We start from the raw sequence: 54,000 nt of genomic DNA, 5'->3' as shown, positions 1-54,000 counted from the left end.
GCGCAGGCCCAGACCGAGGCCGAAGCCGCGCGCAAGGCGCTTCTGGATCACGCCCGCGCAGAGGCCGCCGATATGGCCCGCACCGCAGAGGCCGAACGCGCCGCCCGCGCAGAGGAGGCCGAGAAGCGCTATGCGGCGCGCGCCGCCGATCTGGCGCAGCGCATGGCCGAGCGGATCGGCACGCGCCTGTCGCGGCCCGCACTGCTCGAAGCCTATGCGACAGACCTTCTGGCGCAGGTCGCGGCACTCGACACGGAAGATCGCGCCGCGCTCGGCTCGGAGAAACTCATGCTGCGGATCAGCGAGGCGACAGAGGCCGGTTTCGGAGAGGCCTTCGCCGATCGCCTTGGAAAGACCTTGGGCGAAGAGATCAGCCCGGCGATTAAAACCGATGCGGAGCTGATCTGCGGCCTCGCATTGGAGACCAAGCACCTGCACCTCGAAAGCTCATGGGCCGCCGATCTCGCCCGGATGCGCAAGGAGGTGGCCAATGACACCCAATGATCCCGACGAGTGGCTGGACCGCAGCCTCGAGGCCATCGCGCGTGCGCCGCTCGGCCCCGTCGTGCGCCGCAGCGGCCGGGTGGAGCGCGTGTCCGATGGCGTCGCGATGGTGTCGGGCCTGCCCGAAGCCCGCGCCGGGGAGCGGCTGGTCTTCGAGGGCGGGCAATCGGGCTTCGTCCATGTGCTCGACGAAGAGACCCTCGCGGCGGTGCTGCTCGACGATATCGCGGGCGTCGCGCAGGGCGATGCGGTCACCGGCACGGGCGACGTGATGCGGGTGCCGGTCGGGCCGGAACTGCTGGGCCGGATCGTCGATCCGCTCGGGCGGCCCCTCGATGGGCTAGGTCCCATCACGACTAGCGCAAAACACCCGGTCGAACGCCCCGCCCCGGCGATCATCGACCGCGCGGCGGTGGTGGAGCCGATGCAGACCGGCACGCTGGTGGTGGATGCCCTCTTCGCGCTTGGACGGGGCCAGCGCGAGCTGATCGTGGGCGACCGCGCGACCGGCAAGACCACGCTCGCGCTCGACACGATCCTGAACCAGAAAGACGGCGACGTGACCTCGGTCTATGTCGCGATCGGGCAGAAGACCTCGTCGGTGGAACGCGTTATCGAGACGCTTCGGCGCAACGGGGCGCTGGCGCGCACCATCATCGTGGTGGCCGGGCCGTCGACGCCGCCGGGGATGCAATGGCTCGCCCCGTTCGCAGGCATGACCATGGCCGAGGAGTTGCGCGACACCGGCGGCCACGCTCTGATCGTACTCGACGACCTCACGCGCCACGCCGCCTCGCATCGCGAGCTTGCGTTGCTGACCCGGCAGACGCCGGGGCGCGAGGCCTATCCGGGCGATATCTTCTATCTTCACGCCCGGCTTCTGGAACGCGCAGCACGGCTGTCGGACGCATTGGGCAGCGGCACGCTGACCGCCCTGCCGATTGCCGAGACCGACGCAGGCAACCTCGCGGCCTTCATCCCGACCAACCTGATCTCGATCACCGACGGGCAGATCGCGCTGGATGCCAAGCTGTTCAACCGCGGCCAGAAACCCGCCGTGGATGTCGGCACTTCGGTCAGCCGGGTCGGCGGCAAGACGCAGGCGCGCAGCCTGCGCGACGCAGCGGAATCGATGCGGCTCGATTACGCGCAGTTCCTTGAATTGGAGATTTTCACGCGTTTCGGGGGGATGCCCGATACGCGGGTGAAGGCGCAGCTTGCGCGCGGTCGGGCGGTGCGCGCGGTGTTGGCGCAGATCCAGCATGCGCCGCTGCGCCTCGCCGATGAGGTGGCGCTGGTTCTGGCGGTGCAGACGGGGCTTCTCGACGGGTTGGAGCCCGCGCAGATCGACGCGCTGCGCGCGGCGCTGCCCGATGCGCTCGATGCGGCAGGGCTGTCGGGGGCGGATTTCTCCGCCACGCTCAGCGAGGGCCTGCACGATCAGATCGTGGAGTGCCTGAAGGGGCTTGTGCCGGAGGGCTCGGAATGAGCGAGCAGCTTGCCGAGATCGAAGCGCGGATCGGCAGTATCCGCACGCTCGCCTCGGTGATCCGGGCGATGCGCGCCATCGCGGGCGCGCGCGTGCGTCAGACAGAGGGAGAGCTTGCCTCGGTGGATCTGCATGCGGCGACTGTGAGCCGTGCGCTCGACCGGGTTCTGTCGCTCGCGCCGACGCCGCCCAAACCCGAAGGGCCGCCGCTTACCGTTCTGTTTCTCGCCGAACAGGGCTTTGCTGGCTCGTTCAACGCCCGGCTTCTGAGCGAGCTGGGCACGCCGCCCGGCGGTCTCGTCGTGATCGGCACGCGTGGCGCGGCGCTGGCCGCCGAGCAGGGGCTGAGCGCGCTGGCGCAGTTCCCCCTGCCCTCGCACGGCCCCGCGGTTCCGCCCTTCGCCGACCGGCTGGCCGAAACGCTGCTGCAACTGGCGGGCCGCGCCCCGATCGATGCCTTCTACGCCCAGACGGAAGATGGCAGCTGGAAAGCCCGCCGCCGCCGCATCTTCCCCCGCCCGACCCGGTCGACCCCGCCGCCAAGCCAGCCGCCCCTGCTGACGCTGCCGCCCGCGCAGCTTTGCGCGTCGCTCTTTGCCGAGCTGCTACATGCGGAGCTGTGCCGCGTCGCGCTGCATGCCACGGCTGCGGAAAACACCGCCCGGATGCTCGCCATGGCCTCCGCTCAGGGGATGACCGAACGCAAGCTCGATACGCTGCAACAGACCGCCCGGATTTCGCGGCAAGAGTCGGTGACGACGGAAATTCTGGAGCTTTCGGCCGGCGTCACGTCCAGTTGAGATGTGACCTACAGCCCCGCTGCACACAGGCATCGCTTGAAAAGCGCGCCCGCTTGCAACAAGACTTGGGCTCGAGCAGAAACGAGGCCGATGTGACGCAAGAGATGTCCCCCGAGGCGCAACCCGGGTCGGGAAATGACCCGATCGACATGCGGATCATGGCGATTTTTCCCGAGTTGACCCCCAGCGAGAAACGCCTTGCCGAGGTCGTGCTCGAGGCGCAATCGACCCTGTCGAGCTACACGGCTGCGGAGCTGGCCGAGAGCGCGGGGATTTCCTCGGCCACGGCGGCGCGCTTCTTCAAGCGGCTGGGCTATCGCAATTACAACGAGGCGCGGCTGCATTCGCGGCGCAACGGAAGCTGGGGCTCGCCGCTGAGCGAATTGAGCGACGGTACCGAGCCGGGGCAACTGGCCGATCACTTCGCGCAGGATATGCAGAACCTCTCGCGCAGCACCGAGATTCTCTCGGAAGAGGCGGTGGCCGACGCGGTCGAACATCTCGCCTCGGCGCGCCGGATCTGGGTGCTGGGCTACCGGAATTCGCGGGCGCTTGCGATCTATGCCCGCGCCTTGCTGCTCAATCTGAAATCGGATGTGCAGCTTCTGCCCTATGAGGGCGCCTCGCTCGCCGAGGATGTCGCGGGGTTCGTGCCGGGCGATGTGCTGCTGGCGATCGGGCTGCGGCGCAGGCCGCGGGCGCTGGGAGAGGTGATGACCGTCGCGCGCGAGGCGGGCATCCCGACGATCCTGATCGGCGACCCCACCGTGGCGCAGACCGCGCGCCACGCGACGATCACCCTGCGCTGCCACAATCGCGGGCAAAGCATCTTCGACAGCACGGTCGTCGCGATGAGCCTGATCAACTTTCTCTGCTCGAGTCTGGTGGACTCGCTGGGCCCCGAAGCGCGCGCCCGACTCGCCCGGATCGAGGACCTTCATGCGCGTTTCGACGACCTCGGACCGCCCCCGGAGAGCCTTGAGGCGCTCACCAAGGCTGCAAAACAGGACAAATAGCGCCTAAAAACTGCGCATGGCCCGAATGAAAGCGTATTTTCATTTTTAGCGTTTTGTGAAATAATTCTTTCCTGCGAAGGTGACCTCGCCATCTCATGCAGCGAAAGGATATGCCATGGATCGCCGACTATTCCTGAAATCTGCGCTTGCGGGCACCGCTCTCGGGGCGTTCGGCCCGGCGGGACGAGCGCTGGCCGCGACCGATCTTCTTTGGATGACCTGGGAGAACCTCGCGAAAGACGACTATCTCGCGCCCTTCCTCGACAGCCATGACGTCGACCTGACCAAAACCTTCATCGGCACCGATGACGAGCAATTCGCGAAACTGCGCGCCGGCGGGGCCTCCTCGGTCGACCTGATCACGCCCGGCCTCGACAAGGTGTCCTACTATACCGCCTCGGACCTTCTGCAGCCGATCGACTTCGACAAGGTGCCGAACGCGAAGCTCCTTTACGACACGTTCAAGAAGACCGATCTGGGCAAGACGGACGGCCAGACCTACGGCATCCCCTTCTATTGGGGCATCAACCCGATCGTCTATCGCGCCGACCTGATGGATGAAGAGCCCGATTGGTCGGTCTTCTTCGAAGGCGACAAATACAACGGCAAGCTCGCGATGCGCGACTACGCGCTCGAAGGGATCATGATCGCCGCGATGTATCTGGGCATCCCGCGCGACGAAATGTTCACGATGGACGACAAGCAGCTCGCCGAAGTGAAAAAGGTGCTGATGATCCAGAAGAGCAAGCTGCGCACCTACTGGAATTCCATCGGCGACCTGACCAACCTGTTCGCGACCGGCGAAGTGGTCTGCGCCTTCTCCTGGGTGCCGCCCTATTACGACCTGAAGGAAAAGGGTCTCGAAATGGGCATGGCCAAACCCAAGCAGGGCGTCATCGGCTGGTGCGACACGATTGCCGTGCCCAAAGGCGTCGAGGGCGCGCGTCGGGACTCGGTGTTCGAACTGGTGAACTACCTGCTCGGCCCGACCTACGGCAAGAAGCTCGCCTATGGCGGCCCTTATGCGCAATCGACCTCCGCCGCGCGCGACGAGATCGACGAAGCCCAGCAGGAGAAGATCTTCATCAAGGACCTGTCGGTGATGGATAACTTCGTCTGGAAGCAAAATCCGCCGCGCTACAACGACTGGGTCGCACTCTGGAACGAAGTGAAGGCCAGCTAAGAATGACCGAGGCAGGTTCCGGGCCGACGGGTGGGCAGGGGCAGACAATGCCCCTGCTCCGCGCGCGTGCCCTGTGTAAGACATATGGCACCGTGCAGGCCGTGCGCGGTGTTAATTTCCGGCTCGACGAGAATTCCTACGTCACGCTTCTGGGGCCTTCGGGCTGCGGCAAGACTTCGATCCTGCGCATGATCGGCGGGTTCGAGGAGGTGAGCGAGGGGATGCTCGAGCTCGACGGCAAGAAGATCAACGACGTGTCCGCAAGCGCCCGCCCGATCAACACCGTCTTCCAGAGCTACGCCCTCTTCCCGCATCTGAGCGTGCTGGAAAACGTGGGCTTCGGCCTGCGCTACAAGGGCTTGAGCCGCAAGGAAGAGCGCGAAAAGGCCCGCGCGGCGCTGGAAACCGTGCAAATGACCGCGATGGCCGACCGCCGCCCGCGCCAGCTCTCGGGCGGGCAGCAACAGCGCGTGGCGCTGGCCCGTGCGATTGCCAACGAGCCGCGCCTTCTGCTGCTGGACGAGCCGCTTTCTGCGCTCGACCGGCGGATGCGCAAGGACATGCAGATCGAGCTGAAAGACCTGCAGCGGCGACTGAAAATGACCTTTCTCCATGTCACCCACGATCAGGAAGAGGCCTTCGCGCTCTCGGATTGGATCATCGTGATGCGTGACGGGATCATCGAACAACAAGGCGCGCCGGATACGATTTATCGCCGCCCCGAGACCGCTTATGTGGCCGATTTCATCGGTGGCGCGGCCTGCGTGCCCGGCAAGGTCACCGACACCGCTATTGGCGCCTATGAGATCGAGACCCCGCTGGGCCAGTTCGCGACACCCGGCGTGCGCGGCCTCAAAGCCGGCTCTCCCGCCGTGCTCTGCCTGCGCCCCGAGCAACTGTTCCTCGATCCGCAGGGCCGGATTTCCGCGCGCGTGACCCATGCCGTTTATCGCGGCGCGGAGTGGCTGGTGGAAGCCGAAGCCGCGGGCATCACGCTGGCGCTGACCGTCGGCCATGACGACGTGCCCGAGATCGGTGCGGAGATCCGCATCGGTTTCGACCCCGCGCAGGTCTGGATCGCGCGGCCCGAGGCCGAACAGAAGGCAGACCGGGCCACGGAGGCCAAGCCATGAGCCTGCGCGTCGGCACGCTCCTCGCCGCCCCGGTGACGGCCTTCCTGCTGGCGCTTTGCGTGGCGCCGCTGCTGATCCTGTTCGCCTACAGCTTCTTCCGCGTCGATTTCGTCGCGATCTCCTACGACCCGTCCTTCGCCAATTACGCAAAGATCGCGGGGTCCGCGACCTATCGGGGGTTGATCCTGAAAGCCTTCGGCTCGGGGGCGCTCGTCGTCGCGATCACCGCCGTGATCGGCTACCCGGTCGCGTGGTTCCTCGCCAAACGCGCGGGCGCGATGAAATCCGCGCTGCTGACGCTGCTGCTGGTGCCGCTTTATTCCGGCGATCTGGTGCGGGTGTTTGCGTGGCGCGTGCTGCTGGGGGCCGAAGGGGTCATCAACCGCTCGCTGATCTGGGCGGGCGTCACCGACGCGCCCATTCAGGGGCTGCTGTTTTCACCGCTCGCGACCCATATCGCGCTGACCTATAACTACCTGCCCTTCATGGTGATCGGGCTCTGGCTCGCCTTCGAGAGCCTCGACGACGCGTGGCTGGAAGCCGCCGCCGACCTGGGCGCGCGCAGCCCCAGCCGTTTTGCCCGCGTGACCCTGCCGCTGACCTTCCCCGGCCTTGTCGCCGGTGGGCTGATGGTCTTCGTGATGGTGGTCGGCGATTACCTGACGCCACAGCTTCTCGGTGGGGCCTCGGGGATCACCGTGATCTCGGCGATCAACGACCTCTTCGGCACCGCGTTCGACTGGCCGCTCGGTTCCGCCATCGCCTGGACGATGCTCGCGATCCTGATGGCTTTCTTTGCCGTGGGCGCGATGCTGATCCGCCGCTCCAGCCTTGTGGGAGGGTCCTGACATGTCGCGCCTCTCCACGCTTTGGGTCTGGGCGGTCTTCGCCTTCATGTATCTGCCGATCGCGATGATCGCGCTGTTTTCGGTCAACGATTCCAAGATCATGTCGCTGCCGTTTTCGGGCTTCACGCTGAAATGGTATGCCGAGGTGATGGGCGACGGGCGTCTGGGCGGGGGCTTCCTGACCACGCTGAGCGTCGCCTTCCCCGTCGCGATCTGCGCGACGCTTCTGGGCGGGCTCGCAGCGCTTGCGATCAGCTTCTACCCGATGCGCGGACGCGGCATCTTCGCGGTACTGCTGCTCGCGCCCTTCCTGATCCCGAAGCTGATCCTCGCCGTGGCGCAGCTGATCATGTTCAACGAGACCGGGGTGGAACGCAGCCTGCTGACGGTGATCGCCGCGCAGACGGTGATCGTGCTGCCCTTCTCGACGCTGGTGATCGCCTCGGTGCTGATCCGGATCGACCGCGGACTGCTGGAAGCCGCCGCCGATCTGGGGGCCTCGGGCCTGTCGGCCTTCCGCCGGGTGGTGCTGCCGCTGATGGCGAACGGGCTGATGGCGTCGTGGGTCGTGGCCTTCGTGCTGTCCTCGGCCGAATACGTCCTGACCGCTTTCGTCTCGGGCCGCGCGCAACCGCTTTCGGTGCTCGTCGCCTCCGACTTCCGCTTCGCGCTCTCTCCCTCACTCAACGCGCTCGCCGTGATGATCGTGTTCGGCAACATCGCCCTCGTGGCGCTGGCCGAGCTGATCCGCCGCCGCGCCTCCAAGACGGGGGCCTGAGCGCGATGACCAACCACAAGGACCCCACCATGATTTTCGAAAATGCCCTCGGAGAGGGGCAATCCAACGAGCTCATTCTGAACCCGCATTACGACACCGCGAAGGGCTACGGGCCCAAGCAGGAAGCCGTTCTGAACGACGCCGCCTTCGATCTGGCCAAGCGCACGATTTCTTCGTGGGAAGGCTATGCGCCGACGCCCCTCGTGTCGCTGCCCGCAATGGCGGCGAAGGCAGGCGTGGCCGAGATTCAGTTCAAGGATGAGGGCGGGCGCTTTGGTCTGGGCAGCTTCAAGGCTTTGGGCGGCGCCTATGCGGTTCTGCGCCTTTTGGCCCGCGAGATTGCCAAGGCCAAGGACATCCCCGAACCCAGCGCCGAAGATATCGTGGCGAGCAAATATGCCGATATCGTCTCGCAACTGACCGTCTGCTGCGCCACCGACGGCAATCACGGGCGCTCGGTCGCATGGGGCGCGCAACGCTTCGGCTGCCGCTGTGTGATCTTCATCCATGCTACGGTTTCCGAGGGCCGCAAGGAAGCGATCGAGGCCTATGGCGCCGAGGTTCGCCGCTGCGCAGGCAATTACGACGATAGCGTCCGCGAGGCGCAGGAGACCGCAACGCGCGAAGGCTGGTTCGTCGTCTCCGACACTTCCTATCCGGGCTATACCGAGATTCCGAAAGACGTGATGCAGGGCTACGAGCTGATGGCGGCGGAAGCGGCCGATACGCTTGGCACACCGCCCACCCATATCTTCATCCAGACCGGCGTCGGCGGGCTGGCGGCGGCGGTCGCGGCACAATTCGCGCGCCGATACGGCCCCGAGGCCCCGCGCGTGATCCTTGCCGATCCCGACCAATCGGCCTGCTGGCTCGAGACGATCCGCGAAAGCAAACCCACCGCCGTCGAGGGCGATCTGGACACGCTGATGGCGGGTCTGGCCTGTGGCGAGGTCTCGCTGCTGGCGTGGGATGTGCTGGAGCCGCTGACCTTCGCGGTGATGTCCGTGGCCGACCCCGATGCCGTTGCGGTGATGCGCGCGCTGGCCAATCCCGAGGGGGGCGATCCGCCAGTGGCCGCCGGAGAATCCGCCGTGGCGGGGCTCGCCGCCTTCCTTGCCGCCGCCGAGAATGATGAGGCGCGCGAAGCCCTCGGGATCGACGCGAACTCCCGCATCCTGTGTTTCGGCACGGAAGGCGACACCGATGCCGCCCTGTTCAAAACCCTCGTCGGCCGCAGCGCCGCCGAAGTACGGGGCGCGGCATGAGTATCGCGATCGACATAGAACGCCTGATGTTTCGTCTGGAATGGCTGGGCAAGGTTGGCGCCCTGCCCGGCGGCGGCGTGAAGCGCCTCGCGCTTTCCCCTGAAGACGCCGAAGGCCGCGCCCTCGTGATGCGCTGGATGTGCGACCTCGGTCTGGAGATCACCACGGACGTCATCGGCAATTGCTGGGGCATCCGCGCGGGCGAGGAAGACGGCCCGCCGGTCGTGATGGGCTCGCATATCGATACGGTCGCGACGGGCGGTCTCTATGACGGCAGCCTCGGCGTGTTGGCCGGGCTGGAAGTGATCGAGGCGCTCAATGCGGCTGGCGCGCGCACCCGCCGCCCCGTTGCGGTCGCGTTCTTCACCAATGAGGAAGGCGCGCGCTTCGCCCCCGACATGATGGGCTCGGGCGTGGCGCAAGGCGCGCTGCCGCTCGACGAGATGCTGGAGGTGGAAGGCATCGACGGGGCGCGCCTGCGCGATGCGCTCGCCGCCATTGATGCCGCAGGCCCCGCCCCGGTCGGCGCGCTGAACCCCCATAGCTATCTGGAACTGCATATCGAACAGGGCCCGGTGCTCGAGACCGAGGAGCTGCAGATCGGCGTCGTCACCGGCGTGCAAGGCATTTCCTGGACCGAGATCACCGTCACGGGCGCCTCCGCCCATGCGGGCACGACGCCGATGGCGCTGCGCCATGATGCGGGCGCCGTGGCGGCACGGATCGCGGTCGAAGCGCAGCAGATCGCCGCCGATCACGGCCCGCCGCAGGTCGCGACCGTGGGGCGGATGCGGGTTTCGCCCGATCTGGTGAACGTGGTGCCGCAGGAAGCGGTAATGACCGTCGATCTGCGCCATACCGACGAGGCCACGCTGCAAAAGGCCGAGACCCGGCTCTGGCGCGCCGCGCAGGATTTCGCACGCGCCGGGGGCTGCGCGATCACGCGCCGGACGCTGGCCCGCTTCGAGCCGGTGGAGTTCGACCCCGCATTGGTGGACAGCGTCGAGGCCGCCGCCCATGCGCGCGGGCTGGGCCATCGCCGGATGCCCTCGGGCGCGGGCCATGACGCGCAGATGTTCGCGCCCAATTGCCCTTCGGCCATGATCTTCGTGCCCTCGCAGGACGGGGTCAGCCACAACATTCACGAATATACCGCCCCCCCGGACATCGCGGGCGGGGCACAGGTGCTGATGGATGTCGTCTGCCAGCAGGCGGAGCTTCAGGACGCGCCCGAATTTCAAACGACCGAGACAGGACAATTGCCATGACCCGCAAATTCATTGCCGCCGCCGCACAGCTTGGACCGATTGCGCGTGACGAGCCGCGTGCCTCCGCCGTGGCGCGGATGCAGAAGCTTTTGATCGACGCCCATCGACGCGGCGCGGAACTGGTCGTCTTTCCCGAACTGGCGCTGACCACCTTTTTCCCGCGCTGGCTGATCGAGGACGAGGCCGAGCTCGACGCATTCTACGAGACCGAGATGCCGAACGCGGAGGTGCAGCCGCTGTTCGATACCGCCCGCGAACTGGGTGTCGGCTTCTATCTCGGCTATGCGGAGATCGCCTACGAGAACGGCCAGAAGCGCCGGTTCAACACTTCGATCACCGTCGACAAGACCGGCCAGATCATCGGCAAATATCGCAAGATCCACCTGCCCGGCCATCCCGAATACGAAGACTGGCGCCCCTTCCAGCATTTGGAGAAGCGCTATTTCGAGCATGGCAATCTGGGCTTTGGCGTCTTCGACGGCTTCGGCGGCAAACTGGGCATGTGCCTGTGCAACGACCGTCGCTGGCCCGAGACCTTCCGCGTGCTGGGTCTGCGCGGGGCGGAACTGGTGATGCTGGGCTACAATACGCCGGTGCATTATCCGCTCGCGCCCGAGCATGACCACCTGCAGGACTTCCACAACCACCTGTCGATGCAGGCGGGGGCTTACGCGAACGGATGCTGGGTGATCGGCACCGCGAAAGCGGGGCGCGAAGAGGGCTGCGACCTGATCGGCGGTACGTGCATCATCGCGCCCACCGGCGAGATCATCGCCAAGACCCAAGGGTTCGGCGATGAGCTGGCGATGGCCGAAATCGACCTCGACCGCTGCCGGGAGCTACGCGAGAACGTCTTCAACTTCGCGCTTCACCGCGAGCCCGAGGATTATCGCGACATCTGCGCCGACCGCGCGAGTTAATGGAGGTCAGGTCTTCCGGTCAGTGCAGCGGTGCGTCGGACGCCGCGAGCTGTTCGGCATACGCGCCCCGGACCTTGAGCGAGGTCAGCATCGGCTGGGACTGCATGATGTACCCCTCGAGGAAGGTGACGAGCGCGATGCGCCAGCGTCTTTCGATCTCGATATAGGGATCGGAGGTGGCGAACGAACTCACCTTGACGGAGACCGAGAACTTCTGGGGATCGAAGGTTGCGCGTTGGTCGAGCAACTCGGTCCGCAGGATCGACGTGAGCACCTTTTCAGGCTGCGCCAGATTTGCCGACCCTTTCAGGTCGATCGAGTCGGTAAAAGCATGATCGGGATCGCCGCCAATGAAACGAAGAGAAAATTTGCCAACATCTGCAACGCCGCTCTCATCAAGCTTAACAAACAATTCGAGCGAAACGTGTTTAACATTCATGATCGATACCTCCGTTGGGCGCGAGTAGCCCCGAATGGGCCTGTGCGGCTCGCCGTTGGGGGCTGGATCACATGCAAGAGCGGCGATGTTATGACTTGAATTGGGCAACTATGGCGAATTAGTGCAGCAAGCCGTCGCAGCGTGTCGTAACCGAGATGAAGGCAAATGTCTCGGCCTATCGGTGGGAGCTTTCAGGACCCCACGATGAAATGAAATCTGTTCCTGACGTCGCGCGGGTCGGACATGCCGCGCGGTGGACCGTCAGGCGTTCCCAAACCTAGCGGAAATAGGGATCGCCCGCGTTCTTGAGGCTGCAGATATTTCCGTCCGGATCGAGGAATGTTCCGGTCGTGCCCCAGCTGTAGTCGTTCACCTCGACTGAAATGCCCTGAGCCTCCAGAAGCCGTGCTGCAGCGGGGACATCCGGCACATTGAAGCGAAGAGCGGTCGGGTTCTCGGAACGCGTCTTTCGTCCCCCGGTGGCGACGCCTTCGGTCTCGATCATCAGATAGCCATCTCCAAAGCGGAGACAGGTGAGGCTTTCCTTTTCATACCAAAACGGCAGGCCGAGCTTGGTTTGGTAGAACTCCACGCAGGCTTCGTAATTTTCGGTGAAGAGAATGATGCCATGGCAGGCCACCAAGCTCGCCAGAGTGGTCTCATCGGGCGCGGTTTCCACCATTTGTCTCTCCATGCGGGCTGAGCCCTCTGAGCAAAAGGAATTTCGTCCTAACACGACTGCGCCCCCGCCCTGAAGGCGGAGGCGGCGTCATGTTCCGGGAGGCGATCAGCCGACGAGCTTCGCTGTCATCTCGACAAGACGTTTCGCCTGATGGGCAATCGCGGCCTTACCGGCTTCGTCGACGCCCCCGGCATTGGTCGAGAAGCCGTAGGGGTTGCCGCCCGCGTTGAAGATCGCCTCGTCGGTATAGCCCGGCGGAACGATGACGCAGCCCCAATGCATGGCCGTGGTGTAGAGGCCGAGGATGGTCGCCTCCTGCCCGCCATGCGCGTTCTGCGCGCTGGTCGTCGCGGTGAAGGTCTTGTTGGCGAGCTTGCCCGCGCCCCAGAGACCGCCCAGCGTGTCGATGAAAGCGCGCATTTGGCTTGCGGAGACGCCGTAGCGGGTCGGCCCGGAGAAGAAATAGCCCTCGGCCCATTCCATATCGTCGGCGGTCACTTCCGGAATATCGCTCATCTTCTCGAGCTGGTTTTTCCAGGCGTCCTGCCCCTCGACGACGGCTTTCGGGGCGGTCTCGGGAATGCGGCGCAGGCGCACCTCGGCCCCGGCCGCCTCGGCGGCTTCCGCTGCCGCCAGCGCGACGGCGTGGTTGGTGCCATAGGTGGAATAAAAGACGATTGCGATCTTCGGTTGTGCCATTTCTATCTCCTGTGTTGGGAAGGGACTGAGGGGCAACGGCGCCCTCAGCCGTGTTTGATGAACGTGCCGTTGTTGAGTTCCGTGAGCGCCTGACGCAGTTCGTCCTGCGTGTTCATGACGATGGGACCGTGCCACGCGACGGGCTCCTGGATCGGGCGGCCGGTCATCAGCAGGAAACGAAGACCTTCGTCCCCGGCCTGCACCGTGATCTCGTCGCCCGCGCCAAAGCGGACCAGCGTGCGGTTGCCGGTCATGTCGCGGATGTTCAGCTCCTGACCGCGATATTCCTTCTCGACCTTGATGCCGACCGGATCGCTGGCGTCGCGGAAGGTGCCGGAGCCTGCAAACACATAGGCGAGCGCATTGGAGTGCGTATCGACCGGCAGCAACTTGCGGCGTCCTGCGGGGATCGACACGTCGAGCAGCATCGGGTTCGCGGCGATCCCGTCGACCGGGCCGGTCTTGCCCCAGAACGAGCCGATGATGACCTTGACGGTCGTGCCGTCATCGTCGCCTTCGATCGGGATATCGCTGCCGGTGATGTCCTGATAGCGCGGCGCCGTCATCTTGAGCGCGCCGGGCAGGTTGGCCCAAAGCTGGAAGCCGTGCATCTGCCCCTTCGCATTGCCCGAGGGCATCTCCTGATGGACGATGCCGGAGCCTGCGGTCATCCATTGCACGCTGCCCGCGCCGAGAAGGCCGCGATTGCCGAGCGAATCCGCGTGTTCCACCTGGCCGTCGAGCACATAGGTGATCGTCTCGATGCCGCGATGCGGGTGCCACGGGAAGCCCTTGGAATAGAGCCGCGGATCATCGTTGCGGAAATCATCCATCATCAGGAACGGGTCGGTCAGCGACGGATCACCGAAGCCGAACACGCGATGCAGGTGAACGCCGGCGCCTTCAATCGCGGGTTGGGCCTTGCTGGTCGCCGAGACAGGTCGAAAGGTCATGTGAGCCTCCAAATATCGTTGGTGATAGTGTGGGGCTTCCTGTGGGAATTTGAATTAGCGAAGGTCCCGCATGTCCTGTGCGCAAGCGCGCAGATGGGCAAATGTTCCCAACAAAGAACCGGGCCACCCTTGGGCAGCCCGGTCGTCTTTTGACGTATCGGATCGTCTCGGGATCAGATGTTGCCCTTCGACAATTCCCCGGCGATGAAATCCGCCTGCCGGATCGCAAGCGCCACGATGGTCAGCGTCGGGTTCTCCGCCGCACCTGTCGTGAATTGCGAGCCGTCCGAGATGAACAGGTTCGGCACGTCATGGGTCTGGCCGTGCTTGTTCACCACCCCGTCGCGCGGGCTCTCGGACATCCGGTTGGTGCCGAGGTTATGCGTCGAGGGATAGGGCGGCGTCGGGAAGGTCCGGGTCGCCCCCACCGCATCGTAGATCGCAGCCCCGCGCGCATAGGCGTGATCGCGCATCGCCCGGTCGTTCGGGTGATCGGTGTAGTTCACATTCGCGACCGGCAGCCCGTAGGCATCCTCGACCTCATGATTGAGCGTGATGCGGTTGGTCTCCTGCGGCATGTCCTCGCCGACGATCCACATCCCGGCCATGTTCTCGTAGCTGTCGAGCGCCGAGGTGAACTCGCGCCCCCAGCCGCCGGGATCGAGGAAGGCCGCCATGAAGGGCAGACCGAGGCTGAGCGTCTCCAGCTCATAGCCGCCGACGAAGCCGCGCGAGGGATCGTGGCGCGCCTCATCGCGGACGATGCCCGCCATCGTCGTGCCGCGCCACATCTTCACCGGCTTGTCGAAGACGCCATAGACCGAGCCCGTGGTGTGGCGCATGTAGTTGCGCCCCACCTGCCCCGAGGAATTCGCGAGCCCGTCGGGGAACATAGCGGAATGCGAATTCAGGAGCACGCGCGGGCTCTCGATGGAGTTGCCCGCGACGCAGACGATCTTGGCCTTCTGCATCTGCAGATTGCCCTCCTTGTCGAAATACTCGACGCCGGAGGCCATGCCCTGATCGTCATGCAGGATGCGGGCCACATGGCAGTGATCGCGCACCTCCAGATTGCCGGTCGCCTCGCCGCGCGGAATATCCGTGTAGGCCGAGGACCATTTGGCGCCCCATTTGCACCCCTGGAAACAGAAGCCCGTCTGCTGACACGCCATCCGGTCGTCATAGTCGATCGAGTTGATCGCCATATGCCCGGTATTCACTTCCTCATAGCCAAGCGCCTTCGCGCCTTTCTCCAGCACCTTGAAGTTGTTGTTGCCCGGCAGGCCCGGGCGGTCGCCGGTGCGGGTCACACCCAGCTTCGCTTCCGCCTTGTCGTAGTAGGGCGCAAGCTCGGCCGGATCGATCGGCCAGTCGAGCAGGTTCGCCCCGTCGACATTGCCGTAATGGGTCTTCGTCTTGAACTCGTGGTCCTGAAAGCGAAGGCTTGCGCCCGCCCAGTGGATCGAGGTGCCGCCGACCGCTTTCACGATCCATGCGGGAAGCCCCGAGAAGTCCTTCGCCACCCGCCAGTCGCCGCTCGTGGTGCGCGGCTCGGTCCAGGCGAGCTGGCCGAAGCTGTCCCACTCGTCATTGATGTAATCCTCGGGCAGATAGCGACCGCCCGCCTCGAGCGCCACGACCTTGACGCCCTTCTGCGCCAGTTCGTTGGCCAGCACGCCGCCGCCCGCGCCGGTGCCGATGATGACAACGACGCTGTCGTCGCTCAGATCAAATTTCGCAACCATGTCTGCCTCCCTTACAGCCAGTCGATGTCGTCAAAACCGCGGTTGATGTAGCCGCCCTTGGAATAGGACTCGCCTTCGTAGCCGAAGACCGGCCAGACCGCTTTCTGGTTGTAGAGACCTGTCACCAGACCGCCCCGGATCTTCTGGAAGAAGGGGCTCTCCTCCATGCCCCGCAGGATCGCGACGCGATCCTTCTCCCAGCCCGTCTCGAGGTAATTCGCGAAGCCTTTGCCACGCGCCGCCGCATCGAGCGCGGCAATCCCCGCTTCGATCTCCGATGCCGCATCCGCGGTGTCGTAGCCCTTCACCGCGATGACATAATACTGGTCGTCGATCTTGTCGTGCGGATAGATATCGCGCGCCATCTGCACGAGCGTCGCGAAGGTGGTGGGCTTGAGCGCCGAGAGCTCGGTGGCCCAGGCGGCATTGCGCGCCGCCATGAACCCCGAACCCACGACGAAGCTCGCCCCCGCCACGGTTGCCCGCGCCAGCAGCTGCCGTCTGGTCAGCCCTTTCGAGCTTGCCTTGGTTGCCATTGTCGTCTCCTCCCTGATGTCTCCCTTAGGAAAATTTCACTTGAAGCGGCCTTCGCGCGCGAGCACCTCGATCTGGTATCCGTCCGGATCGGCCACGAAAAAGAACTTCGCGACGACCTCCCCTGCCGGCGCGAATTCCACGAGTTTGCGAGGCGCGAGGCCCTCCGCCTCGAAGCGTTTGTGTTCGGCTTCGAGATTATCGACCGAGACCGCGAAATGGCCGTAGCCATCGCCAAGGTCATAGGGCTCGGTCCGGCCCTTGTTGACGGTGAGTTCCAGTTCGAACTCGCTTTCGGGATTGCTCAGATAGACGAGCGTGAAATCCGGAAAGTCGAGACGGTCTGCGACCTTGAGGCCGAAAGCCTTGTCGTAGAACGCGACCGAGCGGTCCTCGTCGAGGACACGGATCATGGAATGAATGGATTTTGCCACCGGTTGCTCCCGCTGTAGTGCTGTCAGTTGTCCTGAGAGCCTAGCAGCGGGCCGCGGTGGGGCGGGTAGTAGGTCTATACTACCCCTGAAGAATGTTTGACGTCAGGTTTGCGCTTACTCTGCGGCGACCGCGAGCGGGGCGCGATCGGTCGAGATTTCCATGAATTTCAGGCACGCACAGCGCAAGAGCGACGTGAAGTTCGACGGCTCCCCGCGCAGTTCGAGCACTTCGGCATGAAGCGTCGAGATGAAGGTCGGCGTGGACACCCCATCGCGCGCGGCGATCTCGTCGAGAATGTCCCAGAACGCGTTCTCGAGCCGGATGCTCGTGCTCTGGCCGTTGAGCCGCAGCCTGCGCGTCTCGCTGGAATAGCGCTCCGGGTCCTGACCGGCGAAAACATGGCACATATCGTCTCTCCTCCCTCAGATCCGATTGCCGAGGCGAACCAAGCTTCACCCGTGACTCGAGAATATGGGCAAACCGGGGCGGGTCAATCGTGTTGTGACGGGGGCTGGGCGCGCGCCCTCAGTCGCCAGATCCCCGCTCCGACCCCATCAAGCGCGGCAGATCGCCGAACTTGCCGATCAGCCCGAAGACAATCGCGGCAAGCAGGACGAAGAGCACCGACACCACCCCGAGGATCGGCGTGTAGCCGTAGCGCAGGGCGTTGAAGATCTTGATCGGGATCGTCTCGACCGTGAAGCCCGCGACCATATAGGCGATGATGTATTCGTTGAGGCTGAGCACGAAGGCGAAGGCATAACCCGACACGATGAAAGGCAGCACGAGCGGGCCGATCACCGTGCGCAGCACCGTCCAGCGCCCTGCCCCCATCACCCGCGCGGCTTCCAGCAAAGCGCGGTCGATGCCTTTCAGCCCCAGCGAGATCGTCACCAGCGGCAGCGTCACGAGGAAGACGGCATGCGAGATGATCGTAGCCCAGATCTGACCGTACCCGCCGACCGTCATCCAGAACACCATGAAGCCCAGTGCGGAGATCACCGGCGGCAGCGTGAAGGGCGCAAGCCCCAGCCCGGTCAGGATCCGCGCGGCGATCCCGTTACGCTCCCACACGAAAAGCGCCAGCGGCAGGGCGATGGCCACCGACAGGGCCGAGGCACAGGCCGCGATCAGCAGCGAGTGTCCCAGCGGCACCAGCCATGCGCTGTCCTGGAACAGCTCGCCATACCAGCGCAGCGACGGCTCCACCGGCGGGAAGCGCAGCGTCTGCGGCCCGTTCAGCGACACGCCGGTCACGACGACCAGCGGCGCGAGCAGCAGAAGGAGGATCACGATCACATAGGCGCGTTTGAGCCAGCTTGTCATGATGCGCTCCTTTGCCGTCCGGCGAGCGAGGCGAGGCCCACGAGGGCCAGCGCCACCAGCATCAGGAAGATCGACATCGCCGCGGCGAAAGGCAGGTTCGTCTGGTAGATCGCCTGATCGGTGATGTGGACCGAGAGCGTCCAATCCTCGGAGCGCCCCAGAAGCTGCGGCAGAAGATACGAACCCAGCGTGAAGACGAAGACGAGGATGAAGGCGCCCACGATCGCTCCGCGCAGATTGGGCACGATCACCCCGAAGAAGGCGCGCGAGGCGGAGGCCCCCATGACGCGGGCGGCCTCGACGATCTCGGGATCGAGCCGGGAGACCGGCGGATAGAGCACGAGAACCGCGAAGGGAAAGCCGATATAGCAAAGCCCGGTGATGAGCGCGAAAAGCGACGGCGTATAGGCGCGCGGCGCGTCGATCAGCCCGAGCCAATAGAACAGGTTCGAAATCCCCGCCGTCTTCGACAGCAAAGTCGAGAGCGAGAAACCGATGATCACCTCTGAAAGCGACAGCACCGAGAGCAGCACCACAAGCGCAAGGGTCTGCGCCCGGTGGCTCATCGAGCCGAGGAACACGGTGAAGGGGAAGGCCAGCACGACGCAGATCGCCGCCGCAGCCAGCGACACGCCGATCGAGACGCCCATCACCTTGGCGAAGAAGGCGGTCATGAACCGGGCGTAATGCGTGAGTTCGAAGCCGGGGATGAAAGCCCCGGCCGGGTCGCGCTGCGAGACCGAGACCGCGACCATGATCCCGAAGGGCACGAGGAAGAAAACCGCCAGCATCAGCGCTGGCCACAAGCCGACCCAACCCGGGGTGGCGCGCATGTCGGTTCCGCTTCTCATGTCACCACCACGCGCTCGCCCGGGCGGAAGCTGAGGCTGACCCGGTTGCCGGGGCGATAGCTCGCCTGCGTCTCAGGCGAGAGTTGTGCAATGATCTCCTGGCCCTGCGCCTGCAGCAGCACATGGCGGCTCTCGCCGAGATCGCGCAGGAAGGTCACTTCCGCCTCGATCCCGCCAGCGCCCGTGGGCTCGATCGCGACATGTTCGGGGCGCACGGAGAGCTGCGCATCGCCGTGGTCGAGACCGATCCGGTCGCCCTCGGCAATCGGCAGCCGCGCGCCCAACACCTCGATCATGCCATCTCGCACCGTGCAGGGCAGAAGGTTCGTCGTGCCGATGAACCCCGCGACGAAGGCATTCGCGGGATTGCGATATATCTCCATCGGCGCCCCCGCCTGCTGGATCACGCCATCCTTCATCACGATGACCAGATCGGCCATGGTCAGGGCCTCTTTCTGGTCATGGGTGACGACAATCGTGGTGACGCCGAGGCTTTGCTGGATCTGGCGCAGTTCGATCTGCATATGCTCGCGAAGCCCTGCGTCGAGCGCCGAGAGCGGTTCGTCGAGCAGGAAGACTTTCGGGTCGATGGCAAGGCCGCGCGCAATTGCAACGCGCTGACGCTGACCGCCCGAAAGCTGGTCGACCCGGCGTGCGCCCATCGACGGCAGCCGCACCAGTTCGAGCAATTCTTCGGCCTTCGCATCGCGCTTGGCGCGATCCGCGCCCCGGATCGCGAGCGGATAGGTGATGTTCCCCGCCACGTCGAGATGCGGGAACAGCGCGAGCGACTGGAACACCATGCCCATGTCGCGCCGGTGGGTGGGGATGCGGGTCTGATCCTCGCCATCGACGACGACGCGACCACTGGTCGGGGTCTCAAGCCCGGCGACGACCCGCAGAAGCGTGGTCTTGCCGCAGCCGGACGGCCCCAGAAGGCAGACGAACTTCCCCGTCGGAATGTCGAGCGACACGTCATCGAGGGCGGTAAACGACCCGAATTTCTTGCTTAGCCGCTCGATGCGCAGATTGGTCATCGCTGTTTTGTTCCCTCAAAGCAGACAAGCGCCGTGGCGGCACGAAGACGCCACGGCGCAGGGTGTGGCCAACTCAGCCGGTGATCATTTCCGACCACTTCTGATTGATCCAGTCACCGCGATCCACATAGATGTCGTAGAGCGGCAGGATCGGCTTCTGGTCCGACGACACGGCGGCGAATTCCGCGTCGGTCAGATCGGTCATCGCGCGCGGCACGGTCGGCGCGGTGCCGACATTGCGCGACATCTTCGCCTGAATTTCCGGCTGCGCCATGTAGTCGATGAAGACCTGCGCCTGATCGAGCGCGCTCGACGCCTTCGACACCACCCAGGAGCCGGAATCGAGCACCGCGCCCTCTTCGGGGAAGGTCGAGCGGACGGGCTTGTCCTGCGACGCGGCCAGCGAGGTCACGTCGTGGTAATACTCGCCCATCGGGATTTCGCCGGTCTCCAGCGCCTGCTGGAACTGACCCTCGTCGCGATACCACAGGCGCACGTTCGGCTTCACCTCGGCGAGCTTCTCCATGACCTTGAGGATGCCGTCCTCGGTCTTGAGAATGTCGGTGCCGCCGAAATAGGTGGTCGCGGTGATCTCGAGCAGGAAGGAGTTGGTCGCAAGCGACATCAGCCCCAGCTTGTCCTTGTTCGCCGGGTCCCACAGCGCTTTCCACGAGGTCGGCGCATCGGCATAGGTGTCGGTGTTGGTCACGAGCGTGACATACCAGCTCACCGCGCCCGTTCCATAGACGCTGCCATCCTCATAGCGATGCACGAAGTGATCGGGCAGCGCTGAGATATTGCTCATCTTGTCCGCGTCGAGCTTGGCCCAGAGCTGCGAACGCTCGCCCTTGATACGCGGCAGCTGCGCCATCATCGAGACATCTGCCGGGGCCTGCCCCGCACGCGCGGCCTGCGAAAGCTGAACGAGCCATGCTTCGCCCGTCGGCTCGGCGATGCTTTCGACTTCGATGCCGGTGGCGGCGGTGAAGTCGGGGTAGATGAACTTGTCGAAGCTGTCCTTGAAGTAGCCGCCATAGGTGCCGACCTTCAGCGTCGAAGAGGCCGCGCGCAGCACGGTGGGGGCCGCCAGCGCGGCCGTTCCAAGCGCGGCACTTATTAGAAACTTACGTCTTTGCATCGGATATTCTCCCTGTTTTCCGGCTTTAATTGCGCCCTTGCGGCACGCCGGGCAGCGCGCAGAGCATTTCATAGAGGAAGTTCGCGGCGATCACCGCCGTGTTGCCCGCCATGTCATAGGGCGGAGACACCTCGACGAGATCGCAGCCCACCAGATTGAGCCCGGCAGTCCCGCGAATGATCTCGAGCCCCTGCATCGTCGTCAGCCCGCCGACCTCGACCGTGCCCGTGCCGGGCGCGAAGGCCGGATCGAGGCTGTCGATATCGTAAGACAGATAGACTGGAGCGTCACCGATCTGCGCACGGATATCCGCCATCAGCGGCGCGAGAGATTTGTGCCAGCACTCTTCGGCCTGAATACAGGTCCAGCCGCGCTCGCGGCCCCAGTCGAAATCGTCCGCGCCGTAGCCGGTGCCGCGCAACCCGATCTGGAAGACCTTGTCATTGATCAGGCAGCCTTCCTCCCAAGCGCGCCGGAACGGGCAGCCATGGGCGGCCGTTTCGCCGAACATCTCCTCATTCGTGTCGGAATGCGCATCGACATGGATGAGCGCGACCGGCCCGTGCTTTTCCTTGATCGCCCGCAGAATGGGCCAAGTGAGCGTGTGATCGCCGCCCAGCGTGAGCGGGGTCGCATCTTGGCCGAGGATCGAGCGGTAATGTTCCGCGATGATCTCGACCGACTTCTTCAGGTCGTAGAGATTGACCGGCACATCCCCGATATCGGCCACCTGAAGATGCTCGAAGGGCGCCGCCCCCGTCGCCATATTGTAAGGCCGGATCATGCGGCTCTCGTCACGGATCTGGCGCGGACCGAGCCGCGTGCCGGGACGGTTCGACGTGCCGATATCCATCGGAATACCCACGAAACACGCGTCCAGCCCCTCCGCCGTCGGCGCGCTGGGCAGTCGCATCATCGTCGCGGGCCCCCCGGTGCGCGGCATCGCATTTCCGCTGAGGGGTTGGTTGAATCGGTGTTCGGTCATCGCTGTCTCCGTGGTTCAGCGAACCATGCGGCGAGGGGATGGCCTGAAAAATATCGATGCGTCGAAATTCACTTCGATAGAAATCGAAGTATCGATCAGGGAGTGACGCTTATTTCAGCATCACTGGTGTAGACCGCCTCAAGCTCGAGGCGCATCGCCTGCGCAAGCGGCGAGGCCTCCGCGTCGGGACGCGTGATCGCCTCGAAGGGACAGCGGTAGAGAAAGCGCTCCGGCAGGATCGCGCGCAGGCGTCCCGCCTCGACCCAGCGGCGCGCGGAATGATCCGGCATGTAACCGATGAAGGAGCCCGACAGGATCATCACGAGCTGCTGCTCGAGCCCCTGCGCCATCGCGGTCGTATGGGGAAAATCGCGATTGTTCCAATGATCGTCCCGCCAGTAGCTGCGCCCGACCGCGCGCATCGAACTGACGAATTCCGGTGTCAGCGCGGCATCGGGAACGGACCAGAGCGGATGGCCCTGCGCGCAGTAGAGGAAGTTCTCCTCGTCATAGAGCTTTCGGTAATTGAGCCCCGCGACCTTATGCGGGAAAGACCCGATCGCGAGATGCAGCGAGCCTTCGAGCACCCGGGTCTGGAACTCCTGCGGAGAGCCTTGCGCAAGTTCGAACCGCACGGAATGCGCGCGCCGCTCAAGCGCCGAAATCGCCTCGGGCAGCCGGAAGTTCGGATCGGTGACGACGTGATCGACGAGACCAATCCGCAAGGTGCCCGAGAGCGTGCCGCGCAGGGCGGCGGTTTCGCTGACGAATTCCTCCGTCGCCGCGAGCAGTCTCACCACGGCGGCATGAACGGCTTCGCCTTTCTGGGTCAGCCGGAACCCTGCCCGGCCGCGCCGGCACAGGGTCACGCCGAGGCGATCCTCCAGAGCCGTGATCTGGGTCGAAATCGTCGACTGGCTCACATTGAGTTCCGCCTGCGCCGCGGCAAACCCGCGATGTCGCACGACGGCGTCGAAGACGCGCAGCAGCCGTAGATCCGTGCCCGCGAGTTGCATCAGCCGGTCTCACCGATCGGGCAGAAATCCCGCGCCTGGGTCGAGAGGACCGTCGGGTCGTAATGCGGCTTCAGAGTCGAGAGAAGCATGGTGGGTTCGCTGCCTGCCCGCGCGAGGATCTTGCCGTCCGGCTCCATGATCACCGACAGTCCGAAATATTCGAGATCGGCCTCGCTGCCACAGAGATTGGCATAGGCGATCGCCAGCCCATGATTGGCCGCCATAGCGGGCACGACATGTTCGGCCACATGCTCGAAAGGGCGCATTGCAGCGGTCGGCACGAGAATGAGTTCCACCCCTTGCGCACGCAGCGCCGCGATATGCGGTGCGAATTCGACATCGTAGCAGATCAGGATCGCGACCCGTTTCCCGCCCAGATCGAACAGCGTGTAGCGCGATCCTTGCACGAAACGGCCAGCCTCCGCGGGTCCGAAAAGCTGGATCTTGCGATGATTGCCCAACACCTCGCCCTCGGGTGAGACACAGATCGCGGAATTGCAGAGCCCCACTTCGGCGCGCTCCGGGTAGCCAACGCAGATCGCGCAGCCCGCATCCCGCGCGAGAGGCGCGATCTTCTCCGCCATTTCCCCGACGCTCAGCGCAAGCTCGTTGAGGTCGTCGCGCTCATAGCCGGTCAGGAACAGTTCGGGAAAGACGATCACCTCGGCCCCGCCCTGCCCCGCGGCGCGGGAGGCGCGCGCGATTTCCGCGAGCGCGGCGTCGCGATCTCCCGCGACCGTCCGGCCCTGCCAGAGCGCCACGCCTATCCCGTTTTGCGCTTCGTCAGTCATCGCTTCTCTATTCTCGTTATTTGGGTCCTGCGGGCCAGTGTTGCCGCTCCCGAAAACGGCCGCAAGTCCAGAGCGGAGTGACGGCACTTTCTCGAGACGCGCGCGACGACCGAGCGCGCGCCTGTCACATACCGAGATCACGCATCACGCGCTCCGCCGCCGCAAGCGCGCCTTCCATATAGCCGCCCATCTCGGGCGCGGTCTCCGAAGAGGCGAAATGAACCCGCCCGTCATGGAGCCCGCGCAGCACCGGCCGCAGGCCGTAATCGGGGTGGAACCTGAGCGGCTCGAGATCGGCCTCCGTCGCCGTTTCGGGCGCGACGGCCCAGTCTTCGAGCGCATAGGTCAGCGGCTTGGCACCATCAGAGCCAAAGATCCGGCCAAGCTGTTCAAGAGCTGCAGCTTTGACCACCTCCTCCTGCCCGATCCGCGCCCGCGCCGGCACGCCCAGAAAGCCGAACAGCGCCGCCGGCGTGCCGTCCGCCCCCGAGGCATCGTGGATTTCCGCCTGAGGCCCGCGCTGGCTCATAGCGTCGCCCGACAGCCCGGCCTCGCGCCAGAACGGACGCTCGTAGAGGGCAACGAATTTCGCGTGCCCCGCCATCCATGTCGGGATCGCGCGGAGCGCCTGCCTCTGCGCATCGCTCAGTTGCGGCGCAAAAGACATCTGCGCCGCAACGCGGGGCGGCACGGCCAGCACGACATGCTCGGCCTTGCAGGGTCGGCCATCCTCAAGCATGACCGAAGGCCCTGCCCCGATTTCGACGACAGGCGACCCGGGATGAAGCTGCGCGGCGGGAAGGTTAGACGCAAGCGCATTGGTCAGCGCGACCATGCCGCCTTCGAGACGCCACGACCCCGCCATGCTGGCAAAGCCCATATTGCGGTGAACCTCGCCGCTCGCATCTTCCAGCGACACCGCGCCGTGCGCGAACTGCTCGAACTTGCGCAGGTTCAGCGCCTCGGTGAGCGCGGCGATCCGGGGTTGGCCGGGCCAGAACCATGACGGCCCGAGATCGACGCTGCCCGTTGCGCTCTCGAGCGCCTTGATCCGACCGCCAAAGCGCGGCCGCGCCTCGAACAGCTCGAAAGAGACCCCGCGCGCGTGCAGATGACGGGCGAGCGCCAAGCCCGCGAGCCCGCCGCCCACGATCGCGACCCGCGTTTTCATGGAAGCCTCGTCATTTTGAGAGATCGTTTCCCGTCATTGATCCGGCGCTGCAACGAAGCGCAGATGCCCCGTCTTGATCCAGAACTCGGCGCCGCCCGGCCCTGCCTGAACCTGCAGCGGCTGCCCGTCAGGCAAGCGCAGCCACGATCCCTTGCGCAGGTCATCGCCGCCTTCGGACAGCGTCCCATCCAGCACGAGCAACTCCATCCCGCCCGGATCATCGAGGGCAAGGCTCGCATCCGGCGCGAGCCGGTAGAAGCGGACGATCTCACGCGCGTCGCGGTGAAGTTCAGCGCACTCGACGCCTTCGCCGGTCTGGGCCAGATCGGCCCGCATATCCTTGTGAAACTGATTGCGGTCGTCCGGGTCGAACTGCCAGAGCTTCACGAAGATCGTGCAGCCACCCTCCGATCCCGGCCGGTGCCGGGTCTGCGGCGGATTGCGCACATAAGTCCCCGCCGGATAATCGCCGCTCTCGTCCTGGAACACGCCTTCGAGCACGAGATATTCCTCGCCGCCGCCATGCGTATGCGCCGAGAAACTGTGCCCCGGGGCGAAGCGCACGATGCTCGTCGCCCGCGCCACCTCGTCGCCGATCCGGTCGAGCATCCGCCGCTCGACACCCGCCGACGGCGAGCCGTGCCAGTCGAGCGTGTCGGAATGAACGAGCACACGCTCCGAGAATTCCGCGTTGATTTCCATCTGGCCTCCGAAATATCTGGCCGCTTATCTTGCGACTGCGTGCGGAACGGCGCAACGGTCGAGCGGCAATAGTTGGGAGCTATTCTCGAAGCGCGGAATTTCAAATGCGATCGGGTTTCGTGTCAGTTCGACGGCCGGTCAGTGGCAGTGCCGTTAGATCACCATGCTCCCGACGTTTTCGCGCTTCGCGGCGCGCGAGGTCTCTGGCGCGGCGCTTGCCATCGACTGGTAGGCCATCAGCTCGACCGTGTCGCGAATGGCCACGAAATGCCCCTCCCCGACTTCGCGCAGCGCGATGCGCTCGGGGTCTGTGGCGCGCGGCAGCAGAAGCTTCGGCGTTTTCAGGTCGGCTGCGCGCTCGCGCTGGAGCGGTCTGCGCTGCGGGTCCGGATGCGGCACCGCCGACAGCAGTCGTCGGGTATAGGGATGTAGCGGGTTCTTCAGAACGGTGTCGGTCGGCCCCGTTTCGACGACCTGCCCCGCCCACATCACGGCGATGCGGTGGCTGACGCGTTCGACGACCGCAATGTCATGGGAGATGAAGAGGAAGGAGACGCCCTCCTCCCGCTGCAGCTTGGCGATCAGATCGGTGATCTGGCGCGCGACCGATACGTCGAGGGCCGAAACCGCCTCATCCGCGACGATGATCGCCGGTTTGACCGAGAGCGCGCGGCAGATGCAAAGCCGCTGACGCTGGCCGCCGGAGAACTGGTGCGGGTAGCGGTCCATTGCTGCGGCTTCCAGCCCGACCCGCTCCAGCAGCTCGCCCGCCATCGCCCGCCGTTCGGTGCGCGTCATCGGGTTGCGGATATGGGCAGGCTCGGTGATCAGATCATAGACCGGGAGCCGCGGGTTGAGGCTGGCATAGGGGTCCTGAAAGACCATCTGCATCTTTCCGCGCAGCGGGCGCAGTTCCTGCGCCGTCAGGCCGGTCAGGGTCTGCCCGCTCAGCCGAACCCGCCCGCCAGAGGCTGCCTCGAGCCCGAGCAGCGTCCGCGCCAGAGTGGATTTGCCGCAGCCGGATTCCCCCACCAGCCCGAGCGTTTCACCGCGCCCGAGGGTCAGCGAGACCTCGTTGACCGCGTGATAATCGAGCGCAGGCCGTCCCGGAGCGGCACGGCGCACCGGGAAACGCACAGAGAGCCGATCGACTTCGAGGAGCGGCGCATCGGCATTGAGCGGCCGTTTCGGAGCCCCCGCGCCAAGCATCGGCGTCGCCGCCATCAGGTTGCGCGTATATTCGGCCTGCGGAGCGGCAAAGATCTGCCCGACCGGACCGGTTTCGACCTGTTCGCCGCGACACAGCACGACGACGCGGTCGGCGATCTCGGCCACCACCCCCATGTCATGGGTTATGAACAGCACGGCCATTCCGCTTTCGTCCTGCAGCTCTTTGATCAGTGACAGGATTTCCGCCTGCGTCGTCACGTCGAGTGCGGTCGTCGGTTCATCGGCGATCAGCAGATCGGGCTGGCAGGCCAGCGCCATCGCGATCATGACGCGCTGACGCAGACCGCCCGACAGTTCGTGCGGATATTGCACCAACCGCCGCTCGGGTTCGGGGATATTGACCCGCTCGAACGCGGCGCGGGCCGCCGCCAGCGCCGCCTTGCGGTCCAGCCCCTGATGCAGGCGCAGGACTTCTGCCACCTGTTCGCCAAGCGGCATCACCGGGTTGAGCGCCGTCATCGGCTCCTGAAAGATCATCGAGATCCGGTTGCCGCGCACCTGCTGCATCTCGCGTTCCTCGAGCGCGGTGATCTCGACCGGCGTGTCGCCGTCGAGATCGATGCGTCCGCCGGTCAGGCGCCCCCCCTCGCGTTCGATCAGGCGCATCAGCGCCAGCGCGGTGGCGGATTTGCCCGAGCCGGACTCCCCCACCAGCGCGACGGTCTCGCCGCGTGCGATGTCGAAGCTGAGCCCCGACAGCGCGGTGTGGGAGCCGAAAGCGAGGCTCAGGTTCTGGACTGACAGAAGCGGTGCGCGGCTCATGGATCAACTCGCGGCTGCGGCAGCGCGGCGGACGCGTGCCTCGGGGTGGTCGGCGAAGGACGGCAGCGGGGGCGTCCAGCGGCGATGGCGGGGGGTGGTCTCAAAGGAGAACGGATCGTCGCCCACGACCTCCCAGCGGAAGCTGTCGCCCAGTTCGATCATCCCCATCGCCCCGGCGGGCTCGCCCTCGGTGGTGAAGCTCTCGGTCAGCGATTGCTGGGTCAGATGGGTGATGCCGTCGACCGTGGTGACGGTGTTCCAATGCACGTGACCGGCGAGGCAGACGACCGGCACCTTCGCGCGAGACAGAGCGGCACGGGCGCGCTCGGCCATCGGATAGGTCGAACTGGCCGGGTTGTTCTCGAAATAGTAGTTGCCCAGCTGCGAATGCCCGGAGATTGGCACATGGCTGACCACGAGCGTCGGGCGATCGCTCGCCTGCATCGTGCGCGAGAGCCAGACCACATCGGGCTCGGTCAGCACGAAGCCGGAATAGTCGGGCATCCGGCGGATACGCGTATCGGCGCGCCACAGGACGATGCGCCAGCCGCCGATATCGACGACCCCGTGATCGAGCGTCTGGCCGAGAATCCCTTCGTTATCCGAGACCTCCAAATGATCGCGATCATGGTTGCCGTTGAGATGCAGGATCGGGGCCTCGACGGCGCGGAACGCCTCGGCCACCTCGGCTTCCAGCCGCAGGTCGGTGTCGCGGTTCTCATCCGAAATCCGGTCCCCGAGATCGAGCACCAGATCGGCGCCGCCGTCGCGAACGTAACGGGCGAAGTCTTCCATCAGGGGCAGCGCCATGTCGCCGCGCTTCGCGGTCGAGGGTTTGCCATGGTGGATATCAGTGACGATGGCGATACGGGTGGACATGCTGAAACTTTCCAAAGAGTTGGGGGAAGGTGCCCGCCGCCGCGCACAAGCGGCGACGGGCGGGGAGCGTTAGTTGGAGGCGAAGGAGATCGCGCCCGCGCGGAAATCGAGCACATAGGGGATGTGGCCGGGCTTCGGCGCCCAGGCGATATCCTTACGCATCGCCCAGCTCTCATAGGGGCGATAGAGCGGCAGCACCGGCGGGTCCTGCTTGATGCGATCCATCAGCTCGGCATAGGCGGCGCGACGATCCGCGACATCCTTGGAGAAGCGGAACTTGTCCCAGGTCTTGCGATAGGCTTCGTCGGTGGTGAAACGGCCTTCCGATTCCGAGGCCGCATCCGGGGCCCACATGACGCCGAACGAGCCGAAGGGGTCCGCGAAATACATCGGGTTCGACCAGTTGCGGGTCATCATGTCCTTGCTGTTGCCGGTCCATTTCTCGGCCACATTCACCTTGCCCTTGATGCCGACCTGCGCCCACATCTCGACGATGGCCTGCGCGGCCAGAAGGCCGTTGGTGTAATAGACCGGGTCGGTGTCATAGGTGATCTCGAACCCGTCATAGCCAGCTTCCTTCAGCAGTTCGCGGGCCTTCTCGGGGTTGTATTCGAAGGTCTTCAGTTCCGGCATGTAGAGATCGCCGTATTCCTTCATCGTGTGGGTCGAGGGGACGACGGCCTTGCCCAGCCACAGCGCCTCGTTCAGCGCGTCGCGGTCGATCGCGAGGCTGAGCGCCTGACGGATGCGCGGGTCACGCAGCTTGGGATGGTTGGTGTTCATGATCATGACGTGGAACAGCGGCGTGACGCTGCCCGCGGCCTTGATGCTCGGGTCGGCTTCGATCAGCGACAGCTGGTCGGGCGCGACATTGGTGATCATGTCGACTTCGCCGGTCTTGAGCGCGGTGATCCGCGAGGCGGTTTCCGGGATATGGATCACGGAGACCTTTTCCAGCGGCGCCTTGTCGCCCCAGAAATTGTCGAAGCGGGTATAGACTACGCGCTCGCCGGGGCTGAACTCGCTGATCGCATAGGGGCCGGTGCCGACCGGAGCCATCGAGAAGGCTTCGTAATCGCTGTCCTCGGCCACGTTCGGATCGCCGGTCAGGCCCTTGGTGTAGTCTTCGGGGATGATCATGACCTGCTGCAGGTTCACGAGCGTTTCCCAAAGCGGCTCTTCGCGCTTCACCGTGATGCGGACGGTATAATCGTCGACCTTCTCGGCTTTCTCGAAGTTGTTCAGACGGTCCTTCGAGCGCACCATGTAGGGCGGGAAGGTGGCCTGATACATGCGGTTGAGCGAGAAGACCACGTCATCGGCGGTCATCGCTTCGCCGTTCTGGAAGGTCACGCCCTGACGGAGCTTGAACTCCATGACCTTGGGCGAAACGAGTTTCCATTCGGTCGCCAGACCGGGGCGCCATTCGCCGCCGATCTTCTCGTGATCCTTGTCGATCAGCGTGTCGAAGGTGTTGTAGTAGAACTGCGAGCCGACATTCGAGTGGTCGCGGCCGGGATCGAGATATTTGGCGACGTTGGCAGCGCCGACTTTCAATTCGCGGGCCTGAGCCCCCGTGACGCCAGCGGCAGCGATGCCGGCGGCAAGAGCGGTGGAAACGAGCAGTCTGAGCATTGGTATCTCCATTGCAGGGTTTGACGACGGGCGCTTGCGGCCTTCTGTTCTTGTTGCGGGGTGTCAGCGTGCGCGCAGGCGCACGTCGACGCTGTCGCGTAACCAGTCGCCGACCACCTGGACGGCGAAGGTCAGCAACACGATCAGCGCGGCGGGGACGATGACGATCCAGGGGGCGGTCGGCATGTAGTCGCGACCGATGCCGACCATCGAGCCAAGCGTCGCGGTGGGCGGCTGCACGCCGAGGCCGAGGAAGGACAGCGTGCTTTCAAGGAGCACGATATTCGACAGCGACAGCGTGAACTGGACCACCAGCGGCGAGACGATATTGGGCAGCAGGTGGGTGAAGGCGATGCGCCGCGGACTGGCGCCTGCGGCACGGGCGGCCTCGATGAAGGGCAGATGCATCAGGCGGCGCACGTCGCCGCGCACGATCCGGGCATATTGCTCCCAGCCGGCGAGGCCGAGGACGATGACCATCACCTGAAGCGAGCTGCCGAAGATCGCGAGCGTGAACAGCGCGATCAGCGTGAAGGGCACCGCGATCTGGGTGTCGACCGCCGACATGATCGCGGCATCGGTGCGTCCGCCGACCACGCCTGCCAGCAGACCGAGCAGCCCGCCGACGAGAAGCCCCAACAGCGCACCGAGGATCGCCAGCATCAGCGTCAGGCGCAGTCCGTGCAGGCTGCGTGACAGGACATCGCGGCCCAGCTCGTCCGTGCCCAGCGGATAGGCGACCTTCGCCCGGTCGAAGCCGATCGGCGGGCGCAACCGCGAGAGCAGGCTCTGTGCATTGGGATCATGCGGCGCGATCAGCGGGCCGAGAAAGGCCATGAGCAAGAGGGCCAGCCCGACCGCGAAGGCGACTTTCTGGATCACGTTGGTGCCGGTCCAAAGGCGGTGTAGGGCCGAAGGCGCGGGAGTGTTGAGGGCCATGGTCATCGGATCACCCTTTGAGTTGATGGCGCAGGCGCGGATCGGCCCAGGCATAGGCAAGGTCGATAGCGGCGTTGATGAGGATGACGGCGATGGCGACGGTGATGACCCCGAACTGGAGCACCGGGTAGTCGCGCCGGATCGCCGAGGAGACGAGCAGGTCGCCGATGCCGGGCCAGGCGAAGATCGATTCCACCACCACCGAGCCGGAGGCCGCGAGCCCCGCAATCTGAAGACCGATCACCGAGAGGAGTGTGATCGAAGCGTTGCGCAAGCCGTGGCGCAGGATCACCGCGCGCTCTGGCAGGCCCTTGGCGCGGGCGGTGCGCATGAAGTCCTGCCCCAGCACATCGAGCATGGCGTTGCGGGTGAAGCGCGTGAGCGCGGCGATCAGCACGCCCGACATCGCCAGCGTCGGCATGATGAAATGCAGCGGCGTTCCATTGCCCACCACCGGCAGCCAGTTCAGCCAGTAGGCGAAGACCAAGACCATCACCACGGCGAGGATGAAGTTCGGCACCGCATAGCCGAGGAAGGCCACGACCATCGCCGCGCTGCCCAGCCAGTGCTTGCGCCAGATCGCGGCGATCATGCCCAGCGGGAGCGACACGACGAGCGTGAGCCCGATCGCCGACAAGAGCAGCTGCGCCGAGGGCCACAACCGCTCCGCCACGATCTGGATGACCGGTCGGCGCTCGATGAAGGACAGGCCGAAATTCCCGTCGAGGAAAGCGCGCAGGAAAGCGAAGTATTGATCCCAGAGCGACCGGTCGAGCTCGTAATAGCGGATCAGGATCTCGCGGTCCTCTTGGGTCATGCCCTCGCCCGCGAGGAAATCGATGGCGTTCCCCGACAGGCGTGTGGCGAAGAACACCAGGGTGACGATGACGAAGAAGGTCAGCGCCATCCGGACCAGGGTGCGCAGGGTGTAGCTCAGCATGTCACGATCTCCTGGGCGAGGGTCACGCCGCCCGGCCGGGCGAGCAGGACGAACTCGACCCCGGCGGCGGCGGCGGCGCGGCCATCCGTTTCGGGCGTGTCGCCAAGAAAGACTGCCGCGCCCGGCGCGACCCCGGCGCGGGACAGCGCGGCATGGACCAGATCAGGGGCGGGCTTGGCGAGGCTCGATGCGGTGGCGGCGGGCACTGCGGCGCGTGCCGCGGCCCAGAGTGCGCCGGTCTCGGGTCGGGGCGTGCCGTCAGGGCCGGGATGGAACGTGTCGGGATTGCTCAGCAGCACGGGCAGGCCCCGCGCGGCCATCGCGGTGAGTTCCGTCAGGTCGGCGAAGCTGAAACCGGTGTCGCGCGCCAGAAGCACCAGCTCGGGCTGCACCCGGTCGGGCACCAGCCCCAGCTTGCGCGCCAGCGTGACAAGCGGCGGCGCGGCGAAAAGTGCGACGCGGGCTCCGGGGCGACGGCGCTGCAGATTGCGAAGCGTTTCCTCGCCCGCCAGCACCATGCGCTCTGCGGCCACCGCGAGCCCCATCATGCCGAGCCGGGCCGAGAGGTGCTCGGCGGTGTCGGTGGAATTGTTCGAGACGACCCAAAGCCGCTCGCCGCAGCGCTCGATCAACTCGGGCACGCCGGGCAGCACGCGGTCCCCAGCGATCAGACAGCCATCGAGATCGGCCAGAACCGCAGCACGTTCGGGGAGCGGCCCTGACAGGAACTCGGACAATCCGACAGGCTGGGTCATGGGCAAATCCTCTCCGTTCGGGGCCTCGGCCCCGTTCGCGCGATGCGCGTCTGTTCATGCGGTGATGGGGCGTCGCCCCGGACTGCTCACGGTTTGACGAGTTTCTGTGACGTGGATGTTACATCTGCAAGCTAAGCCGTCAGATGATGAAAGCTTCGGTTGGATCTTTGGCGAGCGCCCTGTCGCTTTCCCGCCTGCGCTCGGTGACTGCGGTCGCCGAGGAGGGCTCTTTTTCGGCCGCTGCGCGCCGGTTGGGGGTGTCGCATTCCGCAGTCGCGCAGCAGATTCGCGATCTCGAGAGCGCCTTCGGCGTGCGGCTGTTCGACAAGCTCAACGGAACCCTTTGCGCGACGCCGCTGTGCGAGCAGCTTTGCGACATCGGCGCCCGGATGCGCGAGGCCGAACATGACGCGCTGCGTATCCTCGAACGCCGGGGCCCGACCGGCAGGCGCAGGTTGCGCGTCGGTCTGGGCAATTCGATGCCGGGCATCGCGATCGTCCACCAGTTGCTGCGCCAGCACCCCTCGCTGACGGTCTCGGTGGAAAGCGGCTCGCATCAGGACATTCTCGCGGCCCTGCTGCGGCGCGAGGTCGATGTCGCGGTGCTGCCCGATCTACCGAACGATCGGCGGTTCCGCACCGCGCGCGTGCTATCGCAGGAGGTGGTGGGGATCGTCTCCGCCGACAGCCCGACCGGTTTGCGCGACGAGGTCAGTTTGGAAGAACTGGCGCGGCTGCCGCTGATCTTCCGCTCGCAGGGCTCCTCGACCCAGAAGGTCGTCGATCGCGCCTTCCGTGCGACCAGCCTGACCCCCGAGCCCCAGTTGATCGCCGACACCCGCGACGCCGTCTATGAGGCGGTGGCCTTGGGGATCGGCGTCGGCTTCATGTGGCGCTTTGGCACTTACCGAACCGATACGGTGCGCAGGCTTTTGATCCGCGACATCCGGTCAACGGTGGACGAGGTCGTGTTCGCCCTGAAGGACGAACGAAACGAGTTGATCGAGCTGTTCTTCAACGCCGCCAGCCAGATCGATCCGGCCGGGGCCGCAGACCCGGGCATCATCTGAGACTAGGCGCGCCGACGCGAAAGCGACGTGGCCTAGACCGCCGCCGCGACGCTCTCGGGAAACAGATCGCCGGTTCCGAGGCTCTGCACGCTGCCATCGTCCTCGCGCATCAGGAACAGGGCGTCGAGGCAACGCTTCCTCGCAACCTCCACCCCCTTGTCCAGGCCAAGCACCATGAGCGCGGTGGCCCAGCCGTCGGCCTCGGCGCAACTGCGCGCGACGACCGTCACGGAGGCAGGCGATGCCAGCAAGGGCGCGCCGCGCGAACGATCCATCGTGTGCGAGAGCCTGCGCGCGCCGAGGTCGATCCAGTGCCGATAATCGCCGGAGGTCGCGACGGACGCATTCTCGAGCGCGAGGATCGAATGCGGCGTGCGGCGCAGCGGATCCGGGCTCTCGACCGCGATCGTCCACGGGCTTCCATCGGGCCGGAGCCCCGAGGCCCGCATTTCGCCGTCGATCCCGACAAGACCGGCCTCGATCCCCTGCGCGGCCAGCGTCTCGGCAAGGCGATCCACGCCGTAGCCTTTCGCGATCCCGTTCAGGTCCAGTACCACGGGGCCGCTTTTGCGCACCCGGTCATGGTCAAGCTCGAGCCATTGATATGCGGGCTGCCGCGGCACGCTCATCGCGGCGCGGATCGCCTCGGGTGTCGCATCGTCGGGACCGAAGCCCCACGCCGTGACCGCATCTCCGAGCCCGATATCGAACGCGCCGCCCGAGGCTTTGCCGATCTCGAGCCCGAGGCGGAGCACTTCAGCCAAACGCCCGGGCACCTTCACCCATTCGCCTTCCGCAGCCGCGTTGAGCCGCATCAGGTCGCTGTCGGGTTTCCACGTGGACATCTGCGCATCGACTTCCGCAACCGCTGCCTGCAGCGCGGCTTGGATCGGCGCAGGGTCACGCTCGGGCGGTGCGAAGAACAGGGCGGTCCAGCGGGTGCCCATGGTCGCGCCGTGCAAAGCGTGGCGCAGAAGATCAGAAGATGTCTTCGACATAACGGCCCTCCGTTTTCAGTTTGGTCGCACTCAGGCCCGAAGCCGCGAGAATGTCGTGCAGGGCATCGGCGACGCCCGCCGCCATGTCCCGCCCTCCGCACACCATGATCCGCGCGCCGCTCTGCACCAGCCGGACCAGTTCGGGGGCATCGGCGCGCATCGCATCCTGAACATAGCGCGGTCGCTGGCCGCGCGAGACCGAGGTCACGATCCGCGACAGACGGCCTTCGTCCTTCCACCCGCCGATCTCCTGCGCATAGAGGAAATCGCTTTGCGGATCGCGCATCCCGAAGAAGAGGTGGATCGGGCGCCGTTGCTCGTTTTCGCGCACGAAGCCCACGAGAGGGCCGATCCCCGTGCCCGCGCCGATCAGGATCAGCGGCGCGCGCGAGCGGTCGGGCCGGAAGGCGGGATTGCGCCGGACGAAGGCGCGGACGCTCTCGCCCGGCTCGAGCGCCGTCAACTGCCCCGAACACAACCCGCCGGGATGTTTCTTGACGACGATCTCCAGAAACCCGTCGCGGCGTGACGACGCGAGCGAATAGAGGCGCGGCGTCGGCGCCCCTTCGGGCAGGATCCCGATCAGATCTCCTGCGGCAAACCGCGTGAAGCCCGCCCCCGTCAGCCGCTGCCAGAAAGTGGCACGCGGCAGGGAAAAGCGCAGGATCGACGTCGGAGCCTGCACATCGGCCCCATAATCGCGCCGCGACTGGAGCGTGAGTTCGGTCGTGGCAGGGGGCGTCGGTTGGTGGTGCAGATCGAGCTCGATCCCGAGCGCCGCACCCAGCGCCTGCCCCCAGCGCGCGAAGGCCTGCGGCGACTGCCGGTCGATCGTGTCATAGGGCAGAAGAACCGGCCAACCCTTCGCCTCCACGGTGTCGGCAATCGTCTGGGCGTAGGCGCAATAGGCAGGGAAGCTCCGGTCCCCGAAACCGAGCACGGCAATCGGGATATCCAGCGCATCGGAGCAGGCGTCGAGTTTCGTCAGGAAGCCTTTCGCGGAACCGGGCTCCGCCCCGTCGCCATAGGTGGCCGCGAGCACGATGATCCGATCGGCCCGGGCGTAGCGCTCGGGCGCGAAGGAGGACATCGGCGCGATGTGAACACTCTGGCCCGCTGCACGGAGCGCTGCATGCAGGGTCGCGGCGAACCCCCAGGTGCTGCCGTTTTCGCTGCCGACGAGGAGGATCGTCTCCGCGCGCGCGGCTGGCTGGTTGGCCCGGATACGCGGGCGTCCGCGACGCCCGGCCAGCCAAATCGTCAGGCCGGTGAGCCCCATCACCGGCACGCCCAGCGCCATGAGACCCAGCACCGCGCCAAGCAGCGCAGCGCCCTGCCCCGTATGCAGCATGTAGATGGTTTCCGAGATGCGTTGCCATGCGGTCAGGTCCGCCCAGGCGAGCACCGCGCCGGTCCCCTGATCGAGATAGCCGGTGCCGCGATCGGTCTTCAGCGTGAAAACATCGGTGGCATCGCCGTCATAGGGGAAGCTCAGGCTCCGCAGTTCCGTGACCGGCGTGTCGCCCAGCATCGCAAGACCGGCAAGCGGCACGTCTGTTTGGCCGCTCACCTCCGCAGGAACGCCGAGCGAGGGCCCACCATCGGGGATCAGCTCGAAGGTCGAGGCCGTCATCCACAAAGACGTGGCGGAGGAGAGAAGCAGGCCGATCACCGCGACGCGCGCGATCTCGACGTGGAGCCGGCCGGCGAGCGGCCCGCGCAAACGCGAGAACCAGTTCCGCCAGCCGCCGACACGCCGCGCCACGAGCAGGACGCCGGAGACCGAGAGCACCAGCATTGCGACGGAGCCCAGCGCACTTGCAACGCGGCCGGGATCGCCGAGGAAGAGGGAGCGGTGAAGGTTGGTCAGCCAACGCTGAAACGCATTCGGATCAGCCGATGCAACGCCACGCCCCGTGGTGGGATCGATCACCGCCGCGCCGGGCTGTCCGGCTTCGAACCAGTAGGCTGTGATCCGCCCCGAGGGGGCGCGCCGGATCTGTTCGAGCCCCGGATAGATCGTCTGGATGCGCTCGGCGAGGGTCGCAACGCTGAGCTCCGCCCCTGCCTGCGGTGCCGCGATCCGCTCCGCAACCGGAAAGACCGCGAGCACCGCGCCGCTGAGCGCCAGCACCGTGACAAGCGCCAGGGCGATCAGCCCCGGCCAGCGATGAAACGCGCGGATCATGGCCTGTCACCTCACATGTCGTAGGTGAAATCGGCGACGTAGCGACGCCCCGGAACCGGCGTGCCCGCGCCCTCGGTCGTCAGCGGCACGGCGATCTCGTTCGGGCTGTCGCGCATGTCCTCGACCGCGGCGTCGATATGCAGCGTGTAGCCCGCATCGAAGAGCGCATCCGCAAGATCGAGCGTGATCTCGAGCGTCCGGCCTGCGCCTACGCTTGCGCCGGTGATACCGTTGATCTGCGCCGGGTCGCCGCCGGTCGCGCGATACCAGTCGTTGAGATGCTCGTAATATTTGGACTTGCCGCCCGCCATCCAGAGGCTGCCCGCATAGGCGCCCGACGGATCGGTGACATAGAGCGCGAGATAAGCGCCGTCGCCACCGTAGTTGTTCAGCGTGGTCTTGAGCGTAACGGGCTGCGCGGATGCGAGCGCGGGAATGGTCAGCGCCGTGCTCAGCGCCAATGTTGCGAGAAGAGACTTCATTTCGGGACTCCTTGTTTTGGGGAGGAATGCGGCGGCGGCTCAGTTCACCTGAACCTTGGGCGGAGCACCGTCACCGAAGAGGCCGTTTTTCGGCGGGGCGACCGTGCCGGCGGGGGCCGGGTTGCGCGCCGATGCGCCGTAGTCGTCATCATCGTCGTCCTCGTCATCGTCGTCATAGTCCGACGTGATGAGGCGCTGCGTCGCCGGATCGAGCTTGGCTTCGATTTTCCGCCCGTCGCGGTCGCGGCCTTCGATCTCGTATCGGCCGTCTTCCATCTCGATTTCGTGGACAGTCCAGCCGTTCTCGCGCGCGATCTGCATCACCGCGTCGCGGGACATTCCTTCGCCGCGCGAAGACTTTTCATAGTCGTCGTCGGCCAGAGCCATCCCCGCAGGCAGCAGGGCGATGAGGGGAAGTGCGGTCAGGATCTTTCGCATGGCAGGGTCTCCTTTTTCATCTGCTACCGACAATCTGGGCAGCGGACCTGAGCGCTTCCTGACGGGCGGAGAGTTTCCGCTTCAGCTTCGCGTCAGGAAAAAGGCCCCGCCTTTTGAAGGCGGGGCCAGGTGAGGCCGCGGGACAAACGGCCTTGGCGATGTGAAAGGGAACGGTCAGGCGATATCGCCGGGTTCAGGCCCACGCTTGTCGCCGGTCAGCATCGACCGCGCGAGGTTTTCGCGATGCCGGAAGGAGGCCAGAACCACACCGGCGACATGAAGCGCCACGAGCAGCAGGACCAGATTGGCGAGAACCTCGTGCAGGTCTTCCAGCGCCTCGCTGCCTTCGCCTTCTCCGCCTTCGCCATATTCACCGTATTCGCCATCCTCGTCCGCGAAGGCCGGGGTCACGATCTGCGACAGCGCGGGAAGCATCGCCACGCGGGTGGGTTCCGCCATGAGCCAGCCAGTAAAGGCGGTGCCCGACAGCGAGATCAGCAGCGCCACGATCATCAACGCCCCCGCAGGGTTGTGACCGAGATAGCGACGCTCTTTGCCGCGCAGCATGTCGCCAAGATAGGACAGCGTCTGCCCCGGCCCTCTGAGGAACTGGGTGAACCGGGCATAGCGCCCGCCCACAAGCCCCCAGACCAGCCGGAACGCGACCAGCCCGGCGACGGTGTAGCCTGCGATCTCATGCACCGGCTGCAACTCGTCGGCCGTGAACCAAGCCGTGGCGAAAGCCGCGACGAGGCCCCAGTGGAAAATCCGCACCAGTGGATCCCAGACCCGCACCTTGCCTCCGGAGCTACCGCCGGAATTCGTCGTGTCGTGAAATGCTGCGTCAGTCATGTTTGTCTCCTTCACGATCTTCGCGGGACCGACCATGTTCATCGCCCTCATATTCGACCTCGAGAATCCCGAGCGTCGAAGGATGAACCGTCACTTCGAGTTGGCGGCCCTGCGCGTCAGTGCCGTCGATCTCGTAGCAGCCGTCATCGATCTTGATGCGGCGCACCGTCCAGCCGTTCTCTTCGGCGAGTTGGGCCACGGCATCGCGCGGCTGCCAATCCGCCATCGGCACGAAACAGTCGTCATCGGCCAGAGCCATTCCAGCCGGAAGCACCGCGAGAAACGCGAGAATTGTCACTGTCTTCTTCATGGGCCAAACTCCTGTTCGCGGCCAACTCTGCACCTTTCATGGGCGATCAATCTGACGGGAACCTGAAGCCGCATCGCGCGCAGCGTCAGCTTGGTGTCAGCCGGGCAGGTAAAGACAGGGCAACGGATAAGAGATGGGACCAACATGCGCATCCTGCTGATCGAGGACGACACTATTCTGGGCACCGCGGTGCGCGACCAGATCGCGAGCGACGGCCACTCGGTGGACTGGGTCACGCGTCTCGACGAGGCGGGCGCGTCGGTCCGCAGCACCGGCTATGATCTTGTCCTGCTCGATCTCATGCTCCCGGATGGCCGCGGCATCGGCTTTCTGAAGTCGCTGCGCAGCCGGGGCGATGTGACCCCCGTGATCATCATGACCGCGCTCGATCAGGTCTCGGACCGGATCGAGGGGCTGAACGCGGGCGCCGACGACTATCTCGTGAAGCCCTTCGATCTCGCGGAACTCTCCGCGCGCATCGGGTCGGTCGCGCGGCGCTACAGCGGCAATCCGAACCCCATCGTGAGCCATGCCGGACTCGAGATCGACCTCGCCGCGCGCAGCATCCTGCGCGACGGCAAGCCCGTGCAACTGACCGCACGCGAATGGGCCCTGTTCGAGGCGTTCCTCTCGCGCCCCGGCCAATTGCTGTCCAAAGCCCAGCTCGAAGAGAAGCTCTACGCCTTCGATGCGGAGGTGGAGAGCAACACGATCGAGGTCCATGTCAGCCGCCTGCGCAAGAAACTCGGCGCCCATGTGATCGAGACCGAACGCGGCCTCGGCTACAGGCTGGGCAAGGCATGAGATTGCCGCGAAGCCTTCAGGCCCGTCTGGGGCTTTCGCTCGGGGTCGTTCTGGCGCTGATGTGGATCGCGGCGGCAACCGTCACCGCGCTGATCGTGCGCAAGGAGATGAGCGAGGTCTTCGACTCCACGCTTCAGGAAACGGCGCAGAGGATCCTTCCCCTCGCGGTCATGGATATCGTGAACCGCGACGGCAACAACACGACACAGCGTCTTGCAAGGCTGCGCAACCACGAGGAATTCTTCACCTATATCGTGCGGGACGCGGAGGGGCACATTCTTCTTCAGTCCCATGCGGCCGATCCGTCCGTCTTCCCCGCCTATGACGGACGGGGGTTCAGCCAGACGGCCACCCACCGGCTCTATAGCGATGCCGCCCTTCAGGACACGATCCGGATCACCGTCGCGGAACCGCTCGCGCATCGTGCGAAGGTCGCGCGAGAGGTGGAGCTTGGCCTTGGCCTGCCGCTGCTGATCGTGATCCCGCTCGCCTTCGCAGCGGTCGTGCTGGCGGTGCGGACCAATCTCGGCCCGCTGCGGCGATTCCGGACCAGTCTCGAGGCGCGCAACGCCCGCGATCTGACCCCCATTCCGACCGACGATCTGCAGACCGAAATTTCTCCGGTCGCCGCCACGCTCAACAATCTTCTGGGGCGGTTGCGCGAAGGGTTCGAGGCCGAGCGAAGCTTCGCCTCCAACGCCGCGCATGAGTTGCGCACGCCCCTTGCGGGCGCCATCGCCCAGACACAGCGGCTGAGCGCGGAAACCACCGACCCTGTCGCGAAGACACGCGCCGCCGATATCGAGGCGACGCTGAAAAGGCTCACGCGGCTCTCGGAACGACTGCTGCAACTCGCCCGCGCAGAAGGCGGACCTTTGCGGCTGGAGCGCAGCTCGGACCTGCGCGTCGCCGCCCGCTTGATCGTCGAAGACCTCGCGCGCGGCTTCGATCCCGGGCGTATCGCTCTGGAGCTGCCCGAGACGCCTGTCATCTCGGATCTCGATCCCGACGCTTTCGGAATCCTGTGCCGAAACTTGATCGAGAACGCGCTGAAGCATGGGGCGCAGGACGAACCGGTTGTGGTGCGCCTGACTGCGAAAGGCGTTTTCAGCGTGACGAATGCCGGGCCGGTCATTCCGCAGGAGACGCTCGCGCGCCTGACCGCGCGGTTCGAGCGCGCCGGCAGCACGAATGACGGCAGCGGATTGGGCCTCGCCATCGTCGCCGTCATCGCGGAGCGGATCGGAAGCCCGCTCTCGCTGACATCGCCGCCGAGCGGTCGCGACTCTGGCCTTGAGGTCCGCCTGCAGCTGCCGCTGAGTGCGGCGACGTCGTGACGAGCCACGCGCCGAAGCCCGTCTTGTTCAGCGTCACTTGCCGGACGACGTTCGGCTGATAGTCTGGAAAAATGACCGACGCGGAAACGATGACTGCGGTGCTTTGCGACCGCTATGGAGCGCCCGACACGCTTTGGCTGGACGACGTGCCCATCCCGGCGCCGGCACCGGGCGAAATCCGGGTGCGCGTGCATGCCGGAACGGTGAACCGGACCGATACGGCCACGCTACGCGGCCATCCTTTCTTCGCGCGGGCGATGACGGGGCTCTTGCGACCGAAGATGCCCACGCTCGGGATGGATTTCGCCGGCGTGGTCGACGCCCTGGGCGAGGGCGTGAGCGCCTTCCGGCCCGGGGAGCGGGTCTTCGGCCTGTCGCCCGAGCGGTTCGGCGCCCATGCCCAATATCTCTGCCTGCCCGCCGATGGACCGTTGGCGCGGATCCCGGGCGATCTCGCCTTCGACGAGGCTGTGGTGGGCGAAGGCGCCTGGTATGCCGACGCGACCACCAGCCTGCTCTCCGAGGGCGCCCGCTGCCTGATCTACGGTGCCTCCGGCGCCATCGGCTCGGCGGCGGTTCAGCTTGCCAAGGTGCGCGGGGCGCATGTCACGGCGGTCGTCGGAACCCGTCACCTCGAATTGGCCCAGAGCCTGGGGGCCGACCGGGTGGTGAATTACGAGACCGAGGATTTCACCGCGATCGGCGAGCGCTTCGATCTTGTCATGGACGCGGTGGGCAAGACCTCGTGGCGCGCCTGCCGCCCGCTGCTGACGCCCGACGGGATCCTCACGGCGACCGATCTGGGCCCCGGCTGGTCGCACCTGTTCCTCTCCGGCTGGTGCGCGCTCACCGGCAGCAAGCGCGTGCGGCTTCCCTTTCCCGAGAATGCCCCCGGCTTCGTGCGGCGCCTCGCCGGGCTGATGGCCGAGGGGCGGTTCCGGGGCGTCTTCGACCGGCGCTATCGGCTGGACGAGATCGTCGAGGCCTTCCGCTATGTCGAGACCGGGGAGAAGACCGGGATCGTGAGGATCGACATCCCCTAGGATCAAGACGGGCGGATCACGATCTTGCCCCTGACCTCGCCATGACCGGTGCGCGCCAGTGCCTCCGGCAGCTCGGCCAGCGGCAGCTCCGCCTCGAGATGCGGCGCGATCCGCCCCGCCTGCGCCAGCGCCGCCACGCGCGCGGTCAGTTCGCGCCCCGAGGGCACCATCAGCATTCCGATCGATTTGTGCCGCCCGCGGTAGATCGCCCCACCGAGCAGGAGCCACAAGAGCACGCGCACCTCGCCGCCGACCGCTCGGTAGATGCCGCCCGGCGCGAGCGCCCTCGCGATGCGGCGAGGCCCGCGCGTCGCCACCATGTCGAGGATGCGATCCCAGGTGCGCCCCGTCTCGGTGAAGTCCTGTGCGCGATAGTCGATCACCTCGTCGGCGCCGAGCGCGCGCAGCCAGTCGACCTTGCCGCCATTGTCGACCGCGCTCACGAAGGCCCCCGCCTGCTTCGCCAGTTGCAGCGCCATCGTGCCCGAACCGCCTCCGGCCCCGTTGATCAGCAGCCTGTTCCCTGCCGTGACATTTTCGGTTCCGGCGACGGCGATGCCGCCCGCCTGCGGCAGACAGGCAGCGACCGCGTCGGACAGGCTCTCGGGCACCTTCACCATCAGCTCAGAGGGCACGCAGACAAATTCGGCGAAGCCGCCGCGGGTCATGACGACGTCCCCCATGACCCGGTCGCCGATCGCGAAGCCGGGAGCGTCGGGACCGAGCTTGTCGACGATCCCCACGACATCCGAGCCAAGCACCGGTTGCTTCGGCCGCCAGTATCCGCCGACCATTCGCGCGTAGAACGGCGCGCCCGTGAGATATTCCCAATCCGACAGATTCACCGCGCAGGCGCTCACCCGGAGCCGAAGCTGGCCTTTGCCCGGCTCGGGCACCGGCAGGTCCGCAAGCCGCAACTGCTCGGCCCCGCCGTAGCGGTGATAGGTCATGGCCTTCATTTGCCGGGTCCGGGAGGGTCGGTGAACACACGGACCAGCATCGTGCCGACGATCCAGCCCCCCAAAGTCCAGACGATGGTGGCGCCGGGGCTCAGGTAGCCGCCGACAAATCCGGCAATCGCGATCACCACGCCGATTGCGCCGACCAGTCCGACCAACTCCTGTCTCTTCTGTCGCAAGCCCATCGGCCTCTCTCCCTCCTCATGCAAATCCTAGTCGATGCGCGCGCGACGCCCAAAGATCACGGCCCCCAAGCCGAACAGCCCGACAAGCCCGACCGACAGCCAGCCGAGCCAGTCGCCAAAGCGCCCATAGAGCGTCCGGACCCCTTCCATAGGCACGTCGACCGTCATGATCCCGGCCTGCCCGATCCCGCGATCCATTTGCCCCAGAATGCGCCCGTAAGGATCCATCGCATAGGTGATCCCGTCATAGGTTGGCCGGATATGGGTGAACCCGTTCTCGACCGCGCGGTAGGGGTCGTTGAGCGTGATCCCCTTGGGAAACTCGTGCGAGCCGGTGAGCATGATGTCGGCCCCGACGCGCCCGGCCTGCAGCGCAAAACGCGGAAAGCTCATGTCGCGGCAGATGGCGACGGCGATCCGGCCAAATGGGCTGTCGGCGGTCTGGATGACTTCGGGGCCTTTGACGAAGACGCCGGTCTCGCCCATGTCACCGAGGCCGAGCAGGAAGCGCTTCTGGTAATCGACCCGGATATTGCCCGTGTCGTCGAACAACATCTGGCGGTTCTCGCCCTTGCCGGTCTTGGGCACCCAGGCATAGGGGATCGCCAGCCAGACGTGGTTGTCGGCGGCGATGCGGGCAAATTCGGCCCGGGCGCGCTCGTTGTCATCGGCGCTGACCACGATGGCGAATTCGTTGAAGGCGACGATCTGCGCGCCGTCCTGCGCCGCCTCTTCCGTCATCGAGCGGATCCGCGCAATGGTCGGCGCATAGGGGGAGGTCATGCGGTCGTCGAAGACCTGGACCATCGATTCCGGCCCGCCTTCTTCGGCCGGCATCACCACGGCGGCGACGCGGACGGTGGGCTTCTCGGGCGCCATCATCAGCCGCGCGCCGCCCCAGGCGAAGAGCGCGCCGAAGACTGCGACCAGCGCCACGCCCGCCACCAGTGTCGGGCGGCGCGCGAAGCTACGTTCCCAAGCGTAGTTCACCATGGCCGCGAGCCACGACCACAGGAAGACGAAGCCCCAAAGGCCCGCCAGCGCGTAGATCTGCAGAAGCGGCAGCGGCGCGGTGGCGAAGACGTTCTTGGCCTGCGTCCCGTTCAGCGGCGGCACGATCGAGGACAGGAACATCAGCGCCGTCACCGCCGCCGGAAACACCAGCGTCGTATGCAGCCCGTTGCCAAGCCGTGGCGTGATGGCCCGGTCGATCCAGTAGGGGATGACATAGAGCAGCGCGATCATCGTCGAGCGGACGATGTTGAAGATCAGGCTGATCTTCGGGTCGCCCATGTCGAAGATGCCCCAGAGCGAGATGTTGAAGGCAAGCACAAACCCCAGCGTCGTCAGCAGCACCGAGCGCCAGAACGGCAGCGTCCGGCTAAAGCGCAGGATGAGGATCGGCGCCACGACGATCATCGCGGGGATCATCGGCAGAAAGTCGCTGCGTCGGCAGAACATGAACAGCCCGAAGCCCGCCACGAACAGCAAGCTGGCCGTCACTGCGCTGGGCTTCTGCCCGGTTCCGCGCGCGATCGACATAAGAGACCTCCCTCGGTCGCGTCGAGACACCCGCCTCGATCGGCCGCGTCCTGCAAGACGCCTCTGGCGCGATACTCGGCAGTGAAGAGAGGCTAAATGATTGGCCGCTCTGGGCCCTTGATATGCGTCAAGCGTGGTAGCGTCGGACAGGGCGCTGACGGACGACAGGCAGCACTATCTGCGCAGGCAGGTCACCGCGCGACGATCCGTGCACTCCGTCTCGGGACTGCCGCAGCTTGGTTCGATCAAGAATGCAGCAGGCGCGGCAGTGACTGCCGCGCCTGTCAGATGATTTCGAGCTTGAAGATCTGGCGACCTGATCAGGAAAAGAATTTCGCCGCAGCCCGTCGTAGCGCATTCGCCATTTCGAGATAGCCGGCATAGCCGTTATTGTGATGCATCAGCTCATAGTGGTTCGCCCAACGCTCAATCTGCGCGCGCGGCACCTTGTCCGACCAGCTCCCTTTGCTTAGCCGGATCGCCCCATCTTCCAGACATTCCACTTCAATAGGTGCGTCACTCATATAGATTCCATCCCTATACCTTCAGGGCCCAATGAACTTGCGATGCGGCCCGTAACCCTGTGTAAAAAAGCTTATGTGAAAAAACTTGTTTCGAATTTCTATTAGCTAGCAAAAGAAGGCGCCGCCACTTATTGCGGAATTCCTGACTTTTGACTTCGATAACAGTGAATTGATCCATCAAAACGCAAGCCCGAGACGCGTGTCAGGCAGATCACCCTGGCGGGATCAGGGTCACGATTATGCGCAAAAACCGCGTCATGGCGGCACTTTTCTCCCTCCGACGGCCTTGATCACGGATCGCGCACTCGCAGGGCCTACCCCTGACCGTTGGTAAGACGCCGCGCGCAAGGGGCTGGAGAACAGGCAGGTGCGGAAATCGCGCCGTGCGACCGGTTTCACCAAGGCTGGCGAAGACCTGCGCGACCTGAACAGGCTGACGATGGCGTCTTCGCCACCGTCATAGGGGATTGTCGCTCGCATGATCATGCTCCTCCGGCTTGTCATCGTTGATTGAGTTGCACGCGCACGGCTTTGATGCCTTGCCGCGATACGCGATAAGGCTGGCCGTTCTGCGAGCGGATGAAGCGCCGTTTTCTCAGGCGCAGAAAGACGTCGAGCGTGCAGTCCGAAAGGACGTAACCGTCGCGCGTGTAACAGGTGATGGCGCGTATCTTGCCGCCCTCGCCTCTTTCATGGTGGATTGCTCCACCAAGGGCGAGTTCATGCAAAACACGCTGTTCGTGCTTTGAGATATTCAAGGGATTGGTCTCGATTTTATGAGAGTGCAGAAACAGAGGCACTCAGCGTTGCGCGTGAGTGTTCTTTTGGTTCTGGCGTTCCCGCATCACTTGACCGGGAACGGGCTTATGCCCGGGGCTCTTGCATAAAATCTCCATCGCATGAGGTCTCTGCCTCATACCTAGGAACCAGTTAGCCATGGTCGCAGAGCACAACAAGTCCCCTGCGACATCTCTGCGCGATCGAAGCAGTAGCGTTGCAGAAAAGCGGGCGTTCATGTCCCTTTGCAGAAGCTCTCGCGCCCAGCGTCCTGAAAAGGAGACGCAACGGCAGCGCCGGTTGCATTGTCCTCAGCGACTATCTACGCCATCACATACACCAGCCCAGATTGGACAGCGGTAATGCCGATATTCCTGATCCTCATGGTCATTGTCGCAGGCGCCGTTGGAGCGTTCTTCTGGCTCAAGCGGCATAAGCGAGCCCAACTACTGACGACCGCGTTGCCGGAGCGTCAGCGTCGCATCGTGAAACAACAGGTTCCGCTGATCCGAAGACTGCCGAGCGACCTGCAAGCCCGGCTCGACGGCAAGATCAGCCTGTTTCTGGATCAGGTCGAATTCCTCGGCTGCAATGGCTTGGAAGTGACCGAGGAAATGCGGCTCTCCATCGCCGCCCAAGCCTGTCTTCTCGTCGTGAATTCAGACAGCTGGTACGATCACCTTCGCACCATCCTGATCTATCCCGGCGCCTTCAAGTCCAGACAAGCTCAGCGCAGCGGCTATGTTCTGACGGAACGCGAAACCATCCGGACCGGGGAGAGCTGGGCGCGCGGCCCGGTCGTTCTGTCTTGGAAGCACACCCGGTGGGGCGCCTCCAACGATCATGATGGTCACAACGTCGTCCTGCATGAGTTCGCCCACCAGCTCGACGATCTTTCAGGTCACACGGACGGCATTCCGGTGCTGAGCAAAGAGCAGAGCTTCGCGGGCTGGGCAGTGCCATTCTCCGAGGCCTACGAGCGCCATGTTCAGCACGTCAAACACGGGCGGCGCACCGTGATAGACGCCTACGGCGCCGAGGGGCCGGAAGAGTTCTTCGCGGTTCTGGTCGAGGCCTTCTTCGAGCGACCGGCAGAGCTGAAACACGCCGAACCTGCGGTCTATGAACAGCTGTCGATACTCTTCCAGCTTGAGCCATCGACATGGGCCTGATGGCCCTGCGCGCAGGCTCGCCCCCGTGACCGTCCGATCTGCACCGGAAGATCCGGTATCCACAGGCTCATCGAGCTCTCATCGAGGGTTTCAGGACAGCGCGGCATACACTCCGGATCGAGGCCGCCGCCATCACAGCCCGGCAAAGGCGTCGGTGTGAATCCATCTGCGACGGACCCCACATTTCCGCAGCATCTTCAGAAACCCGGAGACCATGGTGCTCGCGCCGGAAACATAGACGCGCCGTTCGTCCAGATCGGGAACGCATTCGCGCAAGTTCGTCTCGTCCATCCGGCCCTGCACCAGCGTAACATCGTCATATATGGCGGAGCCGGGTTCTCCGGACACCGCGTAGACCACCTTCATCCCCAACTCGTTGCGCGCGCGCGTCAGCAGCTCTCGATAGGCGATCTCGTCTGCTGACCTGTTCGCGTAGACCAGAACGATATCGCGTTTCTCACCGCGTTCGAGGAGGTCGGCGATCATGCTGCGAAACGGGGTAATTCCGATCCCGCCCGCGATGAACAGGAGCTTCTTCTCGCGCTGCCGCGGCAGGACGAATGTGCCCGCGATCTGCGAGCCATAGATCGTGTCGCCTTCCTGCATCCGCAAAAGCCCCCGCTTGAACGCGCTGCCATGAGGGTTGAACTTGACGCCAACCCGCACGGCCGAGGCCCCGGGCGCGGAGGCGATGGTGAAGGGCCTGCGGTTGCCGCGCTTGTCCGACCCCGACAGCCCCAGCGTCCAGTCGAGATACTGGCCTGCTCGGAATTTCAGGGCGCGATCCGACTGAAAGACGAATTCGTAGCAATTCGCGGCGATCTCCTCGACACCGATCAGCTTCATCTTGAACCGGCCCTTGGGGCTGGCGGCCCAGGCGTAGATATTCGCCACGAGGAGGGCCATTTCAGGGGAGAAGTACATCGTCCCGATATGGATGTTCGAGGAAGACAGCACCCCGACAATGGCGGCGTAGACATGCCGCGACCAGCGACCATGCGCGGCCGTCAGCGGCTCCGTCAGCATCGCGAAGCCCGCGAAGAACAGCGGCGAGTAGAGGAGCGTCTGTTGCAGCGCCATTCCCATCATATCCGGCGGCGTCGTCAGCAGAACGGTGGCAAGGTTGGACAGGATGTAGACAGCAATCATGCCGAGGCGCTCGATCTTGTAGACGACGAGCAGCCCGCCGAGGATCACCAGAGGCGACAGCTGAGGCGTGCCCCCGACCCACCACAAGGCCGGGGTGTTGAGCCCTACCCCCGCGACAACGGCGCCGATCGCAACCGGGTTGAAGATATGCTTATGCCCGAGCGTCAGGATGAATTTCGACGCAATCGCTGCGACCGATGCGAGCACGATCGCGGCCAGTGTCATCGGATCGGCGAAATCCGCTGGCGGCATGATGAGCGCGAGGATCAGTGCCGTGATATGAACGGATTCCGCGTTCGTCGGCAGCTTCAGAAAAAAGCTGAAAAGCCGGTTCGTCACCCAGGCGCTCGCGACAGACAGCACGAGCGACACGACAAGCCCGACAGGGTCGAGGAAGGCCGCTCCCATCATGCCGACCACGATCCCGCCCAGAAACAGGATCCCGAGATAATAAACCATCAATCGATACATGGTGACGCCATTCAGCGAACGCCTGATCAGTTTCATCATGAGAAGACAAACTCCTTGAAACCGGTCGTTTGCACGGCCGTTCCATCGTGGTGGATTTGGTAGGCTTCGACACCGTCGAGGGCTTCGATGTAGTAGATGCCCTGCTCGCCCATCGCGAAGGCCGCCGTGGCGTGCAGGTCCGCGACGAGAACGTCATGCCCGATCACGGTGATGCTGACGGGACCTTCGATGCGGCGGGTTCGGTCATGCGGGTCATAGATATGATCGCCACGGACGTAGTTGCCCGACGTCGCCACGCCCTGCCCTCTCGGCGCGATCGCCTTGACGATCTGGCGCGGATCGAAGGGATTGCGAATGCCGATCGACCACTCCCGGTCGCGCGCATCGCGCCCGCCGACCTGAATGTCTCCGCCCGCATCTATGCAGAAATTCCCGAACCCGTCTCTTTCGAGCAGTCGGGCCGCACCGAGGATCGCCCATCCCTTCACGACACCGGAGGGATCGATGGTTCCATCCTCGCGCCTAATGTCGAAATACCCGTCCGTGATCTCTTGCATGCCATGCGCGATCTTCAGGACGTCGCGCATCTGGGAACTGAGCGCGGGCGCGTCGATCTCGCCCGAATTGAAGCGCGAAACCTCGCTGTCAGGGCGGAAGGGGCTGAAGCGTTTATCGGCGTCATTGAAGACGTCGAACACCCTTTCGTGAATGTCTGCGCCCTGAGAATTCGGGATGTCGAGCGTGATCGGCATTCCCATGATGATCCGCGTCTCGACGGTCATGGCCGGACTATTTCAGCGATTTCAGCAACGCATCATTTGCCGAATTCAGGAACGCCTGGCTGGTGAGCGTTGCGCCGGAAATGTAGGAGACGTTGGTATTCTGCGCCATGACGATTTCGCGTTCGAGCATCGGCAGCGCCTTACTATTGATATAGCGGCTCGTCCTGCGATCCGTTGGCGACCTCAGGATATCGATGGAGGCGATTTTCCCATTTTTCACATGGGCTTGCACCTGCACATAGCCGTAATACTGGCGGACCGGAGACCCGGTCCAAGTGCCATCCTGAAAATGAGCGTTCGCGGGAATTTGGCGAGACTGCGAAAAGCTCGAGAAAAAGCCTGCCGAGGCTGCGGTCGAACTTAGCAGCACAGCGAGAACGGTGCCTGAGAGTGCGCTTGTAAACTTCCTGCTCGTCATTGGGGACCTCCTGACATTCCTTGCGGGCTCCCGGCCCGGTGACTTCGATTTGACGGTCGCTCAACTGCCCCCAGACCACTTATAAAGATACGTGTTCCGCATCGACATTGAAGTCGCGCCCGTTCCCCTTTGCGTGAAGCAATCGCGAGCGATGGGAGCGGCCGATCATGAACACAGTCGCGCGCAACCCCACATCAGATTGGGGCGCCGCTTTTCCCTCGCGGATTTTCTCGGATTTTCGCTGTGCCGGCGCTGGTGCTCCGTCAGCCTTGTCGCCGCTGAAACAGCAACCTGAGGCAGAACGCAGTCTCTGCGAGGATCGTCAGCCCATATGCCGGGGCGAAAGCCGCTGAGAGGTCGGGGGCGAGAAACCGGATCCCGCTGCCGATCAGATAGACCAGACCGGCCAGCGCGAGCCCCACCCCGAAGGCTTTCGCGAAGAGGCCCGAGCCCCAGACCAGCGCGCCCATCATCAGGCTGTTCACACCGAAGAAGACCAGCCCGAGATCATATCCGTGGCCATGCAGGTCGAGAAAGATCAGCGCCAGCGACTGGGCGTCGGCCACATCATGGGCGTTTGACAGGAGCAGCCAGGCCATCTGCAAGGCCATCAGGTTTGCCGCGATGAGGACCGCCTGAACCAGCCGAAACACCATCGCCGATAGAGCGAGACCCGGAGCGACGCTGCGAAAAATCAGGTAAAGCAAGACGGCAAGCCCCGCATCGCTCAGCGCCATGACCAGATCGGCGACGATCGCCAGCCGGAACTGGCCCGGTGCCGCCAGTATCGCCGCGGCCGTGCCCGCGGCATCCGAAAGGTCGATCAGGGGAGCGCGCAGGCCAAGCTCGGCGCCGAGCCCCATGACGATGATAATGAGGTAGAGCAGCCCGGCGAGGCGCGACTTTCGGATCAGGTCGTCGGTCAGGGAAAGTTGGGCCACGCGGAAGTCCTCCGTTGATTGACGCTCACGCCGCTCTCGATTGCGCCACGCGCGAAGCGCGGAAGCTATTGGCAACGCGCGGACGGTTCGCGCGCTGCCCGGCCCAGACCGAGATCAGAACGATAGCCGCGCCGCTCATCTGGAGCAACGACAGGCCCTGCCCCAGCCAGAGCCAGCCGAGGGTGACCGCCGTGACCGGGCTCATCATCCCCAGCATCGAGACCGCGCCGGGCTCGAGACGGGCAATGCCCCGGAACCAGATCGCATAGGTCGCGCCCGCCCCGATCAGGCCAAGCCAGATCAGACCTGACAGGTTCACCGCGGTCAGCGGCGGCAGGGACGGCTCGACGACTAAAGCCAGCGGCAGCAGAACCAGCCCGCCCGCCGACAGTTGCCAGCCGGTGAACCTCAGCGCCGAGACGGGCGGCTGCCATTTGCGGCTCAGCACGGTGCCCGCCGCCATCGACGCGGCCCCGCCAATACCGGCGATGACACCCACGGGATCGAGCGCAGCCTCTGGCCCCAGAAGAAGCAGCGCGACACCCAGAACGCCCGTCGCCGCAGCAGTGACGGCCCCGGTGCGCACCGGCGTCCCAAGCCAGCCGCGCGCCATGAGGATGACCATCATCGCCTGAAGCGAGCCGAGCGTCGCCGCGACCCCGCCGGGCAGACGATAGGCCGCCACAAAGAGAAGGCTCCAGAACAAGGCGAAGTTCAGGCTGCCAAGAAGGAATGTGCGCCCAAGCCATGCACGCGGCGGCAGCGACCGCGTGAGCGCGACCAGCAACAGCCCCGCAGGCAAGGCGCGCAGGGCCGCAAGCGTGATGGGGTAGCCAGCGGGCAGCGCCTCGGTGGTGACGAGATAGGTGCTCCCCCAGATAGCGGGGGCGAGCGCCGTGAGGAAAATATCGGTAGTGCGTGACATTGGGTAACTCGTATTCAGGGAGAAGCGAGAGGGAAAAGACCGGGCCTTGGGGCGGTATCGGTGCGCCGCGTCAGGGCCCTTCTGAATGCCTCACCTCATGGAAACCCTCCTCAGGCGTGGGTTCGACGCAATGGCGGGTGAACTGACGAAACTGGGCTTCGGAGATCTCGAACGGGTGATCCCCGCGATGATTGCGCGCCTGCAATCGCGCCAGGCAAAAAGCATCGGACACGTCGAGCACATGAAGCTGATGCGCCGCATCGGTCTGGTCGAGGATACCGCGTAGCCAGTCCCGTTGCGTGACGGTATTCGCCGGGAAATCGAGGACCACCGAAAGCCCCGCATTCAGCAGTTTCGCGACATGCGGCGCGACGACCCGCCGGAGCCTCGACGAATGGTCGACGTAATCGGACGGTGACCGCAAGGCATCGGCGAAGAGCACATTGAGCCACTCGTCCTCGGCGATGAGTACCGTTCCGGGCGCACGCGCCAAGCGTGCCGCCAGAGTGGATTTGCCAGAGGCGATCTTGCCGCACAGCATATAGAGGGTCGGAGATGGATAGGTCATTTCGGCACCTTCGGTCGGGTCGCTCAGCGGAAATGGCGCGGAGAGAGACAGGGGCGCTCGGGCCAAGGCTCGAGCCCGATGTCGCGCATCAGATGGGGCGAGAGATCGCGCGGCACGCGGCGCGGATGGAAGCGCCGATGCCGGAGACCACGGAAGATAAAACGGATCTTCATCAGGGGCACTCCTCAGGCGACGAGTTTCAGCGAACTGCGCAGCTGTGCCGCCAGGTCGTCGCGCGTCCCGTTCACGAGGCGCGCACCGGTTTCCCGGACGATCAGCGCGGGAATGGAGCGGACCTGAAGCGCGCGGGCGCGTTGCCGATCGGCTTCGACGGCTTGGGCCGTGGCCGGATCGTAGAACGCCTCTGCGAAGGCCGCCGCCTCGAACCCGAGGCTTCGCGCGACGTCGCGCAAGATGACCGGATCGGCGATATTGCGGGCCTCGGTGAGATGCGCGCGCTGCAACCGGTCGAACATGTCCCAATGGGCGTCCTGCCCGCCCAGCGCCTCTGCGGCTTTGCATCCGAGCGCGGCGGTCATCCCGTGCGGATAGTCGAAATCAGCGGCCCGCATGGCCTCGATATCGACAAGTTCCGGCCGGTCGCTGACCTCTCTGCAGACAGCCCAATGCCCGAGGATGGTCTCGCGCGCAGATCCGGGGGAGCCCCAGCGCGCGGCCATTTCGGCGCGATCTGCCTGCAGGACGAAACTGCGATGCCGGATGTCGAGATCGAACTCGGAGGCGAGGCTGCGCATCCGCGACGAGATGTTGAAACACCAGCAGCAGACGACGTCGTGAAAGAAATCGATGGTGAGCTTGGGCATCAGGCGGCCTCCTCTTTCAGAGCGGTCCCCGCCAGCCGCGCCGCGATGCGCGCGACATGGGCGCCTTGGAAGCGGGCGCCTGCGAGATCGGTCTCGGTCGGTCTCCGTGATCCGTCCGCCCCGGCGATCGTGCCGGCGCCATAGGGCGCTCCGCCGACGATCCCGTCGGCCCGCGTCTGATCAGCGAAGGTGTAGGGCATCCCGGCGATGAGCATTCCGAAATGCTGCAGTGGAATCTGCGTGGAAAGCAGCGTCGCCTCGTGCCCGCCATGCTGCGAGCCGGTCGAGGTGAACACGGCGGCGACCTTGCCGACCAACGCATTGCGCGCCCAGAGCCCGCCCGCCTGATCGAGGAAGGACTTCACCTGCCCGGCCATCATCCCGAACAGCGTG

The 54,000-nt window shown here is 65.0% G+C and carries 59 protein-coding genes (2 of these 59 only partly in view); 16 read left to right on the top strand and 43 right to left on the bottom strand.

Features of this window, described 5'->3' with window-relative positions; translation table 11 throughout:
- From AC2TZ7_RS07390 to AC2TZ7_RS07340, 11 genes are all read left to right on the top strand, one after another.
- Positions 1-504, top strand: partial view of a F0F1 ATP synthase subunit B gene (locus AC2TZ7_RS07390; protein WP_489866435.1) — the 3' portion only. 231 nt of this gene lie to the left of the window's left edge; 504 of the gene's 735 nt are visible here — the last part of the coding sequence; the start codon falls outside the window, past its left edge; the stop codon is at positions 502-504.
- Positions 491-1,993: a F0F1 ATP synthase subunit alpha gene (locus AC2TZ7_RS07385; RefSeq protein WP_489866434.1), complete on the top strand. Its 1,503-nt coding sequence runs from the start codon at positions 491-493 to the stop codon at positions 1,991-1,993. Before AC2TZ7_RS07390 ends, AC2TZ7_RS07385 begins: the two co-directional genes overlap by 14 nt.
- Positions 1,990-2,793, top strand: a complete 804-nt coding sequence (locus AC2TZ7_RS07380; RefSeq protein WP_489866433.1) for a F0F1 ATP synthase subunit gamma — start codon at positions 1,990-1,992, stop codon at positions 2,791-2,793. Before AC2TZ7_RS07385 ends, AC2TZ7_RS07380 begins: the two co-directional genes overlap by 4 nt.
- 92 nt (positions 2,794-2,885) lie before the next feature.
- Positions 2,886-3,809 (top strand): MurR/RpiR family transcriptional regulator, encoded by a 924-nt coding sequence (locus AC2TZ7_RS07375; RefSeq protein WP_489866432.1) that lies wholly within the window; start codon positions 2,886-2,888, stop codon positions 3,807-3,809.
- 115 nt (positions 3,810-3,924) lie between these two features.
- A complete protein-coding gene (locus tag AC2TZ7_RS07370) occupies positions 3,925-4,992 on the top strand; it encodes a substrate-binding domain-containing protein (protein ID WP_098410191.1) in 1,068 nt (355 codons plus the stop codon).
- 47 nt (positions 4,993-5,039) lie between these two features.
- Positions 5,040-6,125 carry an ABC transporter ATP-binding protein gene (locus AC2TZ7_RS07365; RefSeq protein ID WP_489866431.1) on the top strand — a complete coding sequence of 362 codons (1,086 nt, stop codon included), beginning with the start codon at positions 5,040-5,042 and terminating at the stop codon, positions 6,123-6,125.
- Positions 6,122-6,973 (top strand): ABC transporter permease, encoded by an 852-nt coding sequence (locus tag AC2TZ7_RS07360; RefSeq protein WP_078539912.1) that lies wholly within the window; start codon positions 6,122-6,124, stop codon positions 6,971-6,973. Before AC2TZ7_RS07365 ends, AC2TZ7_RS07360 begins: the two co-directional genes overlap by 4 nt.
- Position 6,974: 1 nt before the next feature.
- Entirely contained in the window at positions 6,975-7,751 is a 777-nt protein-coding gene (locus AC2TZ7_RS07355; protein WP_078599613.1) for an ABC transporter permease, read from the top strand.
- A gap of 29 nt (positions 7,752-7,780) precedes the next feature.
- Positions 7,781-9,016 (top strand): diaminopropionate ammonia-lyase, encoded by a 1,236-nt coding sequence (locus AC2TZ7_RS07350; protein ID WP_489866430.1) that lies wholly within the window; start codon positions 7,781-7,783, stop codon positions 9,014-9,016.
- Positions 9,013-10,284 carry a Zn-dependent hydrolase gene (locus AC2TZ7_RS07345; RefSeq protein WP_489866429.1) on the top strand — a complete coding sequence of 424 codons (1,272 nt, stop codon included), beginning with the start codon at positions 9,013-9,015 and terminating at the stop codon, positions 10,282-10,284. The genes AC2TZ7_RS07350 and AC2TZ7_RS07345 overlap by 4 nt, the downstream gene beginning before the upstream one ends.
- A complete protein-coding gene (locus AC2TZ7_RS07340; protein WP_489866428.1) occupies positions 10,281-11,204 on the top strand; it encodes an N-carbamoyl-D-amino-acid hydrolase in 924 nt (307 codons plus the stop codon). The genes AC2TZ7_RS07345 and AC2TZ7_RS07340 overlap by 4 nt, the downstream gene beginning before the upstream one ends.
- Positions 11,205-11,223: 19 nt before the next feature.
- Here AC2TZ7_RS07340 and AC2TZ7_RS07335 read toward each other — a convergent pair whose 3' ends face one another.
- From AC2TZ7_RS07335 to AC2TZ7_RS07225, 23 genes are all read right to left on the bottom strand, one after another.
- Complete coding sequence (locus tag AC2TZ7_RS07335) at positions 11,224-11,643, bottom strand: hypothetical protein (RefSeq protein WP_489866427.1); 420 nt, start codon at positions 11,641-11,643, stop codon at positions 11,224-11,226.
- Between the two features lie 277 nt (positions 11,644-11,920).
- Positions 11,921-12,325 carry a VOC family protein gene (locus tag AC2TZ7_RS07330; protein ID WP_489866426.1) on the bottom strand — a complete coding sequence of 135 codons (405 nt, stop codon included), beginning with the start codon at positions 12,323-12,325 and terminating at the stop codon, positions 11,921-11,923.
- Positions 12,326-12,430: 105 nt separating this feature from the next.
- On the bottom strand, positions 12,431-13,024 hold the full coding sequence (gene wrbA, locus AC2TZ7_RS07325) for an NAD(P)H:quinone oxidoreductase (RefSeq protein ID WP_152843217.1): 594 nt from the start codon (positions 13,022-13,024) through the stop codon (positions 12,431-12,433).
- 44 nt (positions 13,025-13,068) lie between these two features.
- The gene (locus AC2TZ7_RS07320) at positions 13,069-13,977 is read right to left on the bottom strand and encodes a pirin family protein (protein ID WP_489866425.1); all 909 of its coding nucleotides are present in this window, start codon (positions 13,975-13,977) and stop codon (positions 13,069-13,071) included.
- Between the two features lie 173 nt (positions 13,978-14,150).
- Entirely contained in the window at positions 14,151-15,722 is a 1,572-nt protein-coding gene (locus tag AC2TZ7_RS07315; protein ID WP_489866424.1) for a GMC family oxidoreductase, read from the bottom strand.
- An 11-nt stretch (positions 15,723-15,733) separates the two neighbouring features.
- On the bottom strand, positions 15,734-16,258 hold the full coding sequence (locus AC2TZ7_RS07310) for a Twin-arginine translocation pathway signal (RefSeq protein ID WP_489866423.1): 525 nt from the start codon (positions 16,256-16,258) through the stop codon (positions 15,734-15,736).
- Positions 16,259-16,294: 36 nt separating this feature from the next.
- Positions 16,295-16,690, bottom strand: coding sequence for a VOC family protein (locus AC2TZ7_RS07305; RefSeq protein ID WP_489866422.1), 396 nt, complete (start codon positions 16,688-16,690; stop codon positions 16,295-16,297).
- Between the two features lie 114 nt (positions 16,691-16,804).
- Positions 16,805-17,098, bottom strand: coding sequence for a ribbon-helix-helix domain-containing protein (locus AC2TZ7_RS07300; RefSeq protein WP_078530393.1), 294 nt, complete (start codon positions 17,096-17,098; stop codon positions 16,805-16,807).
- Positions 17,099-17,216: 118 nt separating this feature from the next.
- Positions 17,217-18,017 (bottom strand): ABC transporter permease, encoded by an 801-nt coding sequence (locus tag AC2TZ7_RS07295; RefSeq protein WP_489866421.1) that lies wholly within the window; start codon positions 18,015-18,017, stop codon positions 17,217-17,219.
- A complete protein-coding gene (locus AC2TZ7_RS07290; protein ID WP_098410180.1) occupies positions 18,014-18,868 on the bottom strand; it encodes an ABC transporter permease in 855 nt (284 codons plus the stop codon). Before AC2TZ7_RS07290 ends, AC2TZ7_RS07295 begins: the two co-directional genes overlap by 4 nt.
- Positions 18,865-19,905 (bottom strand): ABC transporter ATP-binding protein, encoded by a 1,041-nt coding sequence (locus AC2TZ7_RS07285; RefSeq protein WP_489866420.1) that lies wholly within the window; start codon positions 19,903-19,905, stop codon positions 18,865-18,867. The genes AC2TZ7_RS07290 and AC2TZ7_RS07285 overlap by 4 nt, the downstream gene beginning before the upstream one ends.
- Positions 19,906-19,978: 73 nt before the next feature.
- The gene (locus AC2TZ7_RS07280; RefSeq protein WP_489866419.1) at positions 19,979-21,043 is read right to left on the bottom strand and encodes an ABC transporter substrate-binding protein; all 1,065 of its coding nucleotides are present in this window, start codon (positions 21,041-21,043) and stop codon (positions 19,979-19,981) included.
- 25 nt (positions 21,044-21,068) lie between these two features.
- Positions 21,069-22,028, bottom strand: a complete 960-nt coding sequence (speB, locus tag AC2TZ7_RS07275; RefSeq protein WP_098410177.1) for an agmatinase — start codon at positions 22,026-22,028, stop codon at positions 21,069-21,071.
- A gap of 95 nt (positions 22,029-22,123) precedes the next feature.
- Entirely contained in the window at positions 22,124-23,044 is a 921-nt protein-coding gene (locus AC2TZ7_RS07270) for a LysR family transcriptional regulator (protein WP_489866418.1), read from the bottom strand.
- Positions 23,044-23,835 (bottom strand): nitrilase-related carbon-nitrogen hydrolase, encoded by a 792-nt coding sequence (locus tag AC2TZ7_RS07265; RefSeq protein ID WP_489866417.1) that lies wholly within the window; start codon positions 23,833-23,835, stop codon positions 23,044-23,046. The genes AC2TZ7_RS07270 and AC2TZ7_RS07265 overlap by 1 nt, the downstream gene beginning before the upstream one ends.
- Before the next feature lie 124 nt (positions 23,836-23,959).
- Positions 23,960-25,006, bottom strand: a complete 1,047-nt coding sequence (locus AC2TZ7_RS07260; protein ID WP_489866416.1) for a flavin monoamine oxidase family protein — start codon at positions 25,004-25,006, stop codon at positions 23,960-23,962.
- A gap of 33 nt (positions 25,007-25,039) precedes the next feature.
- Positions 25,040-25,708, bottom strand: a complete 669-nt coding sequence (locus AC2TZ7_RS07255; RefSeq protein ID WP_489866415.1) for a cupin domain-containing protein — start codon at positions 25,706-25,708, stop codon at positions 25,040-25,042.
- A 153-nt stretch (positions 25,709-25,861) separates the two neighbouring features.
- Positions 25,862-27,700, bottom strand: coding sequence for an ABC transporter ATP-binding protein (locus AC2TZ7_RS07250; RefSeq protein ID WP_489866414.1), 1,839 nt, complete (start codon positions 27,698-27,700; stop codon positions 25,862-25,864).
- A gap of 3 nt (positions 27,701-27,703) precedes the next feature.
- Positions 27,704-28,579 (bottom strand): metallophosphoesterase family protein, encoded by an 876-nt coding sequence (locus AC2TZ7_RS07245; RefSeq protein ID WP_083078686.1) that lies wholly within the window; start codon positions 28,577-28,579, stop codon positions 27,704-27,706.
- 69 nt (positions 28,580-28,648) lie between these two features.
- Entirely contained in the window at positions 28,649-30,214 is a 1,566-nt protein-coding gene (locus tag AC2TZ7_RS07240; protein WP_489866413.1) for an ABC transporter substrate-binding protein, read from the bottom strand.
- 63 nt (positions 30,215-30,277) lie between these two features.
- Positions 30,278-31,159 (bottom strand): ABC transporter permease, encoded by an 882-nt coding sequence (locus tag AC2TZ7_RS07235; protein WP_083078680.1) that lies wholly within the window; start codon positions 31,157-31,159, stop codon positions 30,278-30,280.
- 4 nt (positions 31,160-31,163) lie between these two features.
- Complete coding sequence (locus tag AC2TZ7_RS07230; protein ID WP_078539987.1) at positions 31,164-32,093, bottom strand: ABC transporter permease; 930 nt, start codon at positions 32,091-32,093, stop codon at positions 31,164-31,166.
- A complete protein-coding gene (locus tag AC2TZ7_RS07225; protein WP_489866412.1) occupies positions 32,087-32,848 on the bottom strand; it encodes an HAD-IIA family hydrolase in 762 nt (253 codons plus the stop codon). Before AC2TZ7_RS07225 ends, AC2TZ7_RS07230 begins: the two co-directional genes overlap by 7 nt.
- A gap of 143 nt (positions 32,849-32,991) precedes the next feature.
- On the opposite strand from AC2TZ7_RS07225, the gene AC2TZ7_RS07220 reads away from it, so the two are divergent.
- Positions 32,992-33,918 carry a LysR family transcriptional regulator gene (locus AC2TZ7_RS07220; RefSeq protein ID WP_489866411.1) on the top strand — a complete coding sequence of 309 codons (927 nt, stop codon included), beginning with the start codon at positions 32,992-32,994 and terminating at the stop codon, positions 33,916-33,918.
- A 32-nt stretch (positions 33,919-33,950) separates the two neighbouring features.
- Here the strand turns inward: AC2TZ7_RS07220 and AC2TZ7_RS07215 are convergent, their stop codons facing one another.
- The 6 genes from AC2TZ7_RS07215 to AC2TZ7_RS07190 all read right to left on the bottom strand — a co-directional run bounded on the left by AC2TZ7_RS07215 (position 33,951) and on the right by AC2TZ7_RS07190 (position 39,186).
- Positions 33,951-34,916: an FAD:protein FMN transferase gene (locus tag AC2TZ7_RS07215; protein WP_489866410.1), complete on the bottom strand. Its 966-nt coding sequence runs from the start codon at positions 34,914-34,916 to the stop codon at positions 33,951-33,953.
- Positions 34,897-37,104 (bottom strand): PepSY domain-containing protein, encoded by a 2,208-nt coding sequence (locus AC2TZ7_RS07210; RefSeq protein ID WP_489866409.1) that lies wholly within the window; start codon positions 37,102-37,104, stop codon positions 34,897-34,899. The genes AC2TZ7_RS07215 and AC2TZ7_RS07210 overlap by 20 nt, the downstream gene beginning before the upstream one ends.
- Positions 37,105-37,115: 11 nt before the next feature.
- The gene (locus AC2TZ7_RS07205) at positions 37,116-37,586 is read right to left on the bottom strand and encodes a DUF2271 domain-containing protein (protein WP_078569698.1); all 471 of its coding nucleotides are present in this window, start codon (positions 37,584-37,586) and stop codon (positions 37,116-37,118) included.
- A 39-nt stretch (positions 37,587-37,625) separates the two neighbouring features.
- Positions 37,626-38,024 (bottom strand): PepSY domain-containing protein, encoded by a 399-nt coding sequence (locus tag AC2TZ7_RS07200; protein WP_083078669.1) that lies wholly within the window; start codon positions 38,022-38,024, stop codon positions 37,626-37,628.
- 174 nt (positions 38,025-38,198) lie between these two features.
- Positions 38,199-38,876, bottom strand: coding sequence for a cytochrome b/b6 domain-containing protein (locus AC2TZ7_RS07195; RefSeq protein ID WP_489866408.1), 678 nt, complete (start codon positions 38,874-38,876; stop codon positions 38,199-38,201).
- Positions 38,869-39,186, bottom strand: a complete 318-nt coding sequence (locus tag AC2TZ7_RS07190; protein ID WP_489866407.1) for a PepSY domain-containing protein — start codon at positions 39,184-39,186, stop codon at positions 38,869-38,871. The genes AC2TZ7_RS07195 and AC2TZ7_RS07190 overlap by 8 nt, the downstream gene beginning before the upstream one ends.
- Positions 39,187-39,330: 144 nt before the next feature.
- Here AC2TZ7_RS07190 and AC2TZ7_RS07185 point away from each other — a divergent pair, with 144 nt between their 5' ends.
- From AC2TZ7_RS07185 to AC2TZ7_RS07175, 3 genes are all read left to right on the top strand, one after another.
- Entirely contained in the window at positions 39,331-39,990 is a 660-nt protein-coding gene (locus AC2TZ7_RS07185) for a response regulator transcription factor (protein ID WP_078519957.1), read from the top strand.
- Positions 39,987-41,327: an ATP-binding protein gene (locus tag AC2TZ7_RS07180; protein WP_489866406.1), complete on the top strand. Its 1,341-nt coding sequence runs from the start codon at positions 39,987-39,989 to the stop codon at positions 41,325-41,327. The genes AC2TZ7_RS07185 and AC2TZ7_RS07180 overlap by 4 nt, the downstream gene beginning before the upstream one ends.
- Before the next feature lie 71 nt (positions 41,328-41,398).
- Positions 41,399-42,370: an NAD(P)-dependent alcohol dehydrogenase gene (locus tag AC2TZ7_RS07175; RefSeq protein WP_489866405.1), complete on the top strand. Its 972-nt coding sequence runs from the start codon at positions 41,399-41,401 to the stop codon at positions 42,368-42,370.
- Positions 42,371-42,372: 2 nt separating this feature from the next.
- On the opposite strand, the gene AC2TZ7_RS07170 is transcribed toward AC2TZ7_RS07175, so the two are convergent.
- From AC2TZ7_RS07170 to AC2TZ7_RS07150, 5 genes are all read right to left on the bottom strand, one after another.
- On the bottom strand, positions 42,373-43,329 hold the full coding sequence (locus tag AC2TZ7_RS07170; protein ID WP_489866404.1) for an NAD(P)-dependent alcohol dehydrogenase: 957 nt from the start codon (positions 43,327-43,329) through the stop codon (positions 42,373-42,375).
- On the bottom strand, positions 43,326-43,487 hold the full coding sequence (locus AC2TZ7_RS07165) for a hypothetical protein (protein ID WP_489866403.1): 162 nt from the start codon (positions 43,485-43,487) through the stop codon (positions 43,326-43,328). The genes AC2TZ7_RS07170 and AC2TZ7_RS07165 overlap by 4 nt, the downstream gene beginning before the upstream one ends.
- A 54-nt stretch (positions 43,488-43,541) precedes the next feature.
- On the bottom strand, positions 43,542-45,056 hold the full coding sequence (locus AC2TZ7_RS07160; RefSeq protein WP_489866402.1) for a nitrilase-related carbon-nitrogen hydrolase: 1,515 nt from the start codon (positions 45,054-45,056) through the stop codon (positions 43,542-43,544).
- A gap of 320 nt (positions 45,057-45,376) precedes the next feature.
- Positions 45,377-45,580, bottom strand: a complete 204-nt coding sequence (locus tag AC2TZ7_RS07155) for a hypothetical protein (RefSeq protein ID WP_489866401.1) — start codon at positions 45,578-45,580, stop codon at positions 45,377-45,379.
- Between the two features lie 500 nt (positions 45,581-46,080).
- Entirely contained in the window at positions 46,081-46,380 is a 300-nt protein-coding gene (locus tag AC2TZ7_RS07150; RefSeq protein ID WP_489866400.1) for a YjhX family toxin, read from the bottom strand.
- Between the two features lie 339 nt (positions 46,381-46,719).
- On the opposite strand from AC2TZ7_RS07150, the gene AC2TZ7_RS07145 reads away from it, so the two are divergent.
- Complete coding sequence (locus AC2TZ7_RS07145) at positions 46,720-47,529, top strand: M90 family metallopeptidase (RefSeq protein ID WP_489866399.1); 810 nt, start codon at positions 46,720-46,722, stop codon at positions 47,527-47,529.
- A gap of 132 nt (positions 47,530-47,661) precedes the next feature.
- Here AC2TZ7_RS07145 and AC2TZ7_RS07140 read toward each other — a convergent pair whose 3' ends face one another.
- The 9 genes from AC2TZ7_RS07140 to wrbA (AC2TZ7_RS07100) form a co-directional block, all read right to left on the bottom strand.
- Complete coding sequence (locus AC2TZ7_RS07140) at positions 47,662-49,188, bottom strand: ferredoxin--NADP reductase (RefSeq protein WP_489866398.1); 1,527 nt, start codon at positions 49,186-49,188, stop codon at positions 47,662-47,664.
- The gene (locus AC2TZ7_RS07135; RefSeq protein ID WP_489866397.1) at positions 49,185-49,931 is read right to left on the bottom strand and encodes an FAD:protein FMN transferase; all 747 of its coding nucleotides are present in this window, start codon (positions 49,929-49,931) and stop codon (positions 49,185-49,187) included. Before AC2TZ7_RS07135 ends, AC2TZ7_RS07140 begins: the two co-directional genes overlap by 4 nt.
- A gap of 7 nt (positions 49,932-49,938) precedes the next feature.
- Positions 49,939-50,349: an FMN-binding protein gene (locus AC2TZ7_RS07130; RefSeq protein WP_098410158.1), complete on the bottom strand. Its 411-nt coding sequence runs from the start codon at positions 50,347-50,349 to the stop codon at positions 49,939-49,941.
- Positions 50,350-50,612: 263 nt separating this feature from the next.
- Entirely contained in the window at positions 50,613-51,290 is a 678-nt protein-coding gene (locus tag AC2TZ7_RS07125) for a DUF4386 domain-containing protein (RefSeq protein ID WP_489866396.1), read from the bottom strand.
- 25 nt (positions 51,291-51,315) lie between these two features.
- Positions 51,316-52,215 (bottom strand): EamA family transporter, encoded by a 900-nt coding sequence (locus AC2TZ7_RS07120; protein WP_489866395.1) that lies wholly within the window; start codon positions 52,213-52,215, stop codon positions 51,316-51,318.
- A 70-nt stretch (positions 52,216-52,285) separates the two neighbouring features.
- Complete coding sequence (locus tag AC2TZ7_RS07115) at positions 52,286-52,783, bottom strand: P-loop nucleotide/nucleoside kinase family protein (RefSeq protein WP_489866394.1); 498 nt, start codon at positions 52,781-52,783, stop codon at positions 52,286-52,288.
- A gap of 23 nt (positions 52,784-52,806) precedes the next feature.
- Positions 52,807-52,956 (bottom strand): hypothetical protein, encoded by a 150-nt coding sequence (locus AC2TZ7_RS07110; protein ID WP_489866393.1) that lies wholly within the window; start codon positions 52,954-52,956, stop codon positions 52,807-52,809.
- A gap of 12 nt (positions 52,957-52,968) precedes the next feature.
- Positions 52,969-53,607, bottom strand: a complete 639-nt coding sequence (locus AC2TZ7_RS07105; protein ID WP_489866392.1) for a DsbA family oxidoreductase — start codon at positions 53,605-53,607, stop codon at positions 52,969-52,971.
- Positions 53,607-54,000, bottom strand: partial view of an NAD(P)H:quinone oxidoreductase gene (gene wrbA, locus AC2TZ7_RS07100; protein ID WP_489866391.1) — the 3' portion only. Its footprint extends 230 nt past the window's final position; only the last 394 of its 624 coding nucleotides appear in the window; its start codon lies beyond the right edge, outside the window; the stop codon is at positions 53,607-53,609. Before wrbA (AC2TZ7_RS07100) ends, AC2TZ7_RS07105 begins: the two co-directional genes overlap by 1 nt.

It is taken from the genome of Thioclava sp. ISO4, from assembly GCF_058105145.1.
Note: the sequence above shows the minus strand (reverse complement) of the source record. Positions and strands in the feature narration are given on the sequence as shown.

Bases quoted from the DNA above. Each gene is read 5' to 3' on its own strand.
- AC2TZ7_RS07185 (WP_078519957.1), top strand. From the start codon at position 39,331: ATGCGCATCCTGCTGATCGAGGACGACACTATTCTGGGCACCGCGGTG.
- AC2TZ7_RS07140 (WP_489866398.1), bottom strand. From the start codon at position 49,188: ATGATGAAACTGATCAGGCGTTCGCTGAATGGCGTCACCATGTATCGA.
- AC2TZ7_RS07355 (WP_078599613.1), top strand. From the start codon at position 6,975: ATGTCGCGCCTCTCCACGCTTTGGGTCTGGGCGGTCTTCGCCTTCATG.
- AC2TZ7_RS07265 (WP_489866417.1), bottom strand. From the start codon at position 23,835: ATGACTGACGAAGCGCAAAACGGGATAGGCGTGGCGCTCTGGCAGGGC.
- AC2TZ7_RS07250 (WP_489866414.1), bottom strand. From the start codon at position 27,700: ATGAGCCGCGCACCGCTTCTGTCAGTCCAGAACCTGAGCCTCGCTTTC.
- AC2TZ7_RS07300 (WP_078530393.1), bottom strand. From the start codon at position 17,098: ATGTGCCATGTTTTCGCCGGTCAGGACCCGGAGCGCTATTCCAGCGAG.
- AC2TZ7_RS07175 (WP_489866405.1), top strand. From the start codon at position 41,399: ATGACCGACGCGGAAACGATGACTGCGGTGCTTTGCGACCGCTATGGA.
- AC2TZ7_RS07190 (WP_489866407.1), bottom strand. From the start codon at position 39,186: ATGAAGAAGACAGTGACAATTCTCGCGTTTCTCGCGGTGCTTCCGGCT.
- AC2TZ7_RS07385 (WP_489866434.1), top strand. From the start codon at position 491: ATGACACCCAATGATCCCGACGAGTGGCTGGACCGCAGCCTCGAGGCC.
- AC2TZ7_RS07180 (WP_489866406.1), top strand. From the start codon at position 39,987: ATGAGATTGCCGCGAAGCCTTCAGGCCCGTCTGGGGCTTTCGCTCGGG.
- AC2TZ7_RS07115 (WP_489866394.1), bottom strand. From the start codon at position 52,783: ATGACCTATCCATCTCCGACCCTCTATATGCTGTGCGGCAAGATCGCC.
- AC2TZ7_RS07260 (WP_489866416.1), bottom strand. From the start codon at position 25,006: ATGAAAACGCGGGTCGCGATCGTGGGCGGCGGGCTCGCGGGCTTGGCG.
- AC2TZ7_RS07105 (WP_489866392.1), bottom strand. From the start codon at position 53,607: ATGCCCAAGCTCACCATCGATTTCTTTCACGACGTCGTCTGCTGCTGG.
- AC2TZ7_RS07365 (WP_489866431.1), top strand. From the start codon at position 5,040: ATGCCCCTGCTCCGCGCGCGTGCCCTGTGTAAGACATATGGCACCGTG.
- AC2TZ7_RS07345 (WP_489866429.1), top strand. From the start codon at position 9,013: ATGAGTATCGCGATCGACATAGAACGCCTGATGTTTCGTCTGGAATGG.
- AC2TZ7_RS07135 (WP_489866397.1), bottom strand. From the start codon at position 49,931: ATGACCGTCGAGACGCGGATCATCATGGGAATGCCGATCACGCTCGAC.
- AC2TZ7_RS07370 (WP_098410191.1), top strand. From the start codon at position 3,925: ATGGATCGCCGACTATTCCTGAAATCTGCGCTTGCGGGCACCGCTCTC.
- AC2TZ7_RS07380 (WP_489866433.1), top strand. From the start codon at position 1,990: ATGAGCGAGCAGCTTGCCGAGATCGAAGCGCGGATCGGCAGTATCCGC.
- AC2TZ7_RS07120 (WP_489866395.1), bottom strand. From the start codon at position 52,215: ATGTCACGCACTACCGATATTTTCCTCACGGCGCTCGCCCCCGCTATC.
- AC2TZ7_RS07270 (WP_489866418.1), bottom strand. From the start codon at position 23,044: ATGCAACTCGCGGGCACGGATCTACGGCTGCTGCGCGTCTTCGACGCC.
- AC2TZ7_RS07285 (WP_489866420.1), bottom strand. From the start codon at position 19,905: ATGACCAATCTGCGCATCGAGCGGCTAAGCAAGAAATTCGGGTCGTTT.
- AC2TZ7_RS07195 (WP_489866408.1), bottom strand. From the start codon at position 38,876: ATGACTGACGCAGCATTTCACGACACGACGAATTCCGGCGGTAGCTCC.
- AC2TZ7_RS07200 (WP_083078669.1), bottom strand. From the start codon at position 38,024: ATGCGAAAGATCCTGACCGCACTTCCCCTCATCGCCCTGCTGCCTGCG.
- AC2TZ7_RS07310 (WP_489866423.1), bottom strand. From the start codon at position 16,258: ATGGCAACCAAGGCAAGCTCGAAAGGGCTGACCAGACGGCAGCTGCTG.
- AC2TZ7_RS07145 (WP_489866399.1), top strand. From the start codon at position 46,720: ATGCCGATATTCCTGATCCTCATGGTCATTGTCGCAGGCGCCGTTGGA.
- AC2TZ7_RS07210 (WP_489866409.1), bottom strand. From the start codon at position 37,104: ATGATCCGCGCGTTTCATCGCTGGCCGGGGCTGATCGCCCTGGCGCTT.
- AC2TZ7_RS07240 (WP_489866413.1), bottom strand. From the start codon at position 30,214: ATGCTCAGACTGCTCGTTTCCACCGCTCTTGCCGCCGGCATCGCTGCC.
- AC2TZ7_RS07255 (WP_489866415.1), bottom strand. From the start codon at position 25,708: ATGGAAATCAACGCGGAATTCTCGGAGCGTGTGCTCGTTCATTCCGAC.
- wrbA (WP_152843217.1), bottom strand. From the start codon at position 13,024: ATGGCACAACCGAAGATCGCAATCGTCTTTTATTCCACCTATGGCACC.
- AC2TZ7_RS07290 (WP_098410180.1), bottom strand. From the start codon at position 18,868: ATGAGAAGCGGAACCGACATGCGCGCCACCCCGGGTTGGGTCGGCTTG.
- AC2TZ7_RS07220 (WP_489866411.1), top strand. From the start codon at position 32,992: ATGATGAAAGCTTCGGTTGGATCTTTGGCGAGCGCCCTGTCGCTTTCC.
- AC2TZ7_RS07155 (WP_489866401.1), bottom strand. From the start codon at position 45,580: ATGAGTGACGCACCTATTGAAGTGGAATGTCTGGAAGATGGGGCGATC.
- AC2TZ7_RS07230 (WP_078539987.1), bottom strand. From the start codon at position 32,093: ATGCTGAGCTACACCCTGCGCACCCTGGTCCGGATGGCGCTGACCTTC.
- AC2TZ7_RS07295 (WP_489866421.1), bottom strand. From the start codon at position 18,017: ATGACAAGCTGGCTCAAACGCGCCTATGTGATCGTGATCCTCCTTCTG.
- AC2TZ7_RS07235 (WP_083078680.1), bottom strand. From the start codon at position 31,159: ATGACCATGGCCCTCAACACTCCCGCGCCTTCGGCCCTACACCGCCTT.
- AC2TZ7_RS07340 (WP_489866428.1), top strand. From the start codon at position 10,281: ATGACCCGCAAATTCATTGCCGCCGCCGCACAGCTTGGACCGATTGCG.
- AC2TZ7_RS07335 (WP_489866427.1), bottom strand. From the start codon at position 11,643: ATGAATGTTAAACACGTTTCGCTCGAATTGTTTGTTAAGCTTGATGAG.
- AC2TZ7_RS07315 (WP_489866424.1), bottom strand. From the start codon at position 15,722: ATGGTTGCGAAATTTGATCTGAGCGACGACAGCGTCGTTGTCATCATC.
- AC2TZ7_RS07330 (WP_489866426.1), bottom strand. From the start codon at position 12,325: ATGGTGGAAACCGCGCCCGATGAGACCACTCTGGCGAGCTTGGTGGCC.
- AC2TZ7_RS07350 (WP_489866430.1), top strand. From the start codon at position 7,781: ATGATTTTCGAAAATGCCCTCGGAGAGGGGCAATCCAACGAGCTCATT.
- AC2TZ7_RS07215 (WP_489866410.1), bottom strand. From the start codon at position 34,916: ATGTCGAAGACATCTTCTGATCTTCTGCGCCACGCTTTGCACGGCGCG.
- AC2TZ7_RS07280 (WP_489866419.1), bottom strand. From the start codon at position 21,043: ATGCAAAGACGTAAGTTTCTAATAAGTGCCGCGCTTGGAACGGCCGCG.
- AC2TZ7_RS07170 (WP_489866404.1), bottom strand. From the start codon at position 43,329: ATGAAGGCCATGACCTATCACCGCTACGGCGGGGCCGAGCAGTTGCGG.
- AC2TZ7_RS07130 (WP_098410158.1), bottom strand. From the start codon at position 50,349: ATGACGAGCAGGAAGTTTACAAGCGCACTCTCAGGCACCGTTCTCGCT.
- AC2TZ7_RS07110 (WP_489866393.1), bottom strand. From the start codon at position 52,956: ATGAAGATCCGTTTTATCTTCCGTGGTCTCCGGCATCGGCGCTTCCAT.
- AC2TZ7_RS07205 (WP_078569698.1), bottom strand. From the start codon at position 37,586: ATGAAGTCTCTTCTCGCAACATTGGCGCTGAGCACGGCGCTGACCATT.
- speB (WP_098410177.1), bottom strand. From the start codon at position 22,028: ATGACCGAACACCGATTCAACCAACCCCTCAGCGGAAATGCGATGCCG.
- AC2TZ7_RS07320 (WP_489866425.1), bottom strand. From the start codon at position 13,977: ATGACCTTTCGACCTGTCTCGGCGACCAGCAAGGCCCAACCCGCGATT.
- AC2TZ7_RS07360 (WP_078539912.1), top strand. From the start codon at position 6,122: ATGAGCCTGCGCGTCGGCACGCTCCTCGCCGCCCCGGTGACGGCCTTC.
- AC2TZ7_RS07160 (WP_489866402.1), bottom strand. From the start codon at position 45,056: ATGTCGATCGCGCGCGGAACCGGGCAGAAGCCCAGCGCAGTGACGGCC.
- AC2TZ7_RS07245 (WP_083078686.1), bottom strand. From the start codon at position 28,579: ATGTCCACCCGTATCGCCATCGTCACTGATATCCACCATGGCAAACCC.
- AC2TZ7_RS07225 (WP_489866412.1), bottom strand. From the start codon at position 32,848: ATGACCCAGCCTGTCGGATTGTCCGAGTTCCTGTCAGGGCCGCTCCCC.